The organism is Bartonella sp. AP40SXNS (genome assembly GCF_042195825.1).
GTDB lineage: Bacteria > Pseudomonadota > Alphaproteobacteria > Rhizobiales > Rhizobiaceae > Bartonella.
Map to the genome: position 1 here is coordinate 1 of NZ_JBHIPB010000011.1, position 52,480 is coordinate 52,480.

A 52,480-nucleotide genomic window follows, 5' to 3' on the forward strand; every position below is an offset into this window, starting at 1 on the left:
CAATCGAGCAAGATGCCGACATTGTTTTGTTCGTTTATCGTGAAGAATATTATCTCAAAAATGAAGAACCCAAAGAAGGCACCTCTGAGTATAGCAAGTGGCAAGAGGCAATGGAGCAAGCCAAGGGCAAAGCTGAGGTTATTATAGCAAAACAACGCCATGGTCCGACAGGAATCGTTTCCCTTGCCTTTCAATCCGACTTTACATGCTTTAGTGATTTGGAAAAATAGGAGCAGAAAAATGCGTTAAAGAGAGCTTTAAATACCCTTTGAAAAGCATTTGAAGACCCTTTGAGAACCCCTTAAAAACTCTTTAAAAAAAATAAATTGGTACAAAACCTAGTGGCAAAATATACAAAAACCGCTGGCAAGCTACAGGCAAGCTACAACAAAACCCGCTGGCAAGCTACAGGCAAAATATACAAAACCCGCTGGCAAGCTACAATCAAAAAGTTATAGCACCATAAAAGTGCTGTGGCGGAGGGGGTGGGAATGCTACATTTATATGCAATCAATAACTTATATAAAGGTAAGGGAATTTTAATTCCATTGATTTTATTAACTTATTTTATGTCTATCCCGAACTTTTTTATAGCTTATTCTCAATCATTTTATCCAAATATGTAATCAGATTTTCCAGTATCTTACTTGACTCTTATTTTTATAAATCGTATAGTAATAGTATACGATAAGGGGTGCTAATGGCAATTGTGAGTTTCAGACATAAGGGCTTAAAATTATTTTATACAACAGGTTCCACAAAAGCTATTCGACCAGATCACGTAAAGAAATTACGCGTTATCTTAACGGCTTTAACAAGTGCTACCACGCCCGAAATGTTGAAAGCACCTGCCTTTAAAATGCATCCTCTTAAAGGTGAACTTACAGGATATTATTCTATATGGGTGAATGGAAATTGGCGTGTTACTTTTCGCTTTATAGGAACAGATGTGGAGCTTGTTGATTATCAAGATTACCATTGATGAAAGGAACGAAAATAATGATGCATAACCCCGCACATCCGGGCGAAGTTCTAAAAGTAGCTTTCTTAGACGAAATGGGGATAACAATACAAAAGTTAGCTAATCATCTCCATATGACAAGAGCTTCTCTATCAAGAGTGATTAACGGACATGCCTCTATGAGTACCGAACTTGCAGTGAAATTAGAACTAGCTGGTTTTAGTAAAGCGAAATTTTGGCTGGATATGCAAACAAATTATAATTTATGGCAAACAATGCAACAGACACAACCACCTATTTCTCCTCTGGTTTCTGAAGCACATCAAACGTCGCTTTGATTTCGTTTATAATTTTGACGGGGCTTTAGTTTTTTAGCTTCCGCCCGTTGCTCTAACCTTTTTGAAGTTTTTTAATGGCTTCTATTGCAAGGCGCTTTCTATCGGCTGTTTTGGTATAAAGAGATGCCATTTTATCTTCTGACCAGCCAAAAAGCGCTTTCATTTGCGAAACTGTCGCACCAGCATTGGCTGCACGTGTTGCTGCTAATTTTCGCAAGCCGTGAGCTGATTTTTTAATTCCTGCTGCATTACATGCTTCACGAAACAGATTCCCGAAACTTTCTTTTACGAGCTTATTTCCACCTTTTCCGCAAATGAATGTTTCATCACCTACGGGACCAATTTTAAGGGTTTCCTCTAGTTCTGGTAAAATAGGGAGAAAAACATCTGTTTTAAATTGGCTCTTTTCTGTTTTGAGATAAATGATATTATCTTTGACGTCTTTCCAGCCGATACGAACGGCATCACCACGACGCAAGCCTGTATAAAGAAGAACATCAATCCAGACGCGTTCATGTGTACCATGTGACCAACGGTGATAATATTTGTCTATGTCCTCTTCTAGCCATGGCAGTAATCCCTCACTGTTTAAAGATTTTGGTGCTTTTATATTAAAGGCAGGATTTCTATTTAAAAGAGCATTATCAACCGCCCAATTAAAAAGACTGTTTAAAGAAGTTAGAAAATGTTTTGCAGCTGCGGGGGTCTCTCGCCTTCTGTCTACGGCTTCAAGCATGTGTTGTTTGTTTATGCTTTTATATGCACGATTACCGATATGTTTAGAAACATTATTCAGAATTCGATATTTAACTTTTTTAGTAGATTCTGATTGATTATGCCATTGCATGCTTTGTAAATACTGATGCAACAACCAATCGAAAGACCCTTCTGTGAGTCTGGTACGCCTCTTTGTTTTGGAGGAGCCATTTTGAGCTTGCTTAAGAGCAAGCGTATAATTATCGACAAACTCTTGCGTTCCATAGGTTCCTTCAATCCGAAACCGTGGTCCATGACCAATACGTACATACCATATGATTTTACCATGGCGTGTGCGTTCACGAACAAGATGCGGTGGACGGCGTTTTGGCATGGCTAAAACTTTATACCGTCGACAGAGGGGCAACTTTTGCTGGTCTCGTAGTCTTCTTGCTCGTTTTCAAGTGGTGGAAAATCGTCAATGCTATAAGTATTATCTGTCGTTGTTGGTGTTATGGTTTTATTGATATGAATTAATAATTCCCCTGTAGGTTTGATTTCTATGAGTTCACATCCTTGTTTTTTAGCTTCTCTTAAAGCACGAGCAATAGCTGGTTGCGTGATAGTAGGTGGGCGGTGTGGCATGTTTATTCCCCTTCATTGAGATGTAATTCCCCCGTGGCGTGAATCACGCTGGTGTTTAAAAGTTGGTTTTTCGGTGTTAGAAACGGCTTATAGAGATACTATAAGATTAGTCGTTCGTTATTTTCTCATCTGGTTTTTTCTCTAGTTGAGATTCTTCTATCGTCATCAATCCAGTCGTTCCAACATACACATGCATCACCGTAAATTTTTGCATGACCGTAAATATGCGCATCACCGTAAACTTGCGCATTGCCGTAAACACGCGCCCTATCGTAAATGTATGCCTCTTCGTAAACTTGTGCATTGCCATAAACTTCTGCATTATCAAAAACGTTCGGTTCACCGCAAATATATGCATCACCGTAAACTTCTGCATGACCGTAAATGCATGGTTCATCGAAAACTTCTGCTTTGCCATAAATACGAGAATTGTCGTAAACCTCGGCATAACCGTAAACATGTGCATTTTCGTAAACCTTAGCATCATCATAAACCTTGGCATAACCCCCAACCCAGCAATTGCCATCATGACTTAGATTGTCTTCTTTCTCGATATAGCCGCCAAGATCACCTTTCTTGACGTCCCCCAAATCTCTCAATGCACGAATGCGGCGGAGCGTTTTGCGCCCAACTTCGATTGTTTCATCTGTCAGTTCGTATTTCTTTTCCATGGTTTATTTCCTTGATTTGCGTACAATCCACCCGTGGCGTGAATCACGCATTACTTGAAAGTGTTAAGAAGGGTGGGGGTGCGGGGAGGAGAGAGCACCCCCATAGGTTTAAGCAGCTTTTGCCAAAATCTTTTGCATCTCTTGTTCTATTTCCCCTAAAAAGATTTCGACCGCTTTATTGATCTCTTCAATGTGTTTCTCATCACGATTGACGCGTTTGATTTTCATTCTCAAACCAGTAGATTTGCCTACAAAGTTTGGATTATAGCTCATGAAATCACACCATTTGCGTCCAGTGCATGCCATTTGGAATTGCATCTGTGCGATATATTCGGGCTTGATTTCGTCATAAATAAAAAAACGAAGATGGTTTGTTGATTGTGGACATTTGACTTCTATTAAACCGTCCTCTCCAATGAACCCATCAGGACTAGCCCCCGCCATTTCCATTTTGGGGTGTGGGATAAACCCGCATCTTGTGACTTCTGCGTCATAAATGAATTCATATTCTCTCAAGGCATTCTCTTCATGTTCAATGCCCCATTGCATAGCAGGTGTTGTATAAGATTGGCTTATTTCCCCTATTAAGCGTTCTGTCATGAGTTTCGTTTTGTAATCTTCATATTTGCTTGTAGGCAAACCTTTTGCTGTCTTACTGAGTACGTTGTAAACGTTTGAAGCAGTGACTTTACCCAAGCGCGCTTGAAACCATTCTGCTGTTCTTTGTTCCATCTCACACCGCCGTTCCCTGTTCGTGTGGCGTTTCTATATCGGCATCTTGTATAGTAGAATCTGTTTCTGCCTTTTGCCTGTTTTGTTTATCTTTCAAAAGATGTAATACCGTTTGTGCTTGTCCTTCAGACATATCGTCGAGCTTTTTGACGTTGACATAAGCAAGTATTTTTTCTTCTTCTGTTTGGGTTTGTACGACAAGTCTTCTGATTTCATTGATCTGTTGTGGAAAAGCCTTTTTAATAGGCGGGTTTCCATCTGTATCATCATCTTCACTCACGACATTAAGAAGCATGCCTAACAGATATCTGCGTGCGTATGTGATTGCAGAACCAACCGATTGTATATTTGATTTGCATCCTTTAGTGTCATAAGGAAACTTTCCTTCTGTTGAGATTTTATTTCCAGACGGATGCGTCAAAGTCATTTCTATAATTATATTGTCTGAACTCTGTTCTTTGATACGAGAAAACAAAGCAAATCGGTGTTTTGCAAGAGTGTTTTTTACAGCATCAATGTACTGGTCAAGGGTTGCATATTGGCTGTTTGTATGGGTGTTTGTAGAGTTTTTTTGTATTTTTTGATATTCTATTTGCATATTCGAAAGATCACTGGCAAATCTTTCGTAGTTTTGTCGTTCTATTTCTTTTTCTCGTAAGGCAATGAGACGCTCGAGACGGTCCATATCGACGTCATTTTCTAAGGCTCTGTTTAAAATACGTTCCATAGCAGTTTGTTTAATCGCTAAGTGATGCGTTTCTTCAATTTCTGTTAGGTTAGTGTTTAGTTCACTCATCTTGATTTCCTCCTATTTGAGCGCAATTCCCCCGTGGCGTGAATCACGCTGGTGTTAAAATCTTTGTTTTTGTTGCTAGAAACGGCTTATAGAGATACTATAAGATTAGTCGTTCGTATTTCTTTTCCATAATTGTTGCTCTTAATGCATGCTTTGTCTTTTAAGCTCTTGAGACAGCACACCAATTCCTTTTGCTGTAATTTTTGCGCAAGGAATGACTTTTTCTATTCCACTTGCGGTTTGAAGTGTGATAGTTGGACAATCCATAAGTTTCTTTTGGATTTTGTCTTGATAAGGAAGCAAATTTCCACCTGCTGCTCGTCTGTAAACCCACCCTTTTTGCTGTAAGAATTGAATGAACTGTTTTGGTTGCATCTCAAGTATTTTAGCGGCTTCTGTAAGACCAAAGAGTCCATCATGGCGCTGTAAGCTTTCAAGAGCCATGGCTTTTGGTGTTAAATCTTCAATGATGGTGTCTTTTTGATCTATTTGACCTTGTAGGTAATTCAAAAAGCCAATCATAGCCTTTGGACTTGAGTAATCGATTTGTGGTGTAACAACTTGCTTTGCACGCCGCTCGCATTCAATAAAATATTGACGGGCTTGTTTTCCTTTTTCATTACGCTCTACCATGGCGAGCTCTTTTGCCATGTCTAATGTGAGGTGATAGTCTATAGCTGTAACAGCTCTAGATTTTGCGCTCCCCAATTTTGGGGACCGCAAATCTTGTGTTTTTATGAAATCATTTCCCTCTTCAAATTCATATTGATGAATACGGTCCTTAATCCAAGTAGAGAAATCTTTCCCAATTTCCAAAAACGCATGTAACTCACGAGCGTTGACCGTTTGAACGGTTTCGTGTTTGATTGTATTGTGCTGGATAGCAATAGGCTTTTCCATTACGAACCTCATATTGATGGGATTGATGAATGAAAGGGGGCGCTTTTAAATGCGCCCTTTAGAATTTTTAAATCACATCACAAAGACGTAATTTATTTTGCTCTTCATAGGTCCCGTAGACCTTATCATTATATTTTTCGTCTGCGATCTCGTCTAAAAGTTCATTGTAAGCATCACTTTCACGTACAAAGTAATGAACCTCACTATCCTCATGGAGATGTTCAATATTTGCTTCTACATATGCGTCTGCAATCTCTTCAGAGATATCTTCACAATTATTCTCAGAAGGATTTATACGAAAGATTTGGATTGCATCATCTACCTCAGCAACAATGCTTAGAATTTGGCTTGCATCAAGTGGTCCAGACCGACCAATGTTTTGATCATCATCATAGACAACTAATAAAATTTCATTGGAATTTATAAGAATTGGATTTTCCATAATTTTTCCTCCCTAACGCCTCTTGGCGATTGTTTGTGCGTGGTTTATAAAAATAAAATACGTTTATCGTAATTAAATGTCAAGAAAAAAATTACGATAAACGTATTTTTATGTATTTATAATCCACATAAATTATTTATTATCTTAAAATTTAAATGGGGAATTTATGTTGGACTGTGAAAGAAACAAACAACTAACTGTAATGTTAAATAAATTAACTGAAAATGAAAGAATAGCTTTTATAGATTTCGTGCTGCGAGCAAAGATTTTAAAAGATCCTCGACAATCTTTTTTTCAGAATCATTTGCTTGAGAATACAAATAAAGAAAATCATCAGAACAAAATCCGGAAACAGGTGAAGAATCTTTAAAAAATTCCATAATTTTAACAAGCTCATCAGCTTTAACGTCCCTCATTTCCTTATTAGGGTCAAGATTGACAATATTAGATATAGCTGGTCTGCGTACTCCAAGATGGGCCGCAAGTTTTGCTTGACTGCCACGGCCCATTTTATCAAGTTCTTGTTTTATCCAAATTTTTAGCTCTCTTTGTTTAACCATACTTGTGTTATTTATCATTTTTAAAAACCTTACAATATTAAAAAACATAAAAATACGTTTATCGTATTGACTAAATGTTCCTTATATCGTATTTTATTGGCTATGATAAAAGCATATACAGAAACAGCTAAACTTATAATTACATATCTTGGTGGATATCATAAGGTTGCAAATATCATTAATCGTAATGTTATTGTGGTTAGAAAATGGGCTTATTCTCTTGAAAAACGCGAGGGTAAGGGCGGAATCATTCCGGCTAAATATCAAGTGATGCTTTTAAACTATGCTCGTAAACACAACATTGATTTGCGACCCGAAGATTTTTTCTATCCTGAGCGTTTGCAAGGTTTGATGGAAGAAGAAAAAGCAACACTCTCAACGCCTTCTTTTGTCAACGGTTTCAGTTTGAGTGAAAAGTCGTGCGAACAAAAACAGCTTCAATATGAAGAAAGAAAATAAAATGGATTACGGTTTAGCAGCGATTATTATGCTTTTTACGACCAATGTAATCACGATTTTTTGTTTTTATGTCTCTCATAAAAAAATGCAAAGCTCTACAAAGGTATTGCAAAGTTCATATTATACTTTTCACATTTTAGAAGATTTTACAAAAGAAATGCATTTTCCAGATGGCAGCACAATTGTTTTTAGCGATTCTGATTGGGATTTTTCTCTTGATGAAAATGATAATTTAATAGCTAAAAGTGCTTTAGGACCTTCATTGTCCATAAAGGCATATAGTAACGCATATGGTTTCAAAAAACGTTTCATAGATAGTTTACAGAAATACAATCGATCTACACATTCAGTTAGTGCAGTTAGATAAGGCATGCAGTGTGTGTCTGAATTGAGTGAGTTCGTTTTTTAAAACTTATGATTACGCGCTCTGTCATAGCACACATATAAATACGCAACAGCAGGGGGGATTATGATCACTAATGCACAAACCATTCTCTGTCTTGATCTAGGCACTAAGACTGGCTGGGCGCTTCGTGATGCAGATGGTTTTATCACAAGTGATACAGAACATTTTCAATCACGCCGTTTTGAAGGCGGTGGTATGCGTTATTTGCGCTTTAAGAAATGGCTTACTGAACTAAAGAGGTCTGTTGATGAAATTGATGCAGTGTATTTTGAAGAGGTACGCCGGCATGTGGGTACAGACGCTTCTCATGTTTATGGGGGCTTTCTAGCAACATTAACGGCGTGGTGTGAACATCATCAGATACCGTATGAAGGCATTCCCGTTGGTACCATTAAGAAAGCAATGACAGGCAAAGGAAATGCCTCAAAAGCAGAAATGATTAAGGCAATGCGTGCAAAAGGTCACGCGCCTTGTGACGACAACGAAGCAGATGCTTTGGCAATTTTATATTTAATGAAAGAAGGGGATGCGCATGTCTAATGGTATGCCATGGATAAGATTCCATTTGTATGACTGGATAAGTGGTACAGATGGAATGACGTTAGAGCAAAGGGGCGCTTATATGACGCTTCTCGTTCGCATGTACGATAAAAAAGCACCAATTAAAGAAGATTTTGAAACGCTTGCACGTGCTTGCAATTGTTCGCAGAAAAAATTTGCAACTCTTGTCGAATACTTAATGAGGAATGATAAACTTGTTGAGACAGATAATGGATTGTGGAATACACGCGTTGAAGAAGAGCTGAATGATTTTGCTGATAAAAAAGAGCACATATCGCAAGTTCGTAGTGAGGCTGGTAAAAAAGGTGCAAAAGCAAAAAATAATATAAAACAACATATTAATAATTTTGCTGAAGCAAATGATAAGCAAAACGTTTTTTTTGCTGAAGCAAACGACAAGCAAAATCTAGCTATAAAGAACCAGAATAAGAATAATATATATAAAAAAAATAAAACTATTGTTTTATCAAAAAAAGAAATTGGTTCTGAAAGTTTAGAAACAAACGAACAGGTTCATGAGCCAACAGAGGTTGCTGCTGTTGAGACCACATCAGAGCAAATCGAAACCTCATCAGACAACCAACCTCCCATTCACGAGCAAGAGAACGTTCCCAAAAAAGCAAAACGAGCGCAAGCTAATCGAGGCTGTCGATTGCCTGAAGACTTTGAACCCGATTACGATTTTGCCATTGCAGAGGGCTTGCCTCCAGAGCGTGTGAAAGTCGAAATCGCGAAGTTTCGAGATTACTGGCGTTCAAAAGCCGGAGCAAATGCAACCAAAACCGATTGGCAAGCAACATGGCGTAACTGGGTACGCAAGGCTGTTGATGATTTAGAAAAAACAAAAAACACGAACAACAATGGTGAAAACAATGGAAATTACACTCAAAAGCAAAAAAGCATTGGGGAGCGTATCGCAGACAGTCTCCTTGATATCGGAAATCGAGGGTATTTTGAAACACATTCATGCGATGATACCTCCGAGCGGTCCGTTTGTTTTGAAGGATGGCAGCCAATTAACGAAACAGCAGGAATCGATTGCTTTAGAGGCTGGTGATCAATTGCAAGAGCTCTTCGCCGTGAAAGCAGGTAAAGAGGATATAGCAAAAGCTATTCGCATGCTGTCGTGTGGTTTGAAAATAGCACAACAATCAGACCATGAGGGAATGGCGTTGACCTATGGAATGGTTTTGGAAAATGTCTCTGCATGGTCATTGATGACAGTGGTCAAACGGATTTTATGTGATGAAATAAATTGTTTATCCGATACGTTTTTTCCGAGCACACGAGAACTTGTCAGGTTGTGTCGAGATTTAGAAAACGATCTTTTGAGAAAAGCCAATTTTGTACGCAATGCTGTTTTGAGATTCCGTGAAAGGGAGTTGAAAGAACAAGCAGAGAAAGAGCATTCAACGCCTATAACGCTTGTTCACAAGCAAGAGCTTGAAGAAACTTTAAATGACATTGGTGGGATAATGAAACGCTTTGGTCCACAGCAAACTAGTGAAAAGTGCTGATGGTTTTGTGATTAGATATGCGTTTAAATCGTCAAAAAGGTACCGTACAGAGCGATTTAAAGATTTTACGATGAAAACCACAACAATAATATAAAACGCTCTGTACGGTAAAATTTAAGGTAAATAGACCAATTGGTAAAATTATGGACTAAAAACATGGAAATATTAAAACAACTGTTCTTAACAAATCATAAACAGCCCATGCAAAAAAAGTGGGTTGCAACGGCTGTTGGGTATGTTCCTTGGGGAGATGGAGCAGAGGAGTATTTTTACAACCTCTATGAATATGAAGACGGCACAAGAGAGTGTGAAAAGTTTGATGGCGGTCAGTATTATACCACACCAGAAAATGCGGATTTTAGCACCAAAGCGCAAGTAAAAGCATGGGTTTACGGTGGGAATATTCCGAAAAGCGTTCTCAATTACGAACCTCTTATAGACGAGATTAACAGAGAAATCAAAAAATTATCAAAAGCCGCAGGAAATGAACATGTTTACAGATAAGCAAATAAGAGCCTTGTTTGGCATTATAACTTTTATATTTTTATGTTTTTTAGGAATTAAAAAAAATCCCTACTTTATCCAAAGTATTTTGATATTTGCATCTTTTGGTTTGATAATAATAACAAATATTTTTGTAATTTTATGCAATTCTCATATTCCTTTTGAATTGCAAAATAATCCAAAATATAAAGATGATGATACAACGGGTTGGGTGAAACTAACACGTGATTTACAACAGTATATGCACAGTCTCCTAAAGTTAATAATTTTAGCGCTTATCGTTTTAATTTTCCCAAGTAGTTATAAAGAAACTGTTTCTTTGCCTATCATTTCTAATTACGTAGAGCATAAGCTTTCTTTTTCATTGGATACTGTACTTTGGTATTCAGATATTGCTCTTTGGTATTCCTTTTTAGTTTGTGTATTGTTTCTTATGTTACATACACGCAGTTTAATAAATATATCTATTTACACACTACAGTGCTCAGTTAAAAAGCCATAGTAAAATTTCCGATTTTATAAAACTGTTCAGATTACGTTGTCTCTTCTCAACGTTCGATAAAATCAACAAGAGCATAAAAAACTATCGAAAGCAGTTTGATACTCTTTGTAGCAGGAAAGAGGTCAACGCATTGAACGAAGCATGGCGTCACGTAAAATTGCGTTAATCCGTGTTTGATATCCTTTCCCTTGACTTTTAAGCCACGCTAGAACGTCTGAATCCACACGTACTGTTGTGACAGTTTTGGTTGGTTTATAGAATGGATTGCGAACGGCGTTTTTCCAGAATGCATCATTGAGTGACGGAATATCACTATGATCAATTGCACTGTCCGGCATTGCAGCCAGCTTATCAACTTCAACTCTCTGTTTATCTGTCAAAGGTGATAAGCTACCTACATCAATTTCATAAAGAACTTTCTTCTTCATAACGTTTCCTTTCTTTCGAGTTAGCTCGCCGCGCTGAAATAATACGGATTACTTCTATACCATCTTTATCATCATGGACAGTATGCGCCACGAGCAGCAGTAAAAAACCATCCACAAGACCCAAAGTTTGCCAACGATATTCTCCGTTTTCAATACGGTCTTGTTTAACCATGGCGAACGGGTCTGCAAAAACACGAGCAGCAATTTCAAAACTGACACGGTGCTTTCTAAGATTACTTTTTGCTTTAGTTTCATCCCATTCAAATCTTATTCTCATATCTTATGTTAATACATTTATGTATGTATATCAAGAGTTTTAAATGAACACTGAACTATTTATGTTTTTTTGCATATTAAACATAATTTTATATGTTAAAAAACAATAATATACTTTTGAAATAATTGAAAAAATAAGAAAATCATGTTAAGATTTTCTATGTATTAAAATACAAGTTTAAGGTAAAAAAACATGCTAAATAAAGTGACGTTAATCGGGCGTTTAGGTGCTGATCCCGAAAGCAAAACAATGAATTCTGGAACAGAAGTAGTCAATTTTAGTATAGCGACTTCTGAGAGCTATACAGATAAAAAAAACAATCAAAAAGTAGAAAAAACAGAATGGCATTCAGTTGTGGTTTTTAATCCACATTTGGCAAAAATTGCACTTCAATATCTCAACAAAGGTTCAAAAGTTTACGTAGAAGGAAAATTACAAACACGCAAATGGCAAGATAAAAATGGGCATGACCGTTACACAACAGAGATTGTTTTACCGCAATTCAAAGGCGAGTTGTATTTGCTTGATGCAAAGAAAGAGCAGTCTACCCCTTCTTCCGTTACTTCTCAAAATTATGCTATCGTTTCAGGTGCTAAAGATTATAGCACATCTCTTAACGATAGCATGCCATTCTGATTGAAAAATAGAACAAAGAGAAACATGTGGGCTCCCACAGATTAGGGGATGTATGAAAAAGAAAGATGCTTATATTTCACAAATGAAAGTACGTCAAGATCCTGTTAATCAATTGGCAATTGAAATGCGTGCTAAACGCTTTGGTTTGACGATTGAAGAGGCTAAAAATCCGCTTGCTGGGTCTTATGTTGGGCGGCTATGTTTGCAAGGTGTGCTTACTCAAGATCAGTATGATGCTGCGCAAAAATATCTTGAAGTGAAAAATGACTATTTGTGTGCAAAAGGTTTACCAAGCGCTGTTTATGATGAAATACCATCATCTTCTGATGACAAAGCAAGAGAAAAATGGGTTGAATTTGCAACAGGACAGTTTTCTAATATGCAAGAGGCGATAAAAGAAACACAACATCTCTATAGACAGTATAATCTTTATGCGGCTCTACAATATCTTGTTAGTGAAGATCAAACGTTGCCACATCTTGTAAATTCATTGCAGATTACTCTTAGTGCGCTTCATAGACATTTTACGCAAAAGCGCAAAAAAGACTATTGAATAGTAGGCTTTAGAGTGTTATATTTTTATATAATACTGAAGGGAGCGTTTTATGCACACAACAAAATTACGTAAAGTTGGGGGATCAGTGATGCTCTCCATCCCACCTGCATTGCTTGATGTTCTTCACTTGACTGAAAATACCGAAGTTGGTTTGGCTATTGATAATGGTCGTCTTGTCGTGGGACCATCAGTCCAGCCGCGATACACGATGGCTGAGTTATTAGCTGCCTCCGATTATTCGCAACCACAATCACCTGAAGACCGTGAGTGGGTTGATTCCTCTGCTGTAGGGGGCGAGCTTATATGAGGCGTGGTGATATCTATATGGTAGATTTGGAACCAATCCAAGGACGAGAGCAGCGTGGGTACCGTCCTGTCGTCATTGTTTCTCCTGATGATTTTAATCAAGCAACAGGTTTACCAGTTATTTTGCCGATCACAAGCGGTGGAAATTTTGTTCGCCGTATTGGATTTGCAGTGCCGCTTACGGGTACAAGAACGAGGGGTGTTATTCGTTGCGATCAGCCTCGTGTTCTCGATTTGGTGGTGCGCAATGGGCGTAAAGTAGAAAGTTTGCCAACAGCTATTATGAATGAAGTATTAGCGAAGGTTGTCACGATCTTTAGTTGATCAATTATATGTAGGATCCAGTCTTTCAGATAAGATATTACCACATCTTGTAAGTTCATTACGGATTGTTCTAAATGCTCTACAGAAATATTTTGACAAAAAACTAAATGGTAGATGTTTTATGTTGTTTCTTTCGCTTTGACGTGAAACGTTTTTCTGTACAATTCGTTGTATTTGTATTACAGTGAATACAAATATGAGGATTGTGTTATGACGATATCTATTCGATTGCCAAGTGATCTCGAAACACGTTTGAATAATTTAGCTGCTAAGACAGGACGTACAAAGTCTTTTTATTTACGCGAGATTATTGAACGTGGAATAGAGGAAGCAGAGGATTATTATTTAGCCTCACAAGTAAGAGAGCGTGTTCGAAGGGGAGAGGGTACTTTTTATAGCTCTGAAGAGGTGAGGAAAGAGCTTGGCTTGGACGATTAGGTGTTAGAAAACTGAAGCAAAGTCTGGACAAATATTTTTCACAAAAGCGCATAATCGTATTGGTTTATAACAAATATTCTACCAAATGCTCGTAGGATTTGTTGTAATGAAAATCTTTATTTTCGAAAATTGCCTCCTGCTTTTCGATATGAAATTGTTTGTATTCTTCCTTTATAGCTTTTTTCAGTGCATTCACCTTTTCTTCACCGAAGATAATTTGTAGTTTCTCTCTTGAATTTATTATATTTACGAGCATATCCCAATAGATAAATCTATTATAGCATTTTTTACTTGCTGATTTAATTTGTTCTATTGTTCCTAATTTGTAAGTTTTCTCAAATGTTGGAATATTTTCAGAAATGTATAGATTATAATTATCTTTTTCATTTATGAGTTCTTTATCTTTCTCTTTACACTCATTTACCTTCCATTTTACCTCTTCGGTATAACGGTCTTCATCTAAAGAAATATATCCTTCTGTAACAGTTTCAAGAAGACGCTTATAATGAATAAAAATTTCTCTTGCTATTCTATAGTCATCCGAAATGTCATACAACAATGTCAGTAAACATTTTTTTATCTCTACTAGGCATTCATACTTAATAGGCAAATGCCATGATTTCAGTATTTCTTCTATCTCTTCGTATTCTGTATTTTTAGACATTTCATCCCAGTAGATGTCAAGCGATTTATCATTTTTATAAAACCCATGTAACGCTTGTTTTTCGTACTCGGCTATGATCATATCATCAACCACATATAACCACCAATGCAACAAAAACATTGTAGATTTATGACATGTTTTCTCTGTAAGGGGATCTACGATTTTTTCAACAACTATCCCGTTTTTTTTCATGAGTCGCATTGTTTTTAGATAGCTTTTCTTAAAAGCTATGTGTTTCTTGAATACATTGATTTTTTCGCAATGCTCAGCAGAAGGTTCTGTTTCCAAAGCTTTCTTATAGAGAAACGGTATTTCTTTATATCCTTGAGTACAGATATCTTTTATGATGGGATGGTGATGTTCATAAGCTTCACCTATCATTATGGGATCTTTTATTCTTAGTATATCCTTTTCCCACTGTCTAATTTCTTTATTCCATTGCTTAATCCATTTTTGCGATATTTTTTGAGCCTTCTTTAAAAGACTTCTATCCCATTTCGTAATTTGTTCTTTGTATATTTCTATTTCTCGATTTTTCTGTTCCTGAAGTAACTCGAATTGTTCTTCATAGTCATTTATTCTTAAATAGCTCCTAAAAGACAGTAAAGTTGCTATTATTAGTAATATGTTCACTGAGAATTCAAAATATAAAAACACATCGATTATTATGATTAATAAAATCGTATTTTCGAATCCTACATTCCAACCTTTCTCTCCTACCTTCGAAATGTGGTAGATCATATTTGCTGCTATTAATATTCCTCCTATGACTATAATTATTTCCATTATTCCCCCCACTTTTTGCTAATCAATAATTTAGTGCTTCCATATAATTGATTCGTTTAGAAGACACAATTGTGAGTGGTTGGTTGTTAAAGACACTAGATTTAGGTGAAAAAATAAAAAATACACAATATCGTGATTTTTTTGTTGACAGGATATGAAAAATAGTGTTTTATGGCACTGCTGTACTGGTCGAATTGTGTCTAGAGTTACGGTAAAGGTATAACCTTTCTTATAAGTTTATATGATTGTTCAGAGCCCTGCTTTTGCGGGGTTTTTTTATTGTCTTGTTTACAAAAAGAAACACACATGAAAACCACTGAAAAACTTGCAAAAAAAACGCCCCCAAAGGCAGGTCAAGGGCGAGTAAAAGGTGTGCCAAATAAAACGACACGTATTTTGAAAGAAGCAGTGCTTAAGGCAGCTGAGCGCGCTGGTAAGAAATATGGTGATGATGGTTTGATCTCTTATCTAGAAAAACAGGCAATCAAATGCCCCGCTGCTTATCTGTCATTGTTGGGAAAGATTTTGCCTCTTCAAGTGACAGGAGAGGATGGCGGGGCGATTAAAATGATAGGGCGCGTGGAAATAGCCCCTTTGGTTTATGACAACGAGACAGATTAAGATTGTACCAAAACTCATTCCTATTTTTACAGGAGACGCTTTGGTACGCGCGGCTTGGGGTGGGCGAGGCTCTGGAAAGACAAGATCATTTGCCTTGATGGCGGCTTTAAAAGGCTATCAATTTGGTATGGGAGGGATATCGGGGACTATTCTTTGTGCACGTCAGTTTCAGAATTCGCTAGCAGAGAGTTCATTGGAGGAGATTAAGCGGGCGATTGAAGCCCATGATTTTTTAAGGGACTATTACAAGGTTGGGGAGTCGTCGATTAAGTCGATAGATGGTCGTATAGCCTTTCAGTTTTCTGGACTAGACCGTAATATTGCGAGTATTAAATCGATGGGGCGCATTTTGCTTTGTTGGGTTGATGAGGCAGAGCCGGTGACAGAGACGGCTTGGCAGACGCTTATACCGACTTTGCGTGAAGAGGGCGAGGGGTGGCGAGCAGAGTTATGGGTGACATGGAACCCGTTGCGAGAGAATGCACCCGTTGAGAAGCGGTTTCGCTTTTCAGACAATGAAGCCATTAAGCGTGTAGAGATCAATTGGTCAGACAATCCGAAGTTTCCCAAGATCTTGAATGAAGCGCGGCTTGATGATCTGAGAAACCGCCCCGAGACTTATAAGCATATCTGGGAAGGGGCTTATCTTACAGCAGTTCAAGGCGCTTATTATCAAAAGGAAATGTTGGTAGCCGAGCAAGAGGGACGGATAGGGCGTGTTGCGCGTGATCCTTTAATGCAGATACGCGCCTTTTGGGATATTGGGGGCACAGGTGCTAAGGCAGATGCCACAGCAATCTGGATAGCGCAATTTGTTGGCAGAGAGATCAGAGTGCTTGATTATTACGAAGCGCAAGGACAACCGTTATCGGAACATATCGGTTGGTTGCGTCAAAATGGTTATGAGAAGGCATTGATGGTTCTCCCCCATGATGGTGCAACAAGAGACCGTGTACATAATGTGAGTTTTGAGAGTGCTTTAAATGATGCGGGTTTTGAAACGCAAGTGATCCCTAATCAAGGGGCAGGGGCGGTTAAGATGCGTATAGAGGCGGTGCGGCGTATTTTGCCGTCTGTTTGGTTTAATGAAGAGATGACGGTAGCAGGGCGCAAAGCACTGAATTGGTATCATGAGAAATGGGATGAGAAGCGCGGCATTGGTTTGGGTGCAGAGCATGATTGGTCGAGCCATGGGGCGGATGCCTTTGGTTTAATGTGCATTGTCTATGAAGCACCCAGTGTCAAACCCAAGCAAGAGCGTTATTGCACTATGGAAAGAGAAGCGGCATCATGGATGGCATTCTAGATCAAGACTTTCAAAAAACGACAATCCTCGATGAATATGAACTCTATAAGCGTTTAAAGTCTTGGTACGCAGAAGATATTGAACATGTTAATGAATGGCGTGAACAGGCGCGTGAAGATTTTGATTTTTATAATGGTCGTCAATGGGCAGAGGAAGATCTTGCGGTTTTAAAAGAGCAACGCCGTCCTGTCATGACTTTTAACCGCATTGCACCCCTTGTGAATGCTATTGTTGGGGCGGAGCGTAATAATAAGCGCGAAGTACAGTTTCAACCACGGCAAATGGGAGCGGCAATACCCAATGAATTGCTTACTGGAGCAGCAGAATGGTTTCGTGATGAGGCAGAGGCGGAATATGCCGATTCCGATGCTTTTCAGGATATGGTTATTTGCGGTATGGGCTGGACAGATACGCGGCTTGATTATGATACAGATCCCGAAGGGATACCTGCTGTTCAACGTTTAGATCCCTTAAAAATGGTTTGGGATGCCAATGCTGTAAGACCAAATCTCATTGACGCACAGCGTATGTGGTATGTTGATCGCAAATCCGTTGAGGATGCTAAAAGTCTTTTTCCTGATGTTGCTGTTGAAGATCTTAACGCCGATTGGGCTATCGATAGTACAACCGCTTCTGAGGATTCTCATGTGTCACTTGATGCGTATCAAGATGACTCCAATGCGACTTCTCTATCAGAGCCGTGTTCTAGGAAACGCTATGTTACGCTGGTTGAATGCCGTTGGTTTGAATATGAGATCACTTACAAGGCGCCTGATCTTCAAACCGGCCAGATGCGCAACTATAGCAAACAGGAGTTTGAACAGCTTCAAAGGGTGATGCCACAACTACAAGGGGTGTGTTTTAATAAAAAAGTGGTGAGGCGCGCTTTTCTAGGACGACGTCTTTTAGCAAAGCCCGATAAGCCATTAGCACCTGATGGGCAATTTGGGTGGGAGTGTATCACGGGCACGCTGGATAAGCTTAAAAACCAGTTTTACGGGATTGTTCGCCCCGCAAAAGATCCACAAAAATGGTCGAATAAATATTTTAGCCAAGTGATGTATATCCTTAATAGCCAGTCTAAGGGCGGCTTGATGGCAGAACGAGACGCTTTCGATGATGATCGCCAAGCTATGGAAAGCTGGGCGCGAACGGATACGATTACTTGGGTTAAAAATGGCGCGCTTATAGGAGGGAAAATTCAACCAAAGCCAAGTGCACAATTTCCCAATGGATTTTTTCAGCTGTTTAATGAATCGCGTGAAGCGATAACGCATGTAACAGGGTTATCAGCTGAGTTTATCGGAACACGGGAGGTCAACCAAGCCAATGTGCTGGAAAACACACGCCGGCAATCAACGCTTAATTTGCTTGCGGGGCTGTTTGACAATCTCAAGCTTTATCGGTGTAGGCAGGGAAAGATTATTCTCTATCTTATTCAAAATTATCTCTCTGATGGGCGTTTGGTACGTATTTCTGGACAAGAGAATGCCCAATATGTGCCGTTGACGCGTGAAGCTGTTACGACGCTTGAGTATGACATTATTGTTGATGATTCACCGACAAGCCCCAATGAAAAAGAGAAAACTTTTGCGACAATTACGCAGATGTTGCCATTGCTTGGTGGGTTCTTAACACCGGAGATGATTCCAGATCTTTTAAAGCTTTCCCCACTACCGGCAACATTGGTAGCAAATTTAACGGCAAAAGCACAGCAGGCACAACAAGAACAACAGCAACAGCAGATGATGCAACAAAGCCAAGGGGCGCAATTAACTCCAGAGCAACAAGCAAAGATTGCTGTTTTACAGCAAGAAGCGCAAGCAAAGAGCACACTCTATCAACTTGATACGCAGCAGAAACAAGCGGCATTGCAGCAGAAAAATATCGAACTTTTCTTGAAACAAGAACAAGCGCGTATGCAGCTTGAGTTGCAACAGGCAAAAAATGAGATAGCGCAGCGCGACTTAGAGCGCAAAGCTTTACAGGCTCAGTTGGAACACTATCGAGTTTTGACAAAAAATATAATAACACATTGAAGGGACAGAATATGGAAGAAGAGTTTACGCCTGAAGAACAAGCAATCTATGATGAACATTTTGCCAGTGATAATGCTATTGAATTGGTCGAGCCTGAACAAGTTGAGGAAGTTTTTGATGCAGAGGAAAGTTCTGAACAGCCAGCTGTAGAACCACTTCAAGAGCAGCCAAATTCTGATGTAATAGAATCTGATAAATTAGAGCAAGAGCGGCAAGCACGCCAAAAGGCAGAACAAAGCGCCATTGAAGCGCGTGAATTGGCTATTGAACTTGCGCAAAAATATGCCGCAATGCAGGAAGAAATCACGCGCCGCCGTGAGGAAAATGTTCCCTCCCTAGAAGACGACCCACAAGCACATGTTGCATGGCTTAGTCATAAGGTACAAGAACAACAGAAATTACTTGATGAGTTTTCTCGCATAAGAGAGAGCCAAGAGCGCATGAGTCAAGAGGAATATGAACGCCAAAAGTTAGGGGATTATTTCGAGGAAGCCAAAGCGCAGGTACAAGATAAATATCCGGATTTAGACAGTATCACCGATTATCTCTATGAAAGAGCAGACAGTGTCCTACAAGCGCAAGCAAGCCTTTATCCGCAATGGAAAGACCCCGCAGCACGGCAACAACAAATTGGTGCTGAATTGCGCCAAATATGCCAACAATGCCAAAAAGCCGGTATAAACCCAATAGAGGTGCTGGTGCAAAAAGCAAAGGCTTTTGGCTATAGTGAAGCACCAATAAAGGATGAAGTGGAAACCCTTCAAGAGCGTTCTCAAGCAGCGCGAACACTTACAGCGCGCAGCGGGCAAGTTCCAACAGGCGGTATGGATGTGAGAACGCTCTTTTCCATGCCGGAAGCCGAATTTGCTGTATGGGTTGAGAAAAATCCCAAAAAATTTGAACAAATTATGAGTAGAGCTTGAAGATGTGCGTGGTGACGCAACAGAGAGAACCAAGTGATTTTTATCGTTTGGGATAGCCGCAAGGCGAGTTTTAAAAACCAAGAAAGGCATTGATTGAAATGGCAGTAACAGAAGTAAAGCTCAATGACCCATTAGCCGTTGGCGTTTGGGCTAAGATACTAAACACAGAAACTTCAAAAGCGTTGCCTATTGCACCGCTGATGGGGGAGAGCAAAAACAGCATTATCCAAGTGTTGGATATGCTAGGGAAAAGTGCTGGTGACTCCGTTACGAGTGGATTACGAGTTCAACTGATGGGGGATGGCGTTAGCGAGGGACAAACGCTGGAAGGCAATGAAGAAGCACTCCAATTTATGAATGAAAAGGTGCACATCAACGAGCTTACTCATGCGGTGCGCATCAAATATGAAGGCTCTATTGATCAACAGCGTGTTCCCTTTAGTTTGCGTCAGGAAGCAAAGGATGGGCTTGTTGATTGGTATGCAGATCGCTTAAGTTTGATGTTCTTCATTCAGGCAGCAGGTTATACAGCACCATGGATGCAGTTTGAAGGACGCAACATAACGCTTAAACCGGTGCATTATGGTTTTAATGCTCCATTAGAGCCAAGCAAATTGCGTGTTATTCGCCCAGCTAAGAAAAAGACTGATGAAGAGCTTACAAAAGACGATGTTTTTACATTAGATCTTATAGATCAAGCTGTTGAACGTGCTAAACTTGCTAATCCACGTTTGCGCCCTGTTCGTGTTGATGGAAAATCTGCTTATGTGATGTATCTCCACCCAACACAGGTGACCCAATTGCGTACCAACACAAAGAGCGGGCAGTGGTTAGACATTACCAAGGCGGCTTATGATGGTTCTGGAGCGAAGAATCCAATTTTTAATGGTTCTTTGGGGATGTATAACGGTGTCATTTTGCGTGAAGCAGAGCATGTCCCTAATGGTGTTAATTCAAAGACACAAGAGCCTGTAACATCTGTTCGTCGTGCTGTTTTGCTTGGTGCGCAAAGTATCATCATGGCTTATGGGCGTATTGGTAATGGTGCAACAGGAGGCAATGGGGAAAATAGTGCGACGCGTTATAAAATTGTTGAAGAACTGTTTGATTATCAACGTGAATTTGGTTTGGCTGCAAAAACCATTATCGGCATGAAAAAGTCACGCTATACCTTGCCGCATTCTGATCAAGGGGGACAAGATTTTGGCACGATTGTTATCCCTTCTTTTGCTGAAGCAAGCTAACAATTTTAACTTCATTAAAGGATGACAATTATGGCAGAAAAACCGCCAATTACACAAAAACCTGCTGAACCTGTTGAAACCGTTGAGACTGTTGGCATGACAGATGAGGGATTGCCACATGTTTTGCAAGGACGCAACAATTGTACACAGCAGGTTAGTTATTTACGGGCACGTGTTAAATGTACAGACCAAGGGTTGATAACGAAAATTGGTGTTCTACCCCGAGGGGCTTTTATAAAAAGTATTACAGCTTATCCCATGGAGGATTTTGAAGATGTAAAAGCTACATTTGGAAAAGAGCCTCATGGTAATGATTATGGAGATATAGGGCTTACGCAATATTCCAATAGCGATCTGTACCTCCCTATGAAGGAACGAGATGTTTCGTTAGAGGCTGAAAGTACGATTTATATGACACGAGACAAGAAAAGCACCAAAGGTGATGCTGAGGTGATTGTTGAGTTTTATACAAATCGTTAAAGGCAAGGGGGCGTTTGTTGCTTGCGTCCCCCTCCCATACAAGATGCCGCAAGACATTTGGAAGAGAGTCATATGACAATAATAGTACAGACAGGTGGTCCGATTGGAGACAAACAGACCATTGCTCCTTGGGATAAAAATTTTATCCAGATGTTAAACGATATTCAGGATGAAATAGATGATCAAACAGATGAGTATGTTGATCAAGTGCAAAGGGCGATATTTTCGGCTATTCGCTTTTGTGAACGATTGCCTTTTTATTTCAATGAAAGCCGCGAAGTTGTTTTTACCACTATAAAGGGAAAAAGCCGTTATGGTGCAGAGGCACATCCTTCAATGACAGGGGCTGTTCGCATTGTTGATGCTTACATTTATGAAGATAATCACAGCAAAGCAAAGCTTTTGCATACAGATCCGCTTGTTATTGAGAGCCTTGTGAATGATTGTAACCATGGCATACCTACCCGCTATGCTTATTTTGAACAAAAGCTTATTTTGTATCCAATCCCAGACCGTATCTATTCTATCAGGCTTATTCTTGATCCTATAAGAATAAAAGACATTGAGAGTGCACAAGAAGCTTCAATATGGTTTTTGGAAGCTTATGAACTGATCAAAACCCGCGCAAAATATGAAATTTATACCAATATTATTAAAGAACCACAGATGGCTGCGGCAGCTTTTGCCATGTTTCAAGAGCAACTCGATGCGCTACAAATTGAGACTTCACGGCGCAAGAATTTGTTGAGAGTTCAACATACGGATTTCTGATGACCTTTATTCCTATTGCTGAGTTTAGACCAGATGTTGCATTTATTAACACTGGTTATTCTCGTGAGATTGTGAACGTTTTACCAGCACCCAATTCCTATATTCCAGTTCCCAAAGTTGCCCCCGTTTCAGAACCTTTTCCGGATGTGATTTTAGGAGTCTATGCAGTAAGGTCGTTAAGTGGTGTGCGGATTATTGTAGGGACATCAACAAAGCTTTACGAATATGATAACAGCACACGCGGTTGGAAAGATATTAGCAAGCTTGGGGAACAATATCACGCCAATGAAACGGCACCTTGGTCTTTTGCTGTCTTTGGTGATTATATCATTGCCGTTAATAACAATGATACACCGCAAATATTCGCCTTAAAGACAGCAGAGAGATTTGAAGATTTGGGGGGGAATCCCCCGCGTGCTGGACTTGTTCGTATTTGGGGAGATTTTGTCTGTTTAATGAAATTAACAGATAAGCCAAATCGTGTTCATTGGTCAGGTCTCAATGATGCAACACACTGGAAAGTTGGCGAGAAAAGTTGCGATTATCAAGATTTCCCAGATGGGGAATATGTACAAGGAGCAACGCAAGCAACCAACCCGCTTATTTTTATGCGTTCTGCTATTTATCATGCAACCTTCGTTCCAGGGTCTAAAATAATATTTAGTTTTGTCAAAATAAAAGACAAAATAGGGGCAAAAAGTAGCACAGCAATTGCAAGTCGTGGAGATTATACTTTCTTTATTTCTGATGATGGTTTTTATCAAATCAACAATACTGGTGAGATGTTGCCTATTGGTTTTGGCAAAGTCGATAAAACTATCTTTACGCTTTACAATAACTTTGCCATTGATGAAATAAAAGCCTGTATTGATCCGGTCTATTCACGCGTTTATTTTTCTATAAATGACGATATGATGGGGATGAATATCTATGTTTATGATTGGCTTTTGCAAATATGGAGTGTCATTAAAGGACAGAGACTTCACTTATTTCCTCTCTTTGCGGCGGGTTACACATTAGAAGGTTTAGACGAAGTACAAGAATGCTTGAGAGATTTACGCGCTTCTCTTGATAGTAAAATGTGGCAAAATGGTGCGCCAATGTTGGGAGCGTTTACACAAGACAATAGATTTGGTTTTTTTGCTGGTCCTCCTATGGAAGCTGTCATTGCTTCACAAATTGTAGGGGATACGGGCAGACAGATTAATCTTATGAGTGAGGCTTTTGTTCAAGCAGATACGACAAGTGGTCTTTTAAGCGTTGGAGCTGCTTTTATCATTGATAATAGAAATCAATTAAATTGGGCGAAAGAGCGTTACGCGGGCTATAGCAGCGGAATGTACAATATCCGCTCTAGGGCACGCTATCATGCTTTGCGACTTAGAATACCAGAAGGCACCCCATGGACACATATAACAGGCTTTGATGTAACGCTCAAACCCGCGGGCATAAGATGAGTTTTAAGATCTATAATACAGAAAAATGGAGCGCTGAACAAATGGCGCCCTATTTTGAGAATGTCATAAAATCGATAGCTTATTTTAATCAAAAATTCCCTGATGATTATAATACAGAAACCATTTTAAACGATATTTTGAAGGGAGAAAAAGTTCTTTGGATTATCGTTGATGCGCATGAAAACTTTATGGCGCATGTCACAACACAGTTACAAGAACTCGTCACTGGAGCATTAAGGGCGGTTGTTGTCACACTTGGTGGAAAGGGAGGAGCGCCCTTAACAAAGCTTATCACTCAGATTGAAGCTTATTACAAGAAAAAAGGGGCAAAAGAGCTTGTCATCATAGGCAGGCGAGGGTGGGAAAAATCTCTTAAAACGCATGGATATCTCGTTAATCTTTTAGAATATAGAAAGCAGCTTTAACATGGGAAAAAGTTCTAAACCAATCCAGAATACCCAAAACACGACGCAAACAAATGAACCCCCTGCATGGGCAAAAGGTATTTTTGAACACGCCGCTCAAGATGCCATGACTTTTTATAATCAAGGCAGCGGAAAAGCCGTCTATGATGGGCAACGTGTAGCAGGTTTAAGTGATCAAACAAAGAATGCGATTAATGGGCTTAGCAATAATACGCATAACTATGATAACAATTATTTAAATGGATTAGCCACATGGCAAAATTCAACAAGCCAAAACTTAAAGAACATGGCTTCAGGGCAACAAATAGGCAATAACCCTTACTTTAATGAAGCACTTCAAAACGCATTAAATAAAGCAACAAGCTCTATTAACAGTTCGCTAGCAGGAGCTGGGCGTTATGGTTCGGGTGCACATACCGGCGTTTTGGCTGATGAATTGGGGGGCATAGCAACACAAGCTTTATCACAGCAATATAACCAAGATGTCAACAACATGATGAATGCCAATAGTCTCATTGACCAAGCAAACCAAAATCAGTTGGCGGGTGCCAATAATTTCTTTCAAGGTCAAGGTCAGGCAAATCTCAATGCGTTGACGGGAGGGAGTGTGCTTGATGCCAATCATCAACGGCAATTGGATGAAGAGCGGCAAAAATGGGAGCAGCAGAACAATCTTGATTGGGACCAGTTAAGTAAGTTGCTTGCAGCTGGTGGGGCTGTTGCTGGAAATTACGGAACGCAAACAGGACAAAGGACGACATTGACTCCACAGCCAAAACCTAATCCATGGGAGATTGTTGGAAATGTTGGAACTATCCTTGGTACTTTTGCTGGGCTTAGTGACATCAGAGCAAAAGAAAACATCAGAGAGGCTGGGCAGAGAAATGGCTATAAACTCTATGAATACAACTACAAGGGGCACCCAGAGCGCTATCGCGGGGTGATGGCACAGGATGTTTTGAAGTCAAAGCCAGAAGCTGTTTTCTTGCATAAGGCGACAGGTTTTTTGCATGTGGATTATAGCAAGCTTGGCTTTGAGATGGAAAGGGTGCAGTGATGTTTTGGCGAGAAGAATTAAATGCATTAGAGCGTGAAAAAGCTTATAGAAAGCGTAAAGCGTTGGAACTTGCTGCTTTTAGCACAAACTCTTTTGATGCGAGCAATGGGGATAATACTCCACAAAAATTGAGTCCTACAGAGCTTATTCGTGGTTCTCAAACAGGGACAGAACAAGCTGGGAAAAAAACGCCAGCAGAATTGATTATGTCTACAGATGATTTAAAGCGCCAAATGCCTCCATTGCCGGATGTTTCAAAGGATACTGTTAAGATACAAGAGGCGCCAGAGCAACAAAAGCATGACTTCTCAGAGCAGGGAGGTGTTGCATCAATGATTCCTCAATCTCCACTTGTTGGGAACATTGATCAGTCTAGTGGGGATGAAGCTGGGCGACAGCAAAAAGATGTGATGGATTATATTGCTCAACTTAATGAGAAATCTATAGCGGCAAACTCTTTGAAAAACGATTCTGGAAATGATGAGGAAAAGCTTTTTGAGGCACCCATAGGAGAAGAAAAACATTTGAATGCACACTTACCAGAAGAGGAACATTTAAAAGCAAGTGCTAAGCCCGAACAGGCAACCGATTATGTAAACGCAGTTGGGAACTTTATTCATAAAGATGCAAATCCAAGCAGCTTATGGGAGCGTTTTAGAAAATCAGAATTTTCCGAGCCTCTCATGGATTTTTTTGCGGGGTTAGCATCAGGAAAAACACCGCAAGAAAGTTTTTCAAATGCGGCACTTGTTATGCGGCAGGGCAATAATGTACGTGCTCAAAATAGACCAATTTTTGAGTTTTTACGCTCTAAGGGATATAGTGATAAAGACGCACAAGCCCTTGTGCAATATCCAGATCTTGCCATGAAAGTTATAGGCAACACATTAAGCCCTCAAGAAGGCTATAGAACATTGACATCAGAAGAAAAGGCAGAGCAGGGATTGCCTGAGGATATGACTTTCCAAGTCTCAACAAGCACAGGTAAAATTATACCTGTCCAAGGAGGACAGCGTTCCACTGCTTCTGGATTAGGAGGAAATACTGATAACATGCTGTCAAAGCCTGAATCAGGTTATATGTATGTTAAGGACGAAAATGCACTTGGTGGCATACGTGCGATGCCAATTGCAGGCAGTGGTTCAGAACATAAATTAATTCAAGAACAGAAGGAGGAGGAGCGTAAAAACCAACAAATGCAAATGCGAATTCTGGAAACAGCAGACAGGTCAAATCGTATACTCTCAGCATCTAAAGAATTGCTAAAAACTATTGAGGAACACCCGCATGTTGTTGGTTTCACGGGTTCTATAGGGTCGTTCCTTCCTAATTCTAAGGCAAAAGATTTTGGGCATATGCTCGATTCATTGAAGGCAAGTATCGGGCTTGATGCCTTGAGAAAAGCAAAAGCATTTTCACCAAATGGCGCATCTGGCTTTGGGAATTTGTCTAATATGGAATTGCAAGCATTGCAAAACTCTGTAGCAGCACTGTATCAAGATCTTTCTGCAGAGCAAATGAAGAAATCTTTAAAAACAGTTATTGACACTTTCAATAAATCCAATGCAGCAACGCGCGCAATTCTTTTTGGTGGTGCAGAAGCAACAAACGAGCTCGTTCGAGCCGCCTATGGGCAAGATGCTTATAAGGGAAATCATGCACAGTCAAATGATCCACTAGAAAAACAGATAGAAGCATTGCCGGAAGGCATGTTGTTCGTTGATAGAGATGGACGCATTAAGGAGAAACAAACCAATGGCTGAAGTAATCCCCCCTCTTATTAATCGTAAAAACACAAGAGTCATTGGGCATATAAGCGACTATACACCAGAACAGCTTCAAGAGCTTTTCGCGAAGAATAAGGAAAGGCTAAGTGGTTCTGTTACAGGAAATAGTGGTGCAACAGAAGAAGATAGTCCACATCCAAGTGCAGCGGGTGCTTTTGGATGGGGTGCTCTTCATGGGTTAACTATGGGGTATGATGATGAAATAGCTGGAGTATTCGCTTCGGGACCTCTGGGACCTATTAATTATTGGATGGGAGATAAAGAGGCAGTCAAAAAGTATAATGAAGTGACAAAGCGATGGCGTGATTATCAAAGAGCGGCGAACCGAGATCATTTTTATGCATCTCTTGCGGGGAATTTAACGGGTGCTGCGGCACCCGTAATTGCTTCTGCCCTCTTTCCACCCGCGGCAGGGGCTACTGCTGCTGCTCGTGCGGCAATTGGGGCTGATGTTGTGCTGGGAGGTAGAGCTGGTGTTGCAGGAGCACAAATAACCAGTAAAGCTTTAGCAGCAGGAGAAAGGGCGGTGCAATCTGCTTTAGCAGAGGGTGCGGAACGGGCAGCGGCAAAAGCTGCAGGTGAAGCAGCAATGAAAGCAGTAGCAAGTAAAGAGGCGGCAAAATTTAGCTTGGGGCGTGCAGCAAAAACTGGAGCCATTTATGGTGGAATAGCAGGCAGTGGTGAGGGGGAAGGGCTTGCAGATACTCTAGTGTCTGCTGGGTTAGGTGCAGGGCTAGGCGTTGCAACACCATTTGTTGCCAGTGGTGTATCAAAAGTGACGCCTTTTGTGACAAAATCACTTAAAGCAGCATTGAGAGGACCTATAAGCCCAGCTGAAATGGCAGCAAAAGCAGCGCTAATGCCAGAAAAAGAAGCATTTCAGGTAAGCGATAGAGCGCTTAGGGATGTAAGCCAGACTTTAGGGGATGAAGGTGTTGATAAGCTTGAAAGGGCATTAAAACAGCGTGGTCCTGATTCAATGATTATTGATCTTCACGATGGGCTTGCTACAAGAGCTTTTAAGGCAGCAAAAAAAGACCATGATACTTATTCGCTCATAAGTAATCGTTTGAATGAAAGACAAGATGCGAGTGCACTGCGGGTAAAGGATGCGTTGACAGATGTGATGGGTCCAAAAGTAGATACGCTTGATTTAAAGCAAGAGATTATCAAACAAGCACAGAAAAAGGCTGAACCATTTTATGAGAGGGCGAAAGCTTCTCCCATTTCTAATGCTGTCAGTAAAGATTTATCGCGGTTGCAAGAAACTCCTGTCTTCCAAAAAGCCTATAAAAAAGCAATTGCGCAAATGCCAAATGAAGCGGATGCAACAGTTATAGGGAGCAATGGATATCCAAAGCTGAATATGCGAATTTTACATAAGATGAAAGAGGTTTTGGATGATCAAATTAAGTCTGCACGTATCAAAGGAAAATGGGGATATGCTCGAGATTTGACTGATTTCAAACAACGCATTCTGGACGTTTTGGATACATCATCTCCAGAATATATTAAGGCACGGAAAATTTATTATGACGAGCGTACTATCGGTAATGCTTTGGAGCAAGGAAAAAAAGCACTGAATAAGAGTGTTGATCTTGATACAATCAACAGACAACTTTCACATTTTGGGTTGATGGAAAAAGAGGCTTTTCAAAAAGGTATCCGGTCGCAACTAGAGGATGCGGCAGGCAATGCACAGAATTTTGACCACAATCTTTTGAGTTTGTTTGACACGCAGAATGGTCAAGAAAAATTACAGCGTATTTTTGGTGAAGATAAAGCTAAGCAACTTATGAAAGTGTTGCGACCAGAAGTGGAAAGAACAAAACTTTTTGCACGATTGCCAAACCATATGGGTGAAGTAGAAGAAAAGGCTATAGAAGACGCTGCGATTGGAGGAAAGATTCATCTAATCAAGACAACCCTGAAAACTTTAGCAAGAGAATGGGGACGCAAACTCTTAGGAGTGCATAGAGAGACTGAGAGAGATATTGCGGCTCTCATAACAGCACGGGAAAAAGAAGATTTTGGGTTAGCAAGGGAAAAAGCTGTTGAATTAATTAAGAAGTTTCATGAAGCAGAAAAGAAACGCTTAATAACAAAAGAAGACCACACAAAATTCTTCAATTTTATTGGCATTCTTTTGAATAGCAGTGCTGATAGAACGGTTATAAACTAATGATCAATTTTCATCCTAATGTGAAGCGTGCTATCTCACAGGCAGCACAAAAATATGGTTTACCAGAAAGCTTTCTTGAACGTGTTGCTATGATAGAAAGTAATGGTAATCCAAATGCAAGAAATAAGAACAGCAGTGCAGGGGGGCTGTATCAATTTCTCGATTCAACAGCAAAACACTATCAACTGAATAATAAGTTTGATCCCTTTCAAGCAACCGATGCTATGGCACGGTTAACGAAGGATAATACGCGTTATTTAGTCACAGCATTAGGCAGAGAGCCATCAGAAGCAGAGCTTTATCTCGCACACCAACAAGGACCAGCAGGGGCAGTAAAGCTTATCAAAAATCCACATATCCCAGCGAGCCAGCTTTTAGGTCGACAGGCAGTCACACTCAACGGTGGCAACATGGAAGCTACAGCAGGGGATTTTATGAATCATATTTATGGGCTTTATAATAAAACGGGAGATGCTTTGAAGAGAACGATACAGCAAAACCAAAGCAATGGACAAGCAGCACCAAACGAGGTGGGTCCTTTGCGTGGGTTTGAGAGGATTCAAAAGACACTTCAAGGTAATCAAGTGGGGCAAGGTGATCAAGGGGGCAACCAATTGATGGCATATGACACGCCATTTCCAAACAGAATGATGGCACCTGAAAGCAGAGACAATTTAACAGGACAGGTTATGGAAACCACACCATTACAAGCACAAGGTATTGATGCAGGTGCTCTTAAAAAGGGCTTTTCCGGCTTGCTTCATTTAATGAGAGAGAATGGAGAACGACAAAAACAGCAGGCACAGATGGTACAGCAACAAATGTTACAGCAACCAGTCATGGCGGGTTTCTCACAATCGACTGGGCGCCCGACAGATTTAACAGCTCTCATTGATCCCTCTAGGCGGCAATCTGTTGGTTCCTATGGGCAGCAAAAAGAGCAACAATTACGGGAAGAATTATTAAGAAGAACGGGGGCTTATCATGTCTGATATTTATGATTGGTCGTTAACAGCTGATAAAAATGCGCATTCAGATAGCATGATTAATTGGGCAGAGGGACAACCACCTAGTTCTGTCAATGATAGTGCGCGGGTCATGATGCAGCGTATACGTGAATATCTTGCCGATAATGGTGGTTCTCTTGATACAAAATTTATGGTGAATGGGGAAGATAAAACAACATCCATAACGTTAACAACGGTTTCACCTCTAGCAAAATATAAAAATGATATCATTCTACGCTTTAAAGCGCGTGGTACAAATGTGGGACCCGCGACAATAAATGTGAATAATATAGGAGCAAAGTCACTCTATAAAGCAACCAATACGGGGATAGTGCCATTGACAGGTGGGGAGCTTCAAACGGGGGGTATTTATGAAATAGTCTATAATGATGGTGTATCAACAAAAGATCTTGATGGCTGGTATCTTTTAAATCCTACCCCTATTCCACCACCAAAGGTAGAAACCTTCCCTTGCGGGTTTATTGCAACCTTTGCTATGCAAGAAGTACCAAATGGTTGGCTTTTATGTGATGGTGCTACTTATGAACGCAAAGATTATCCGCAATTATTCAAGGCGATAGGGGATAAATGGGGAAAAGATAGCGATACAACCTTTAAAGTTCCAGACTTTAGAGGAATGTTTTTGCGCGGCTTTGACAATGGTCGCGGTTTAGACAGAAGTAGAAAATTTGCCGATATACAGAAAGATTGTCTTAAATCGCATACGCATGTTGCTACCATTGAAGAAGCAGGGCAACATACCCACGAGTTTCAGTATAATGGAGTGGGATGGAGTGCCAATGATATTGGTAGAAGAAATCCCTCTTATCACTATGCCGTTCTTGGAGGAACAACACAACCTGCTGGAGTGCACACGCACAAGGTAACGATTTCTTCAACAGGCGAAGCAGAAACACGCCCTGTTAATGTACCGGTTGTTTATGCCATAAAATCGTGAGGTTTTCCAATGATCAATAATCCGTCTGCTATTGATGATATTGCGGACGCGGAGCAAATTCGTGTCCTTTTTTATGCAAGCAATAGAATGGTTCATGCCCCCTTAAATAAGGTGCTTGATCTTGTCAAAAGCGACATACAGCATGATCTTTTAAGCGCTTTGGCAGAATATAAAGAAGCGACAGATCAACGCATAGAGATCATGCAAAAACTTATTGATGAATTGCAGTCCTCTCTCTCACACAACAAGACAACGAACTGATTAAGGAATGAAACGCGATGCCATTACCCTATCACACACATATATTTAAGCTTGAACCAGCAACAAAAGAAGAAGTCAAAGAAGGTGTTTTAGATAGTAAGGCTCTTGCACCTGTTTCAGTGGGGAGTGCAGCAGCTTATGAGGTAGAATATTTTGCAACCGCTGCTCAAGGAAAAAAGGCTGATGATGCTATTGCAAAGAGAGATATTGGAGCTCTTGCTTACAAAGATAAGGTTACAATCAACGATATTGAAGCAAGTGGTGAAGCGCATGAGAATGCGATTTTATCAGGCGCTGGCTGGGTAAAAATATCGCCTTTAGGGATTGGCGATATGAAGGCTGCTACATATGATCCCGATAATGTGGGGGCAAATGCATTTTCTATGGAAAATATGCACGAGGGTCCTACCAAAAAGATCTTAACCACAGAGGAAAGATCAAAGCTACGATGGTTGAGTGCTACGCAGCCAACAATGGAAAAATGGCGTATGGGGGATGAAGGTGTTTATTATCCTATCTCTCCAATAGATCTCAAAAATACCATTAGTTATTTTATAGGCTCAAAGTCTATTGGTATGTCAAAATCAGTCTATGATCCAGATAAAATAGAAAAAGATGCATTTGATATGGAGAATATGAAGGAGGGGAAAAAGCATCTTATCTTAACCCTTCCAGAACGTGCACAGATTGCAAAAATTGATAAAGTTGAAGATGTTGCACAACAAGGGATTCATGTTGCAAGTGAAGCAAAAAATGTTGTGGATGTTGCATTAAATACAGCGAAAGATGCAAAAAAAACGGCTGAGACAGCACAAAAAACAGGCGAGAGGGCACAAGCTGAGGCAAATATTGCACAAACAGAAGCCGATAAAGCGCAAGATATAGCGCGCGGTGTACAGGAAAAAATTGATCTCATTCAATCTCTTGAAAAACAAGACTGGATAGATGGCACAAAAACAATAAATGCGCTTATCTCACCAGCCAATCTGATGGCTTCAATCAAAGCCAATAGTAGCAATAGCAATGGCGGTGGCAACAACGGTGGTGGGGTTAGCAAACCTGTTGAAATTCTGATGACAGAAAGCGGAGATATTCGATTGCCTGATGGTATTACTGATGAGACCGATATCGAAGTATGGGCTTGGGGTGGTGGTGGCGGCGGCGTTAAGGATGGTGGTGGTGGTGGCGGTCAATGCGTGCATGTTAAAATAAAAGGTTCTGATTTAGATAAATTAAAAACGGCTTACATTGGTCGTGGTGGTAAAGGTAATGACAGTAATGTTTTGTGCAATGGTGGTAGAACAATGATCAAAGGACTTGTTACTGCAGAAGGAGGATATTCTGTCTCCATGGCTCTCGTTAACTTTGGAGGGAAAGGTGGGGATGGAGGAGGAAACAGAGCGGGCATCAGTGGTGAGAGCTTTATTTTTTCTGGTGGGAATGGTGGAGGAAGTGGAAGTGACGGAAAAAGAGCTGGTACCGGTGGAAGTTCTTTTCTTGGCGGAGGAGGTGGTGGTGGCGGTAAATGTAAGGGTTCTATCATGGGGCAGGGTGGTGAGAGTTACAAAGGTGGTAGAGGTGGTCGTGGCGGCAATGGAGCTGGCGGCGGCGGCGGGGGATATTTCGATGGGAAATCCGGAGGCGACAAAATTGGCGGCGACGGTGGTGACGGAGCAGTACTCATAAAAGTATATTTATAAGGTGAATTGAACAATGGTACGGAAAATAAGTAAAGACTGTTTATACTGTTTAAAAAAGTGGGAAGGTTTGCGCTTGCAGGCTTATCAAGATGCTTCTGGCATATGGACGATTGGTTATGGTCATACGAAAAAAGCCGGTCAACCAACAGTTGTTGAAGGTATGGTGATTACAGAAAAAAAAGCTGAAAACATGCTTTTAGCAGATTTGCGGCAATATGAGAGGGCGGTAGAAAAAGCAGTTTGTGTGAATTTAAGCGACGAGCAGTTCGGCGCTCTTGTTTCCTTTTGTTATAATGTGGGTATTGCAGCTTTCCAAAACTCTACATTGCTTAAAAAGCTTAATCGGGGGGATTATGAAGCGGTACCAACCGAATTGCAGAAATGGACCAAAGCGGGAGGCAAACGTTTACAAGGTCTCGTACACCGGCGTGTAGCTGAGGCAGGGCTATGGGCGAAAGGGGCTTATGTTTCTTCTAATTATCAAACAGTAGAAACGAAACAACCAACAGGGTTTCTCAAAGCAGAAGCATTGGCACCGATTATTGGTTCTTTCTCAGGTCTTGGTGGGTTTTTAGCGGGCAATGGACCAATCCAATGGGCTTTAGCCGCCATTATGGTTTTAGCCGCATGTACTGGCATTTTCTTTGTTGCTAAACGCTTTCAGGAGCACCGCCTATGATCTTATGGATGAAAAGAAACTTGATGGTAACAGGTGCGGCTTTAGCCGCTTTTTTTATAGTTTTAGCCAAAGCTTTCACTCTTGGAAAAAAGGCTGAACAGCAAAAGCAAACAGAAAAAACCTTAAAAGCAGCAACAACCCGTCTTGAGGTAGAAAATGAAATTAACAAAAAAAGTGATACTGATGTGCGTGCTGCTCTCTCTCGTTGGTTGCACGACAAATAAATATATCTCTTCTTGTGTTGGTTGGTTACCTATTTATTTAAGCCAGCAAGATGTCGACACCATCAGTTCGAGCTTAGCAAGAGAGATCTTAAAACATAATAAGCAAGGAGAACGCTTGTGTGGGTGGCAACATGGTAAGAAAAAAAGCTGAAAAACATACAGAGCTTACAGAATCGGAAAAAGAAATGCTTCAAGAAATGATCATCACCTATCAAAGCGTGAAAATGATGTCTCGTTTGATGAAGTGGATAGCATTTTTTCTTTTTTTGCTTATCCTTGATTTTGCACGCCTCATGGATGCGTTAGATAATGTCATTGCACATTTAAAGCAGTGGTTTTCAAAGAATTAGTCTCACTAAATTTATCCTTAAAATATGAAAAAATGATTAGGCTTGCAAAAGCTTGAGGGAATGAACTTCGCTTATGAAAAAGGAAAGTTTTACACAAACGCTGTTTGCGTGGATGGGTGGTAAACACTATCTGCGTAAGAAAATTATACCGATTTTAAATAATATTGACCATGAAACCTATGTTGAACCATTTTTAGGCTCTGGTGTTATTTTCCTAAATAAAAGACCAGCAAAATATTCCGTGATTAATGATTTGAATGGAGAGATCACGAATCTGTTTCAATGCGTTCAAAACCATTTTGATGATTTAGCCAAACGATTGGAGTGGTTTGTTTGTTCAAGACAGTTGTTTTTTGACCTTGCTGCGATTGACCCAGACAGCCTTTCCAAAGTTGAAAGAGCCGCACGGTTTTTATTTCTCCAACGTTGTGTCCTTTATGGGAAAAAAGATTACGTTTCTTTTAGCTTTGGAAGAAAAAGAACGGCAGAGTTTAATCCCGAAAAGCTGTTATCAAGGATGAGACGTGTTAGACAGAAGCTTCTTGATACGACGATCTTAAATTTATCGTGGGAACGGGTTATCGAGCTATTTGATGCACCCGACAGTTTATTTTACCTAGACCCTCCTTATCTTGTAAAGAAGAAGTGCTATAGCTCTGGGAATTTTGTTGAAGATGATTTTGTAAGTATGGCAAAAGTTCTCAAAAGTATTCAAGGCAAATTTGTCTTGAGTCTGAATGATTGTGATGCGGTTCGAGAGATCTTTAAGGATTTTGACTTTTTAGAAGTTGAGACCCTTTGGACCTCTGGTTTTGCTAAAAAACCACCCCGAAAAGAACTCTTGATTCGTAATAATTGAAGAAAATCATAAAAAGATTTGTTAGAATCAGAAGAAAATATTTCTTCTCTAATAGGACTTTTTATATGGTTACATCTTTTGGTAAAATTTTACGGAAACTTCGCATTGATCACTCCGAACGCCTCTTAGATATGGCTAAGAAATTAGATATATCTGTAGCATTTTTATCATCTGTAGAAATTGGCAAAAGATCTGTTCCTGTAGGATTGGAGGAAAAGATAATTGAACTCTATGCTTTAGATCAAGAGGTAGCAGAAATTTTGAGAAGAGAGTCGGATTCTTGTCGCAAGAGCTTCATTATAAAGCCTTCTGATATTTTCAGATGTGAAACTGTTGGTATGTTTTCTAGACTGATAAACATTATTTCACAAGAAGATTTAGAACTATTAAAAAAATTATTAGAGAAAGCTGGCAAAAAGAATGCGCTTTGTAAAGGAAAGTGTGAAAATCCTATTCCCGAACCTTTATTTATTTATCCCGAACCTTTAAAAAAGTCATATAAAATCAAAAAGTTATAGCACTATAAAAGTGCTGTGGCGGAGGGGGTGGGATTCGAACCCACGGTACAGTCTCCTGCACGCCGGTTTTCAAGACCGGTGCCTTAAACCGCTCGGCCACCCCTCCAAACTAGATATGCTTTTTGACAAATTTCTTGCAAAAGGTCAATCATTTTAATACGCATTTTAAAGCGTTCTTTGTAAAACTATTTAAGTTTCAATTAAAATAATTCTTCATAAGTTAATTCTTTTAGTGTGTTATCTAAGAGTTTCATTTTTAAATATGATAGTTTTTTCTGAAAAAATGAAAGGTAATTATGATATTTATCATTTCTTTTTCCTGTTTGAAAATTTTTCACAAAGCAATATTTTTTAAGTTCTAATGGTCGTTTTCGTAATAATAAGAAAAGTTCAGTTGAAAATGTTTGATAAATTATATTAAATTTCGGTCGTGTATTTTTAAATTATTTTACCTTTACAGATATTTATTCTATTTAGATCGGTCATATCTGCGAAAAGAAAATGTTATTGCTTTGACAGTTTATGAGAGATAAATTTGTAAGAATGGGATATATATTCAAGGAAAATTTTTATTGAGTTTAAATAAGTACAATTCAATAAGAAAGCTCTTTAAAAGATTTTTATTTTTTAAATAAAAATATTCAGATATTTAATGCGTCTAAAGGGTATCTTGGAGGAAAGGGCTGATTTACACTATTTGAATAAAATGTTGTGTAAGATTTGCATCGACAGTTTGAAACTTTTTCCAGATATGACTGAAAATTAGGTATATTTATAATGCTTTTTTCTTTAGGATAAGCAAAAAGGTAATTTGAATGGAAGAAAAGATTATTGAACGCTTAGATCAATAAATAGTTTGTTAAAGTATTGCATAGTTTTTCAAGAATAGAACTTAAAAACGCTAAATTATGCAGAGGAAAAAAGCATAAACTTTAACAGAAAAGGTTTTAAAAGCCGTTTCATTCACAAATATGTGTAAAATAAAATATTTATGTCTAATATAAGAGAATAGGTTGTTCCTGATTCTATTGAGTTTTATAGGCCTCTTTTCCTCATCTTTTTGAAGCTTTTTTATGGCTTCAAGAGCAAGTTTTTACGGTCTGCGCTCTTTGTGTAAAGAGATGCCATAGTGTCGTCTGTCTAGCCAAAAACTGCTTTGAGTTGCGAGACTGTTGCACCGAAATTAGCAGCGCGTGTTGCTGCTAATTTTCTTAAACCATGCGCGCTGATTTTTTAATGCCTACAGTATTACAAGTCTATCTAAATGTATCGCCAAAGCTTTCTTTCGAAAGTTTTTGATTAACTTGACCACAAATGAATGTTTCTTCTCCAATAGGACCAATTTAAAGGGTTTGGGCTATTTCAGACAAAATTGGCAGAAAAACATCTGTTTGGAATTTACTTTTTTCTGTTTTGACTGGAAATCCGTCTTCGTTTTTGAGAGGAGGTCTTTTGATTCTTAAAGCTGGATTATTTTCAAAAAGACCCTGTTCAATGGCCCATTTAAAAAGTCCGTTTAGACCTTTCAGAAAGTCTATAGCCATTCCAAGTGTTTATTTGCGATGTTCAACACCGGCTATAATATGTTTCTTTTCGATTGCTTGGTATGAAATGAGACCTATAGAATCACACACCTTCATCAGGATGAGTTCTTTTTATGACTTTAGAGAAGCTATGCCAATTGATACTGTTAAAATACTGTTTAAGTAGCCATGCAAATAACCTTTCAATAAGTTTACCGGTTTTGGATTTTGGAAGTATAAGCCCTTGTAATTTAGCAAGCGCACTTTGGTAGTTGTCAACAAACTCTTGCGTTCCATAGGTTCCACGTACTCTAATGCGTTGACCACGACCAATACGCACATACCATATAATTTTACCATGGCGTGAATCACGCTGGTGTTAAAAGGTTAGTTTTTTGGTGTTAGAAAGGAATGTCGTCTTTTGTTGAAGGGACGCCGTTCTGGGCGGTCATAGTTTTGTTACAAGCTTCTGAATTATCATAAATTTTTTCGTTTTCAAAAATCTATGCATTAATCTGTGCATTATAAGCAACTTGTGCGTTATCAAAAACCTTAGCGCTATCGTAAATATTGGTAAAGGAATACGCCTTGGCATCATTATAAATCCAACAATCGTTTTCATGATTTAAACTGTCTTCATCCTCTATAAAGCTGTCAAGATTACCTGCCTTTTTATCTCTAAAGTCTCTCAATTCATGGATACGGTAAAGCGTAATGTATCCATCAAACTCTATTGTTTCATCAGTTTTTCTCCCCATGATTTATTTCCTTGATTTGGCACAATCCACCCGTAGCCTGAATCATGCATTACTTAAAAGTTGTTAGGAATGAGTAGGGGTGTGCTGGATGACATATGGGCACTCCCATTTTTTAAAAATATGCAAATTTATTTTTTAGATGTGCTTAATTTCATAATTCCAATTAGGCAATTGAGTGGGAGCTAATGCTAGTTGTCCTCTATGACACATGCATACATTGGCTTCAAAACAGGTGATTGCAACGCGCTTTTTGTTTAAAAAAATTTGATATAATTTGTTTATTGCACAAGAATTATTCTTGAGAGTTGTATTTTGATAATCTTCAAAAATTCTTTATTTTTTTGTGAGTGTGTCATTTTTGCTACAGATCTTTCAAAAAAGATGCTCTATATACATTTCATTTTGGATATTTGGAGAGATTTTATGAATACAAAACGTTTAATAACAGCGTCTATTTTTTCTTTAATTTCAGCGTCTACAGCACTAGCTGCTGATGTTATGATTCCTCATCAACCAGCATCATCGACTGCTTCTTCTTCTGCCATTGTTGCGCCTACTTTTTCATGGACAGGTCTTTATTTAGGTGTCCAAGCTGGTGGTTTTTCGAGCAAAGCGGATATGGCTCTTGTTGGTCAAGAAAAGAGTTTACCACTAGATAAAGAGTTCTCTCCTAAACTTTCAGGTTTTGTAGGTGGTTTTTATGCAGGTTCTAATATTGATCTCGGTGATAACTTTATTTTTGGCATCGATACGGATTTAATGATATCTGGAAAAAAACACACAAAGACCATTACTATAGGAGCGGCTGATAACACTACAGTAGAAAATGCAGTCGTAAGATCCCGCAGATCCGCAGAAGTTGTAACAACAACAGAAACACCAGTGACACCAGTAGCAAGAACTCTAACGTCAAATACACTAATACGATCAACTGTCCAATCGCAACCTACGCGAGAAAATTTAAATCAACAACCAAATCCAGGCGTAAGCCAATCAGGGAAAAAAGAAACAACTGGCGATTCTAATTCTACAACAGTAAAAGAAACAGTGAAAGTGGAAGAAAAAACATTAGGAGTTTCAAATCCAACATCAGCATCGTTAGCTGGACAACGAGGGTCCTCTAACCCAGTGACAAAACCACAAACAGGCGCAGAAACAGCAACAATTTCTACATCTAAACAACCCTCCTCCAGCACAGAGACAAGAACACGGGTCCAGTCAGAGCTTTCGTTAGGAAGATCAGATACAGGAAACCAATCATCAAGAGTTGAGACAAAAAGAGAAGATGCGACTGCAAAATCTGCAAAAACAACATCTATATTAGCGGGATCTTCACAAGTACAATCCACCTCAGCCACACCAGCAGTACAGTCAGCGGTGGCGGTACCTGCAAAATCAGTTGTAACAAAACTAACATCCTCTACCCCATCAACAGGAACAGAAGCAAGTCAGCCAGCAGCAAAAGCACCTACACCGGTACAATCTGTATCACAATCATCAGCAGCAGAAAAAACAGTACCGAGTTCATCACTTGTACTCGCGAGATCAGGATCATCCTCTGGTTCAGAGACAAAAGCTTCTAATGGAACAAGCGGAGCCCAACAGGGAGGTCATCATAGTTCTTCCCATGGTAGCGGAAATGCTAATTCGCATGGTGCATCTCATGCAGGTGGGCATGGCTCTGGTGCTAATCCACATGCTTCTCGTTCTCATGGTGGACAGAATATGGCTGGACACGGTGCACAAAGTACACAAGCGGTGGATAAGAACAATTCCAGTGTATATGGTATAGAACAAATAAAAAAGATGGCTTCTGAACTTGGTCTTGGTCAAGAGGATGAAGCTGAAACTTTAAATCATACTTTCAAGCAAAATTGGGGTGGTGCTACACGGGTCCGTATTGGTTTTGCTGCTGATCGCTTTATGCCTTATCTCGCTGGTGGTATTGCTTATGGGCAATTCCAAGATACTGTATCAATATCCGTTAAGGATGAGGATGGAAGAGTCGTTTCTTCTAAGAACTTAGCTGATGAAACAAAAACCATGATTGGTTACACACTTGGTGGTGGTGTTGATTTCTCGCTTCTGGATAATGTGATTGTACGTGCAGAATATCGTTACTCTGATTTTGGTAAAAAGAAATTTGCAAAGGAAAAACTTGAAGTTAACTACAAAACCAATGATTTCCGTGTTGGTGTAGCTTATAAATTCTAATTTTTTAAAGAGTAAATTTCTAAGAGGCTCCACTGTTAGTGGAGCCTTTATTTTTTTAAAGATCACTTTTTGGTTTCTTTTCTTGTGAATTTCATGATAAAGCCCATAGAGTGTGATGATATATTTTCCTGATCGCTGCTTAATACGAATGATAAGCTCGGCTTTCCCTATAGATAAAAACCAGAGTTGCAGGGTTCAGGGAAGTTATGCAAAAGTAAACTCGTAAAAGTGGACAGGAATATTTCACAATGACTGTGAAAAATGAAACAATAGATTATTCAAAAACTCTTTATCTCCCACAGACAAATTTTCCTATGCGTGCAGGGCTTCCGCAAAAAGAGCTTGAATTGATGGCGCGTTGGGAAGATATGGGGCTTTATGCGCAATTGCGCCAACAAGCAAAAGATCGTCCATTTTATATTCTTCATGATGGTCCGCCTTATGCAAATGGTCATATTCATATCGGGCATGCTTTAAACAAAGTTCTAAAGGATGTGGTTGTTCGTTCATTCCAAATGCGCGGTTTTAATGCAAATTATGTTCCTGGTTGGGATTGCCATGGGCTTCCAATTGAATGGAAAATTGAAGAAAAATATCGAGCACAGGGAAAAAATAAGGACGAGGTACCTCTGAATGAGTTTCGTCAAGAATGCCGTGAATTTGCACAACATTGGGTAACCGTTCAAAGCGAAGAATTTAAACGCCTTGGTGTTGTGGGAGATTTTAACACGCCTTACACTACAATGGCTTTTCATGCAGAAGCACGCATTGCTAGTGAATTGATAAAATTTGCTATGTCAGATCAGATTTATCGTGGTTCCAAGCCAGTGATGTGGTCTGTTGTGGAGCGTACGGCTTTGGCAGAGGCTGAGATTGAATATCATGATCATGAATCAGAGGTGATTTGGGTTAAGTTTCCTGTTTTTGAAGCAAATTCTGATGATTTATATGGTGCTTATGTTGTCATTTGGACAACAACACCGTGGACAATCCCAAGCAATCGTGCAGTGAGTTATTCTTCGCAGATTTTTTATGGTATTTACGAAGTTGAAAGTGCTGAAAATGATTTTGGTCCTCAAGTGGGAGAAAAGCTTCTCTTTGCAGATGCTCTAGCGATGAGTTGTGCAGAAAAAGCCAAACTTGTTTTGAAGCGTTTGCGTGTTATTTCTGCTGATGAATTGAAAGCTCTTGTTCTTTCTCATCCACTCAAAGGTTTGGCGGGAGGGTATAATTATAAGATAGTATTGCTTGAGGGGTCGTATGTGACAGAGAATGCTGGTACAGGTTTTGTCCATACAGCACCAAGTCATGGGCGTGAGGACTTTGAAATTTGGAATGCTTATAAGCCTCTATTGGAGCAAGCAGGGATTGATTCATCTATACCATTTCCTGTCGATGATGCGGGTTTCTATACGAAAGATGTTCCGGGTTTGGGACCGGATCGTGAAGGGGGAGCAGCACGTGTTATTGATGATAATGGAAAAATGGGTGATGCCAATAAAGAGGTCATTAACGCTTTAATTAAAGCAGATCGATTATTTGCACGCGGTCGTTTGAAACATTCCTATCCCCATAGTTGGCGTTCGAAAAAACCCGTTATTTTTCGTAATACGCCGCAATGGTTTATTTCAATGGATAAAGATCTTGGGGATGGTTCAACTTTACGCAGTCGGGCTTTGGATGCTGTTTCAAAAACGCGTTTTATACCACCTTCTGGGCAAAACCGCCTAGCCTCTATGATAGAAGATCGTCCTGATTGGGTTCTTTCTCGTCAGCGTTCTTGGGGAGTTCCTATTTGTATTTTTGCGAATGAGGATGGTGTTGTTTTGAAAGATGAAAGCGTGAACGAACGTATTTTACGGGCTTTTGAAGTAGAAGGGGCAGATGCATGGTTTGCTGAAGGAGCACGTGAACGTTTTTTAGGTGACCGTGCGCATGAGCCTTGGATGCAGGTTCATGATATTTTGGATGTTTGGTTTGATTCTGGAGCAAGCCATAGCTTTGTATTAGAAGATCGGGCTGATTTAAAATGGCCTGCAGATGTTTATTTTGAAGGCTCTGATCAACATCGTGGATGGTTCCAATCTTCTCTTTTGGAAAGCTGTGGTACGCGTGCTTGCTCTCCTTATAAGGCAGTGATCACACACGGTTTTACTTTGGATGAGAATGGTAAGAAAATGTCTAAATCTTTAGGCAATACGGTTGTTCCGCAAGAGATCATTAAAACATCTGGAGCTGATATTTTTCGTCTTTGGGTGATGACAACAGATTATTGGGAAGATCAGCGTTTAGGCAAGAAAATTCTTCAGACAAATGTGGATTCATATCGTAAACTACGCAATGCAATTCGTTGGATGCTTGGAACTTTAGCACATGATGATGGAGAAGAAATATCTTATGGTGCACTGCCGGATCTTGAAAAATTTATATTGCATAGGCTTTTTGAACTTGATCAGTTGATTAATCGCGCTTACGATGAATTTGATTTTAAAAAGATTATGCGTGCATTATTGGATTTTTCAATCATTGAGTTATCGGCATTTTATTTTGATATCCGAAAGGATTCTCTTTATTGTGATGCGCCTTCATCAAAAAAACGCAAGGCCTCCTTGCAGGTTGTCCGTGAGGTTTTTGAGCGTATGGTAACATGGCTTGCTCCAATGTTGCCTTTTACTATGGAGGAAGCTTGGTTAGAGCGTTACCCAGAAAGCCAATCAGTGCATTTGGAACAATTTCGCTCTGTACCAGAAGAATGGCAAAACCAATCTTTGGCTGAGCGTTGGAAAAAAATTCGGCAGGTCCGTAAAGTTGTGACAGGTGCTTTAGAACTTGAACGTGCTAATAAGCGTATTGGATCCTCTTTGGAAGCTGCGCCTATTGTTTTTATTTCCAATCTGGTTTTACGAGAGGCATTAGAAAATGTGGATATGGCGGAGATCTGTATTACCAGCGCACTCACAATTACGCAGGATACAATGCCTTCCGATGCGTTTACTTTGGATGATGTTGAAGGTGTTGGTGTATATCCAAAGAAAGCGTTGGGAAAAAAATGTGCTCGATCATGGCGTTATACACAAGATGTTGGAAGTGATCCAGCTTATCCGGATGTATCTGCTCGTGATGCAGCTGCTTTGCGGGAATTGCGGATTCTTGGCAAGATTTAAAGTTTTAGATCAAAGGAAAGAAATGCAAGTATATTTCTCGTATTGATGAATATAGTTTTTTGTGGTACGAAAAAAATTCCGTTGTTTTATCTGCAGGGGGGGAAATTTGTATATGGACCGTTCTCTCATAAATAACGGGAATATTAATCAGCCATATACTTAGGAAATGGGATAAGCAGTGAGAAAATGTGAAGTAAAAATATTTCCAATAGGAATTTTAGGTATATGCTTTGTTTTAACGGGATGTAATGCGCCTACCTATGGTACCAATAAACCAGTTTCGATACAGTTTTTTGAAGATGTTGCTAATATCACTTCATTAACACCAACAAATAACAGCAGCCAGATTGTTATGAAACCCCATCCAAAGCTTATAATACCAAGTCCTAGTTCACGCAGGTTTTTACCGGTGCCACAACAAGATAAATCTGTCAATAAAATAGCAGCATCGAAGCAGCATCGGGAAAGTACTCCTTTTCCTCACAAGCGATCATTAGTTAATGGCGCTGGTTCAGAAAATCCTTCACAGTTGAGTGCGAAGCAACGACAAGAATATTTACGTCGTCAGAGAGCACAAGTTGGAAGTTCAAAATACCGTCGCTATCTCACTGAACCACCTTTAAGTTATCGCCAACCGGCAAAAATTGCACCTATTGGTCGATAAGAAAAAGACAAAATATAAAGTATGTGAGGTATTCTTCTCATTAATTATGACACCAAGTTCTCAGTTCACGCAGAGTTATAATGCTGCTGCAAGCTGGTTGTTATTTCCATGAAATAGCAATATGGCGATAGCATCGAGAGAATGGTTCAGCGTTGCTTTTTTAACAAGAAATATCTTTTAAGTCCATTTCACAACGTTGTTTGTGTGGATAGTATAACGTGAAAGCCATTGAAAATTAGCAGCTTTATTCTTATGAAGGAGAGAGCTTATACCATCATTTTATTTTACAGACTCCAATGTTGCGATAATTCTTGCATTTGAGAGCTTTCATAAGAGACATTTTTAGTCTTTTCTAAAACGTTCTTTATCCAGACGATAATTCCGCTTATGATGTGCAAGAAAGTGATTTTTACTGTTTCAATGTAATTTGAAATGAGAGCATATCTACGATATTTTGGACTTTATATTTTATATACAAAATAATGAATTATTCTTTTGAATGAATGTACCATCTAATAGAAACAATATGCAGAATTAAAAGAGAGAAAAAATGCTTCGAAATAGCTTTTGCTATATATATATCAGAAGAATTAACAGTCTTTTTTGAGAAGTAGGATAGTTTCTAAAGAGTAAAAGTTATGGAAGAAGAATTGTTTTTAGTATCGCTTTTGTACAAAAAAATCTTTAAGTAATTGAGCTGCTTCTTTTTCTTTAAAACCAGAATAAATCTCAGGTTTGTGATGACAGGTTGGTTGCTGATAAAAACGTGGACCATTTTCTATAGCACCTCCTTTGGGATCATTTATTGCGTAATAGAGACGTCGTATGCGTGCAAATGAAATGGCAGCGGCACACATAGCACAAGGCTCAAGTGTTACATAAAGATCGCAATCAGGAAGCCTTTCGCTTTGCAATGTTTTGCAAGCCATACGGATTGCGCGTATTTCTGCGTGTCCTGTAGGGTCATATGCAGATTTTATAAAGTTACCAGCGCGTGCAATGATAGCTTTTCCACGTGTAATGATAGCACCTACGGGAACTTCATCTTTTTTTGCAGCTTCTTGCGCTTCTAAAAGGGCTATTTCCATGGGCGTCAAAGTCATAATATTCTTTCTACTGAAGGTATAGAAAATCTAAAGGTTATCTCGATAAGGAATGCTATGGAATGAATAATTTATTACGCTTTTATAATGAAAAGAATACCTCTATTTTTTTAAGAGTTTAAAACAAACTTGCAAGTCAACAGATACATTATTGTCGTTAAAGGATAGAAAATGATAAATGATTATGCTACTTCATTTTTCAGGATAAGCGGTATGGTGCATGTGGATAATTTTCTGAACATACTTGCAAAGATTGGTTTGAAACGCAAATGAATGAAAATAATGAGAGTGAACGAATTGCTAAAAGATTAGCGCGTGCTGGTGTTGCTTCGCGTCGAGATGCAGAAATGATGATTGTTTCAGGTCGTATTTCTGTGAATGGTAAAGTCGTGAAAACGCCAGCTTTTAATGTTAGCCGCTCTGATGTTATTAAAGTTGATGGCAAACCTTTACCTCCTATAGAACGAACGCGTTTATGGCTTTACCATAAGCCAGCAGGTCTTGTCACCACGAACCGTGATCCTGAAGGCAGACCTACAGTATTTAGTAATTTACCAAAAGGAATGCCGCGTGTTCTTTCTGTAGGAAGGCTTGACATTAACACGGAAGGGCTTTTGCTTTTAACCAATGATGGTGGCTTAGCGCGTGTATTAGAACTTCCTGTAACGGGGTGGGTCCGCAAATATCGCGTCCGTGCTCATGGAAGAGTAAAACAGAGTGCGCTGGATAACCTTAAAAATGGTATTGCGATTAATGGTATTTTTTATGGTTCAATTGAAGCATCAATTGAACGCGAACAAGGGTCGAATATATGGCTTTCTGTTGCTTTGCGAGAAGGAAAAAATCGTGAAATAAAGAATGTTTTAGGGGCATTGGGATTATCAGTTAATCGATTAATACGTGTATCTTATGGTCCATTTCATCTCTCTGATTTAGAAGAAGGAGCTGTGCAAGAGTTAAAAGGACGGATGTTACGAGATCAGTTGGGAGAGCGTTTGATTATGCAAGCCAATGCAGATTTTGATGCTCCTATTCTTAAGCCATTTTCAAATTCTGCAGTTGTTGCAGAAAAGAAAAGCCAGAAAGATCTTTCTGTTGCAAATGATGGTTGGGTTTTCTCAAGTGAAAGGGCAATACGACGCCGACCAAGAGATGGTTCTGTTGAACATAGTCGCGCACGATTAAGTACAAAATCTCATGAAAATGTAAAAAAGGAGAAAAGTGAAGAAGGAAAAGCAGAGCGTTTTCTACCGCGTTCTCGCCGTGCTAATGTTTGGATGGCTCCTGGTGCACGTCCGCAAAGTGCACGTAGAAAGCCTTCCTATAGTGAGGAGAAATCGCATGGTTATAAGAGCGATTTGGATGGTAGAAAGTCCTTTCATCGAGGCAAGGAAAAACTAAAAGAAAGTTCGTCACACAAAGAGAAGAGGGAAAGTTTTGTTCAAAAACGTGGCAAAATATCTTATGACGAGACGCATCCCTTTGGTAAGAAAGATCGCTTTTTAAAGGATAAAGAGAAAATGATAAAAGGTGGTCATGATGAGCGTTCTTTTGAGAGAAAGAAAAAAGTAAAATCATTTGGTGGTTCTATGAAAAAATCTAAATCACAGAGTGATGGTGCAAAAACTTCGAAGCGATTTGGAGGTCCACGTGCGGATTATAGGCGGTAAATTTGCTGGTCGTATTTTATTTTCGCCTGTTAATCAGTCGATTCGCCCAACGAGTGATCGTACACGTGAAAGCCTTTTTAATATTCTTTCTAGCCGTGAAGAACAATTTTGGACCAATAAACGCATTCTTGATCTTTTTGCTGGTACGGGGGCTTTAGGCATTGAAGCACTTTCACGTGGAGCAAAGGCTGCTGTTTTTGTTGAAAATTCAGTTGAGGGGCGTGGAGTACTTCAAAAAAATATCGAAGCTTTTGAATTGCAAGGGATTGGACGGATTTTGCGTCGTGATGCAACCAAACTTGGCAATATTGGAACAATGCTTCCATTTGATGTTATTTGCGCTGATCCTCCCTATAGCCGTTGTTTAGGTGAACGTGCTTTTGTAGAAGCTTTGCGAGGAGGTTGGGCAAAAGCTGATACACTCTTCGTGCTCGAAGAAAAGAAAGATACGATTATTCATTTACCAGATATTTTTTATCTAGACGATGAGCGTTTTTATGGTGAGACAGCAATACGTCTTTATAAATTACGATTGCTTACATCTTGAGAAAGTTTTTGTTTTTATCCGATAGGATAAAAAAATGTTTTTTCACAGTTTTCTTCATTTTATATGGTTTTTAAAAGGTCAAGCAGAAAGTAAATAAAAGATTCTAATGTTAAAGGAATTGATGAATTTTTATTAGCTTTACTACAGAAGGATGTTTTTTCTCCAATAGGATATATATATCCTCGATAATAGTTATGATCTTTTTTGTCTAATTTCTTTCTGCTATACCTTAATCATTACATTTCATCAGCAGTTGAAAGCTTTAAGCTATGCAGTCTGCATTTATATTTTATATGATGCGTAACTTTTATTTTTTGTTATTGTCTAAACTTAAAAAAGATATTTTGTTTAGTATTGAAAATATTGTTCATTTATCCTGAATATTTGTGTGTTTAGTTTAGTAATATCGCTTGTTGATTTAATCATTACATATTAAGTAGATCTGAGAGTATTAAGTATCTTATCGTTGTGCAGCTTTAAGGATACTTTTTTATATTATTTTTTATCACTAAAGATAAGTAATTTATAAAAAAGGGGAGATTATCATGTTTAAATGGATATATAGTGAAGAAATTAGTACAGAAGCAAGTGCTGAGAAAATTTGGGCTATATGGGAAGATGTGGCATCATGGCCTTGCTGGGATAGTGAACTTGAGTGGGTAGAACTTTCTGGTCCTTTCAAAGAAGGCGCTATAGGACGCATGAAACCTAAAAAAGGACCTACAGTAACTTTTACACTTGATAAAGTTATAAAAAATGTTTGCTTTTCTGATTATGCTAAACTTCCTTTTACACGTATGAGTTTTAATCATGAATATATTTGTTCAACAAAATCGGGTTCTTCAAATAACAAAATTCGTCATACTGTAATTATTTCTGGCTTACTTGCTCCTTTATTTGGAATGATTATTGGATCAAAAATTAAGTTACATCTTCGCGATGCAATGATTGAAATGAGCAGGCGTGCTCTTACTGAAAACAAAACCATCTTGTAAGGGTGTGCGTTTATAAAGAAGTTAACACCTTAAAAAAGGTGCAGAACTCTTAGCCTTGTTAGAATGAAATCAGTTATGAGTATATAGCAAATTGATGAGCTATGATTTGGTTTTAGTTAGCTGTTGAAATCGTGTCAAAGCATCTTACGGGATTAATTTTGCGCTAAAAATCTTATGAAATTCATTGAATTTTTTATATATAAAAGCTTATAAGATGCTCTCTTCGTTGAAAATGAGAAAGTTTCAGAAGCTCATTGTTTCTCTTATGATGTAGGCCAATATCGTCATGATATTTGCTGGTTTCTAATGTTGCGATAGCTTTTGATTTAAAACCTTCATAAGAGGCATTTTGATTTCTTCTTAAATAGTTTTCATTCATATGCCCCTTATTCATGATATGCTCGCAAATAGTTGCGATTGACTCAACATGAATAGGTTCGAAACAAAGAGAATTTTATGCTATTAGGCTTTTTTATACAAATTACAAAACAATAAATTATAAGTATAAATCAAAATATTAATTTTATTGAAAGATTACAATATAATTTCTTTGATTACTTTTAAATATAAAAAATGAGTTCTTTATGATATTACGTCCATTAGGGTAAAGAAGTTTATGACTGCTCATTTTGTTGAAACCATAATGGAAGGAAATATTTTTTACTCTGTTTAAGTTTTGTTTCATTTACAAGAGTGCCGTCTCATTATGAGAGAGTTTATAGAAGAAAAGAAGTGTATACAAATATAAGGCATTTTCTTGATTCTTGCTTGGAAATTAAAGAATGCTATAGGAAAGAGATGAGGTAGGTTTTTTACTACCCAGAGGAAGGAAGACCTGTGATTTAGATCATTTTATGCTTTTCGAATTTTTGAGGATTTTGGCTTAAATTCAAGTGTTATTGCTAAGACTTTTGTTAATTGTCAATGTTCTGTTGATTTGATTGTCAGTGGAGATTTGGCTTCTAAAATGATAAGGTCCAATGAGCAATCTTGCAACTAAAGAGATTTTACGACATATTGCATCTTTTCATAAAGAAGCGAAAAAGGAAATGATTTAATGCATTAAAAGAAAAAGAATGCATGAAATGTGCATAATCTTTTGTCAGAATGCTTATCAATGTAAATAATAAAATATTTTAGGGAGTCTATAATGACTGACAAGAACCAGATTGAGAAAGCTGTTTCATTGGTTGAAGCAGCAAGGCGTTCTGGGGCCGACGCTGCTGATGCTGTTATTGTTCATGCACATTCCACCAGTGTATCTGTTCGTTTTGGGAAAGTCGAATCGACAGAATCTGCAGAGAGCAATGATTTTACTCTAAGGGTTTTTGTTGGAAAAAAAGTAGCAAGTGTTTCTGCTAATCTAGCGTCTTATCCGCAAGAACTTGCAGAACGTGCTATTGCAATGGCCAAAGCTTCTCCCGATAGTTTATTTGAAGGTTTGGCTGATAAAGAGTGTTTGGTTAAGAACCCTAAAGATCTTGATCTTTTTGATGATTTTGTACCAAGCAGTCATTTTTTAACAGAAGATGCTTTAAAAACGGAGGCAGCAGCTCTTGATGTTAAAGGAGTAAGCAATTCTGGTGGCGCTGCAACAGCTTATGGCTGTAGTGGGTTTATTCTTGTGACCAGCGATGGTTTTTGTGGAGCTTATCACTCTAGTTGCTTCTCACGTTCTTGTAGTGCTCTTGCGGGTGAAGGAATCCAGATGGAGCGGGATTATGACTATACAACAGCCTTACATTTTTCTGATTTAGAGGCCGCAGACACTGTGGGAAAGAATGCAGGGCTTGGTGCAGTTCGACGTTTGGGAGCCGTTCGTGCGGCGACTGGGGGCGTTGATGTTATTTTTAATCCGCGTACGGCTCGTGGAATTGCAGGGCATATCGCATCTATGGTCAATGGAGCCTCTGTGGCTCGAAAAACGAGTCTTTTACAGAATTTCCTAGGCAAGGAAGTGATGAAGCCTAATGTTAATGTAACCGATCAACCTTTGCGATTGCGTGGAAATGCTTCTCATCCTTTTGATGGAGAAGGGGTAGAGGGGCAAACACTCAATATTATTGAAAATGGTATTTTAAAAAATTGGCTTCTTTCATCATCTACAGCACGTGAATTGGGACTTAAAACAAATGGACACGGTGTGCGTTCGGCATCATTAGTGCAGCCGACCAGTACAAATTTTGCTATTGAACCGGGTTTAGTATCGCCTTGCGATATGATAAAAGATTTGCGAAATGGATTTTATGTGACCGAATTATTCGGTCATGGCATTGATTTTATTACTGGTCAGTATAGTCGTGGGGCTTCCGGTTTTTGGATTGAAAATGGTGAAATTGCTTATCCGGTGAGTGAAGTAACGCTAGGCTCTGATCTGCTTCATATGTTAGCACATTTAACACCTGCCAATGATATTGATCGGCGTTATGGTACAGCAGCTCCAACATTGTTAATTGAAGGGATGACACTTGCAGGAAAATAACACGCATCATTCTTCTGATTTAAATCTTTTGCGTGACGTTTGTCGAGAGGCAGGAGATTTAGCAATGCGGTATTTTGGATGCACGTTGGATGTCTGGATTAAAGAAGGTAATTCCCCGGTCAGTGAGGCAGATTTTGCTGTCGATCATTTCTTGAAAGAGAAGCTTCTTGGAGCACGTCCAAATTATGGATGGATTTCAGAAGAAACAAAAGATAATCGAGAACAACAAGATTATAAGCGCTCCTTTGTCGTTGATCCTATTGATGGGACACGTGGTTTTCTTTCTGGCAGTACTTATTGGTGTATTTCTGTTGCTATTATTGAGAATGGGCGTCCTATTGTGGGCGTTTTACAATGTCCGGCTCAAGGGGATGTTTATGCAGCTGTAACGGGTGAAGGAGCAACATTAAATGGAATAAAACTTCCTCGTTTAGCCTTTGAGGTTCATCGAAAATATAAAATTTCACTTGATAAATCGCTCGCACAAAAATTACCAGATGATTTTCTCAATCAAGTCAGTCTTTACCGTTATCTTCCTTCTCTTGCTTATCGTATTGTTCTTGTTGCTCAAGATGAAATTGATATCGTATTAGTTCGTCCAAATTGTCATGAATGGGATATTGCCGCTGCTGATCTTATTTTGCAGGAGTGTGGAGGGTGTTTTTTATCACTTGATACTCCTTTACTATCTTATGGAATTGAACCTTACCAATATGGGCTTTTAATTGCTGGTAAAAATAATTGCTGTCAGGATATGATAGATGTTGTTCGTCAAGCAAAGTTAGTTTAATCACATAAAAAGCGCTAAAATCATTTGAATGATATGGAGGCACATATGACTGAAACAAAGGAAAAAAAACAATATTTACATCTTGTATTTGGTGGGGAATTAAAAAATCTTAACAGTAATCAATTTAAGAATCCTGATGATTTAGATGTGGTTGGTATTTTTTCAGATTATCAATCCGCTCAAGAAGCATGGCAGGCAAAGGCACAAAGCAGTGTAGATAATGCATTGCAACGTTATTACATTGTAGATTTGCATCAGTTTCTTGATGCTGAATCAAGCAATGCAGAATAAAGCTTAAATATTTGGTCATTATAGCCTGTAGATTGCTTCATACTTTTGTGATCGTCCCTTCCATGGCATTGTTATTCGGGTAAAAAAAGATGCCGTAGCAAAGAATATTCATGTTGTTTAAAACCTATATGTTTTCTTAAGGAAATATCTTTCAAAGCTCTCAGGTCATTTCATAATGTTGTCCGTGCAAGGCAAATAAGTGGTCCTCCTGGTCTTCGTCATAAATTCACTGGCAAAAAACATGTGATTTCTGAAGAAGATGGGCGTGAGCATGAACATTCCATTGATGTGACAGGGCGGTTGGTCAAAGTCGATAGCGAAGGCTT

General features: G+C 39.1%; 59 protein-coding genes, 1 tRNA gene and 3 pseudogenes. 47 read left to right on the forward strand and 16 right to left on the reverse strand.

Features of this window, described 5'->3' with window-relative positions; translation table 11 throughout:
- The 3 genes from ACFILZ_RS07520 to ACFILZ_RS07530 all read left to right on the forward strand — a co-directional run.
- On the forward strand, positions 1–230 hold a 230-nt coding region (locus ACFILZ_RS07520), incomplete at its 5' end, for a DnaB-like helicase C-terminal domain-containing protein (protein WP_375610750.1).
- Between the two features lie 470 nt (positions 231–700).
- Entirely contained in the window at positions 701–982 is a 282-nt protein-coding gene (locus tag ACFILZ_RS07525; RefSeq protein ID WP_183194586.1) for a type II toxin-antitoxin system RelE/ParE family toxin, read from the forward strand.
- A 17-nt stretch (positions 983–999) separates the two neighbouring features.
- Positions 1,000–1,299, forward strand: coding sequence for a HigA family addiction module antitoxin (locus ACFILZ_RS07530; protein ID WP_183194585.1), 300 nt, complete (start codon positions 1,000–1,002; stop codon positions 1,297–1,299).
- Between the two features lie 52 nt (positions 1,300–1,351).
- Here ACFILZ_RS07530 and ACFILZ_RS07535 read toward each other — a convergent pair whose 3' ends face one another.
- The 8 genes from ACFILZ_RS07535 to ACFILZ_RS07570 all read right to left on the reverse strand — a co-directional run bounded on the left by ACFILZ_RS07535 (position 1,352) and on the right by ACFILZ_RS07570 (position 6,759).
- Positions 1,352–2,389 (reverse strand): tyrosine-type recombinase/integrase, encoded by a 1,038-nt coding sequence (locus tag ACFILZ_RS07535; RefSeq protein ID WP_375610751.1) that lies wholly within the window; start codon positions 2,387–2,389, stop codon positions 1,352–1,354.
- 2 nt (positions 2,390–2,391) lie between these two features.
- Positions 2,392–2,640, reverse strand: coding sequence for a hypothetical protein (locus ACFILZ_RS07540; RefSeq protein ID WP_015857131.1), 249 nt, complete (start codon positions 2,638–2,640; stop codon positions 2,392–2,394).
- A 125-nt stretch (positions 2,641–2,765) separates the two neighbouring features.
- On the reverse strand, positions 2,766–3,311 hold the full coding sequence (locus ACFILZ_RS07545; protein ID WP_375610752.1) for a hypothetical protein: 546 nt from the start codon (positions 3,309–3,311) through the stop codon (positions 2,766–2,768).
- Between the two features lie 108 nt (positions 3,312–3,419).
- The gene (locus ACFILZ_RS07550; protein ID WP_375610753.1) at positions 3,420–4,043 is read right to left on the reverse strand and encodes a lambda exonuclease family protein; all 624 of its coding nucleotides are present in this window, start codon (positions 4,041–4,043) and stop codon (positions 3,420–3,422) included.
- A gap of 1 nt (position 4,044) precedes the next feature.
- Positions 4,045–4,839, reverse strand: a complete 795-nt coding sequence (locus ACFILZ_RS07555; RefSeq protein ID WP_375610754.1) for an ERF family protein — start codon at positions 4,837–4,839, stop codon at positions 4,045–4,047.
- A 141-nt stretch (positions 4,840–4,980) separates the two neighbouring features.
- The gene (locus tag ACFILZ_RS07560) at positions 4,981–5,739 is read right to left on the reverse strand and encodes an antA/AntB antirepressor family protein (RefSeq protein WP_375610755.1); all 759 of its coding nucleotides are present in this window, start codon (positions 5,737–5,739) and stop codon (positions 4,981–4,983) included.
- A gap of 67 nt (positions 5,740–5,806) precedes the next feature.
- Complete coding sequence (locus tag ACFILZ_RS07565) at positions 5,807–6,181, reverse strand: hypothetical protein (protein ID WP_375610756.1); 375 nt, start codon at positions 6,179–6,181, stop codon at positions 5,807–5,809.
- Between the two features lie 239 nt (positions 6,182–6,420).
- On the reverse strand, positions 6,421–6,759 hold the full coding sequence (locus tag ACFILZ_RS07570; protein ID WP_375610757.1) for a helix-turn-helix domain-containing protein: 339 nt from the start codon (positions 6,757–6,759) through the stop codon (positions 6,421–6,423).
- Positions 6,760–6,843: 84 nt separating this feature from the next.
- Here ACFILZ_RS07570 and ACFILZ_RS07575 point away from each other — a divergent pair, with 84 nt between their 5' ends.
- From ACFILZ_RS07575 to ACFILZ_RS07605, 7 genes are all read left to right on the forward strand, one after another.
- On the forward strand, positions 6,844–7,200 hold the full coding sequence (locus ACFILZ_RS07575; RefSeq protein ID WP_375610758.1) for a hypothetical protein: 357 nt from the start codon (positions 6,844–6,846) through the stop codon (positions 7,198–7,200).
- A complete protein-coding gene (locus ACFILZ_RS07580; RefSeq protein WP_375610759.1) occupies positions 7,184–7,567 on the forward strand; it encodes a hypothetical protein in 384 nt (127 codons plus the stop codon). Before ACFILZ_RS07575 ends, ACFILZ_RS07580 begins: the two co-directional genes overlap by 17 nt.
- A gap of 102 nt (positions 7,568–7,669) precedes the next feature.
- On the forward strand, positions 7,670–8,146 hold the full coding sequence (locus tag ACFILZ_RS07585; protein ID WP_375610760.1) for a crossover junction endodeoxyribonuclease RuvC: 477 nt from the start codon (positions 7,670–7,672) through the stop codon (positions 8,144–8,146).
- Positions 8,139–9,224 carry a YdaU family protein gene (locus tag ACFILZ_RS07590; protein ID WP_375610761.1) on the forward strand — a complete coding sequence of 362 codons (1,086 nt, stop codon included), beginning with the start codon at positions 8,139–8,141 and terminating at the stop codon, positions 9,222–9,224. Before ACFILZ_RS07585 ends, ACFILZ_RS07590 begins: the two co-directional genes overlap by 8 nt.
- Positions 9,166–9,684: a hypothetical protein gene (locus tag ACFILZ_RS07595; protein ID WP_375610762.1), complete on the forward strand. Its 519-nt coding sequence runs from the start codon at positions 9,166–9,168 to the stop codon at positions 9,682–9,684. Before ACFILZ_RS07590 ends, ACFILZ_RS07595 begins: the two co-directional genes overlap by 59 nt.
- 156 nt (positions 9,685–9,840) lie before the next feature.
- Complete coding sequence (locus tag ACFILZ_RS07600; protein ID WP_375610763.1) at positions 9,841–10,188, forward strand: hypothetical protein; 348 nt, start codon at positions 9,841–9,843, stop codon at positions 10,186–10,188.
- Positions 10,175–10,690 (forward strand): hypothetical protein, encoded by a 516-nt coding sequence (locus tag ACFILZ_RS07605; RefSeq protein WP_375610764.1) that lies wholly within the window; start codon positions 10,175–10,177, stop codon positions 10,688–10,690. Before ACFILZ_RS07600 ends, ACFILZ_RS07605 begins: the two co-directional genes overlap by 14 nt.
- 122 nt (positions 10,691–10,812) lie before the next feature.
- On the opposite strand, the gene ACFILZ_RS07610 is transcribed toward ACFILZ_RS07605, so the two are convergent.
- Positions 10,813–11,118 (reverse strand): BrnA antitoxin family protein, encoded by a 306-nt coding sequence (locus tag ACFILZ_RS07610; RefSeq protein ID WP_375610765.1) that lies wholly within the window; start codon positions 11,116–11,118, stop codon positions 10,813–10,815.
- On the reverse strand, positions 11,096–11,395 hold the full coding sequence (locus ACFILZ_RS07615) for a BrnT family toxin (RefSeq protein WP_208439550.1): 300 nt from the start codon (positions 11,393–11,395) through the stop codon (positions 11,096–11,098). The genes ACFILZ_RS07610 and ACFILZ_RS07615 overlap by 23 nt, the downstream gene beginning before the upstream one ends.
- A 192-nt stretch (positions 11,396–11,587) precedes the next feature.
- Between ACFILZ_RS07615 and ssb the strand changes: the two genes are divergently transcribed.
- The 5 genes from ssb (at position 11,588) to ACFILZ_RS07640 (ending at position 13,655) form a co-directional block, all read left to right on the forward strand.
- Entirely contained in the window at positions 11,588–12,031 is a 444-nt protein-coding gene (gene ssb / locus ACFILZ_RS07620) for a single-stranded DNA-binding protein (RefSeq protein ID WP_375610766.1), read from the forward strand.
- A gap of 52 nt (positions 12,032–12,083) precedes the next feature.
- Positions 12,084–12,584, forward strand: coding sequence for a hypothetical protein (locus ACFILZ_RS07625; RefSeq protein ID WP_375610767.1), 501 nt, complete (start codon positions 12,084–12,086; stop codon positions 12,582–12,584).
- Between the two features lie 52 nt (positions 12,585–12,636).
- Positions 12,637–12,894, forward strand: a complete 258-nt coding sequence (locus ACFILZ_RS07630) for an AbrB/MazE/SpoVT family DNA-binding domain-containing protein (protein ID WP_100131165.1) — start codon at positions 12,637–12,639, stop codon at positions 12,892–12,894.
- The gene (locus ACFILZ_RS07635; RefSeq protein ID WP_007346765.1) at positions 12,891–13,217 is read left to right on the forward strand and encodes a type II toxin-antitoxin system PemK/MazF family toxin; all 327 of its coding nucleotides are present in this window, start codon (positions 12,891–12,893) and stop codon (positions 13,215–13,217) included. The genes ACFILZ_RS07630 and ACFILZ_RS07635 overlap by 4 nt, the downstream gene beginning before the upstream one ends.
- 210 nt (positions 13,218–13,427) lie before the next feature.
- Complete coding sequence (locus ACFILZ_RS07640) at positions 13,428–13,655, forward strand: DUF6290 family protein (protein ID WP_007346764.1); 228 nt, start codon at positions 13,428–13,430, stop codon at positions 13,653–13,655.
- 64 nt (positions 13,656–13,719) lie between these two features.
- Here ACFILZ_RS07640 and ACFILZ_RS07645 read toward each other — a convergent pair whose 3' ends face one another.
- Entirely contained in the window at positions 13,720–15,105 is a 1,386-nt protein-coding gene (locus ACFILZ_RS07645) for a hypothetical protein (protein WP_375610768.1), read from the reverse strand.
- 306 nt (positions 15,106–15,411) lie between these two features.
- Between ACFILZ_RS07645 and ACFILZ_RS07650 the strand changes: the two genes are divergently transcribed.
- The 22 genes and pseudogenes from ACFILZ_RS07650 to ACFILZ_RS07755 form a co-directional block, all read left to right on the forward strand.
- Complete coding sequence (locus ACFILZ_RS07650) at positions 15,412–15,726, forward strand: hypothetical protein (protein WP_375610769.1); 315 nt, start codon at positions 15,412–15,414, stop codon at positions 15,724–15,726.
- Entirely contained in the window at positions 15,707–17,032 is a 1,326-nt protein-coding gene (locus ACFILZ_RS07655) for a PBSX family phage terminase large subunit (RefSeq protein ID WP_375610770.1), read from the forward strand. Before ACFILZ_RS07650 ends, ACFILZ_RS07655 begins: the two co-directional genes overlap by 20 nt.
- Entirely contained in the window at positions 17,017–19,071 is a 2,055-nt protein-coding gene (locus ACFILZ_RS07660; protein ID WP_375610771.1) for a portal protein, read from the forward strand. The genes ACFILZ_RS07655 and ACFILZ_RS07660 overlap by 16 nt, the downstream gene beginning before the upstream one ends.
- Before the next feature lie 11 nt (positions 19,072–19,082).
- Positions 19,083–19,994 carry a hypothetical protein gene (locus ACFILZ_RS07665; RefSeq protein WP_375610772.1) on the forward strand — a complete coding sequence of 304 codons (912 nt, stop codon included), beginning with the start codon at positions 19,083–19,085 and terminating at the stop codon, positions 19,992–19,994.
- A gap of 98 nt (positions 19,995–20,092) precedes the next feature.
- On the forward strand, positions 20,093–21,238 hold the full coding sequence (locus ACFILZ_RS07670) for a N4-gp56 family major capsid protein (RefSeq protein WP_375610773.1): 1,146 nt from the start codon (positions 20,093–20,095) through the stop codon (positions 21,236–21,238).
- Between the two features lie 30 nt (positions 21,239–21,268).
- Positions 21,269–21,718, forward strand: a complete 450-nt coding sequence (locus ACFILZ_RS07675; RefSeq protein WP_375610774.1) for a hypothetical protein — start codon at positions 21,269–21,271, stop codon at positions 21,716–21,718.
- A gap of 72 nt (positions 21,719–21,790) precedes the next feature.
- Positions 21,791–22,489: a hypothetical protein gene (locus ACFILZ_RS07680; protein WP_375610775.1), complete on the forward strand. Its 699-nt coding sequence runs from the start codon at positions 21,791–21,793 to the stop codon at positions 22,487–22,489.
- Entirely contained in the window at positions 22,489–23,946 is a 1,458-nt protein-coding gene (locus tag ACFILZ_RS07685) for a hypothetical protein (protein WP_375610776.1), read from the forward strand. The genes ACFILZ_RS07680 and ACFILZ_RS07685 overlap by 1 nt, the downstream gene beginning before the upstream one ends.
- Before the next feature lie 41 nt (positions 23,947–23,987).
- Positions 23,988–24,371, forward strand: a complete 384-nt coding sequence (locus ACFILZ_RS07690) for a hypothetical protein (RefSeq protein WP_375610794.1) — start codon at positions 23,988–23,990, stop codon at positions 24,369–24,371.
- A gap of 1 nt (position 24,372) precedes the next feature.
- Positions 24,373–25,428, forward strand: a complete 1,056-nt coding sequence (locus tag ACFILZ_RS07695) for a tail fiber domain-containing protein (protein WP_375610777.1) — start codon at positions 24,373–24,375, stop codon at positions 25,426–25,428.
- Positions 25,428–27,191 carry a hypothetical protein gene (locus ACFILZ_RS07700; protein WP_375610795.1) on the forward strand — a complete coding sequence of 588 codons (1,764 nt, stop codon included), beginning with the start codon at positions 25,428–25,430 and terminating at the stop codon, positions 27,189–27,191. The genes ACFILZ_RS07695 and ACFILZ_RS07700 overlap by 1 nt, the downstream gene beginning before the upstream one ends.
- Positions 27,184–29,397, forward strand: coding sequence for a hypothetical protein (locus ACFILZ_RS07705; protein ID WP_375610778.1), 2,214 nt, complete (start codon positions 27,184–27,186; stop codon positions 29,395–29,397). The genes ACFILZ_RS07700 and ACFILZ_RS07705 overlap by 8 nt, the downstream gene beginning before the upstream one ends.
- Positions 29,397–30,389, forward strand: a complete 993-nt coding sequence (locus ACFILZ_RS07710; RefSeq protein WP_375610779.1) for a transglycosylase SLT domain-containing protein — start codon at positions 29,397–29,399, stop codon at positions 30,387–30,389. Before ACFILZ_RS07705 ends, ACFILZ_RS07710 begins: the two co-directional genes overlap by 1 nt.
- Positions 30,382–31,362 (forward strand): tail fiber protein, encoded by a 981-nt coding sequence (locus ACFILZ_RS07715; RefSeq protein WP_375610780.1) that lies wholly within the window; start codon positions 30,382–30,384, stop codon positions 31,360–31,362. Before ACFILZ_RS07710 ends, ACFILZ_RS07715 begins: the two co-directional genes overlap by 8 nt.
- A gap of 9 nt (positions 31,363–31,371) precedes the next feature.
- Complete coding sequence (locus tag ACFILZ_RS07720; RefSeq protein ID WP_375610781.1) at positions 31,372–31,623, forward strand: hypothetical protein; 252 nt, start codon at positions 31,372–31,374, stop codon at positions 31,621–31,623.
- Positions 31,624–31,640: 17 nt separating this feature from the next.
- Positions 31,641–33,323: a hypothetical protein gene (locus tag ACFILZ_RS07725; protein ID WP_375610782.1), complete on the forward strand. Its 1,683-nt coding sequence runs from the start codon at positions 31,641–31,643 to the stop codon at positions 33,321–33,323.
- Positions 33,324–33,336: 13 nt separating this feature from the next.
- Positions 33,337–34,002: a lysozyme gene (locus ACFILZ_RS07730; protein ID WP_375610783.1), complete on the forward strand. Its 666-nt coding sequence runs from the start codon at positions 33,337–33,339 to the stop codon at positions 34,000–34,002.
- Complete coding sequence (locus ACFILZ_RS07735; protein ID WP_375607326.1) at positions 33,999–34,226, forward strand: hypothetical protein; 228 nt, start codon at positions 33,999–34,001, stop codon at positions 34,224–34,226. Before ACFILZ_RS07730 ends, ACFILZ_RS07735 begins: the two co-directional genes overlap by 4 nt.
- Positions 34,159–34,377, forward strand: a complete 219-nt coding sequence (locus tag ACFILZ_RS07740; RefSeq protein WP_375607327.1) for a hypothetical protein — start codon at positions 34,159–34,161, stop codon at positions 34,375–34,377. The genes ACFILZ_RS07735 and ACFILZ_RS07740 overlap by 68 nt, the downstream gene beginning before the upstream one ends.
- On the forward strand, positions 34,358–34,576 hold the full coding sequence (locus ACFILZ_RS07745; protein WP_375607328.1) for a hypothetical protein: 219 nt from the start codon (positions 34,358–34,360) through the stop codon (positions 34,574–34,576). Before ACFILZ_RS07740 ends, ACFILZ_RS07745 begins: the two co-directional genes overlap by 20 nt.
- Positions 34,577–34,649: 73 nt before the next feature.
- A complete protein-coding gene (locus ACFILZ_RS07750; protein ID WP_375610784.1) occupies positions 34,650–35,435 on the forward strand; it encodes a DNA adenine methylase in 786 nt (261 codons plus the stop codon).
- A 65-nt stretch (positions 35,436–35,500) separates the two neighbouring features.
- A pseudogene (locus tag ACFILZ_RS07755) lies at positions 35,501–35,854 on the forward strand (helix-turn-helix domain-containing protein); the annotation flags it as partial.
- Positions 35,855–35,969: 115 nt separating this feature from the next.
- Here ACFILZ_RS07755 and ACFILZ_RS07760 read toward each other — a convergent pair.
- From ACFILZ_RS07760 to ACFILZ_RS07770, 3 genes and pseudogenes are all read right to left on the reverse strand, one after another.
- Positions 35,970–36,059 (reverse strand) — tRNA-Ser (locus ACFILZ_RS07760).
- Positions 36,060–37,004: 945 nt separating this feature from the next.
- A pseudogene (locus ACFILZ_RS07765) lies at positions 37,005–37,828 on the reverse strand (tyrosine-type recombinase/integrase); the annotation flags it as partial.
- Between the two features lie 151 nt (positions 37,829–37,979).
- The gene (locus ACFILZ_RS07770) at positions 37,980–38,234 is read right to left on the reverse strand and encodes a hypothetical protein (RefSeq protein ID WP_375610785.1); all 255 of its coding nucleotides are present in this window, start codon (positions 38,232–38,234) and stop codon (positions 37,980–37,982) included.
- 423 nt (positions 38,235–38,657) lie between these two features.
- On the opposite strand from ACFILZ_RS07770, the gene ACFILZ_RS07775 reads away from it, so the two are divergent.
- From ACFILZ_RS07775 to ACFILZ_RS07785, 3 genes are all read left to right on the forward strand, one after another.
- Positions 38,658–40,448 (forward strand): outer membrane beta-barrel protein, encoded by a 1,791-nt coding sequence (locus tag ACFILZ_RS07775; protein WP_375610786.1) that lies wholly within the window; start codon positions 38,658–38,660, stop codon positions 40,446–40,448.
- Positions 40,449–40,696: 248 nt separating this feature from the next.
- Entirely contained in the window at positions 40,697–43,612 is a 2,916-nt protein-coding gene (gene ileS / locus ACFILZ_RS07780) for an isoleucine--tRNA ligase (RefSeq protein ID WP_375610787.1), read from the forward strand.
- Positions 43,613–43,790: 178 nt separating this feature from the next.
- On the forward strand, positions 43,791–44,276 hold the full coding sequence (locus ACFILZ_RS07785; RefSeq protein WP_375608058.1) for a hypothetical protein: 486 nt from the start codon (positions 43,791–43,793) through the stop codon (positions 44,274–44,276).
- Between the two features lie 656 nt (positions 44,277–44,932).
- On the opposite strand, the gene ACFILZ_RS07790 is transcribed toward ACFILZ_RS07785, so the two are convergent.
- The gene (locus ACFILZ_RS07790; RefSeq protein WP_375607334.1) at positions 44,933–45,379 is read right to left on the reverse strand and encodes a nucleoside deaminase; all 447 of its coding nucleotides are present in this window, start codon (positions 45,377–45,379) and stop codon (positions 44,933–44,935) included.
- Between the two features lie 269 nt (positions 45,380–45,648).
- Here ACFILZ_RS07790 and ACFILZ_RS07795 point away from each other — a divergent pair, with 269 nt between their 5' ends.
- The 3 genes from ACFILZ_RS07795 (at position 45,649) to ACFILZ_RS07805 (ending at position 48,591) form a co-directional block, all read left to right on the forward strand.
- Positions 45,649–47,049 (forward strand): pseudouridine synthase, encoded by a 1,401-nt coding sequence (locus ACFILZ_RS07795; RefSeq protein ID WP_375610788.1) that lies wholly within the window; start codon positions 45,649–45,651, stop codon positions 47,047–47,049.
- Positions 47,030–47,596 (forward strand): 16S rRNA (guanine(966)-N(2))-methyltransferase RsmD, encoded by a 567-nt coding sequence (gene rsmD, locus ACFILZ_RS07800; protein WP_375610789.1) that lies wholly within the window; start codon positions 47,030–47,032, stop codon positions 47,594–47,596. The genes ACFILZ_RS07795 and rsmD overlap by 20 nt, the downstream gene beginning before the upstream one ends.
- 545 nt (positions 47,597–48,141) lie before the next feature.
- Positions 48,142–48,591 carry a hypothetical protein gene (locus ACFILZ_RS07805; RefSeq protein WP_375610790.1) on the forward strand — a complete coding sequence of 150 codons (450 nt, stop codon included), beginning with the start codon at positions 48,142–48,144 and terminating at the stop codon, positions 48,589–48,591.
- A 193-nt stretch (positions 48,592–48,784) separates the two neighbouring features.
- On the opposite strand, the gene ACFILZ_RS07810 is transcribed toward ACFILZ_RS07805, so the two are convergent.
- Positions 48,785–48,970, reverse strand: coding sequence for a hypothetical protein (locus ACFILZ_RS07810; RefSeq protein ID WP_375610791.1), 186 nt, complete (start codon positions 48,968–48,970; stop codon positions 48,785–48,787).
- Between the two features lie 771 nt (positions 48,971–49,741).
- Between ACFILZ_RS07810 and ACFILZ_RS07815 the strand changes: the two genes are divergently transcribed.
- The 4 genes and pseudogenes from ACFILZ_RS07815 to ACFILZ_RS07830 form a co-directional block, all read left to right on the forward strand.
- Positions 49,742–51,073: a TldD/PmbA family protein gene (locus ACFILZ_RS07815; protein WP_375610792.1), complete on the forward strand. Its 1,332-nt coding sequence runs from the start codon at positions 49,742–49,744 to the stop codon at positions 51,071–51,073.
- Positions 51,060–51,863, forward strand: coding sequence for a 3'(2'),5'-bisphosphate nucleotidase CysQ (locus ACFILZ_RS07820; RefSeq protein WP_375610793.1), 804 nt, complete (start codon positions 51,060–51,062; stop codon positions 51,861–51,863). The genes ACFILZ_RS07815 and ACFILZ_RS07820 overlap by 14 nt, the downstream gene beginning before the upstream one ends.
- A 45-nt stretch (positions 51,864–51,908) precedes the next feature.
- Complete coding sequence (locus ACFILZ_RS07825) at positions 51,909–52,154, forward strand: DUF4170 domain-containing protein (RefSeq protein ID WP_375607340.1); 246 nt, start codon at positions 51,909–51,911, stop codon at positions 52,152–52,154.
- A gap of 201 nt (positions 52,155–52,355) precedes the next feature.
- Positions 52,356–52,480, forward strand: a pseudogene (locus tag ACFILZ_RS07830) (phage tail protein); the annotation flags it as partial.

Coding starts and splice junctions, on each gene's coding strand:
- ACFILZ_RS07525 (WP_183194586.1), top strand. CDS start 701: ATGGCAATTGTGAGTTTCAGACATAAGGGCTTAAAATTATTTTATACA.
- ACFILZ_RS07530 (WP_183194585.1), top strand. CDS start 1,000: ATGATGCATAACCCCGCACATCCGGGCGAAGTTCTAAAAGTAGCTTTC.
- ACFILZ_RS07535 (WP_375610751.1), bottom strand. CDS start 2,389: ATGCCAAAACGCCGTCCACCGCATCTTGTTCGTGAACGCACACGCCAT.
- ACFILZ_RS07540 (WP_015857131.1), bottom strand. CDS start 2,640: ATGCCACACCGCCCACCTACTATCACGCAACCAGCTATTGCTCGTGCT.
- ACFILZ_RS07545 (WP_375610752.1), bottom strand. CDS start 3,311: ATGGAAAAGAAATACGAACTGACAGATGAAACAATCGAAGTTGGGCGC.
- ACFILZ_RS07550 (WP_375610753.1), bottom strand. CDS start 4,043: ATGGAACAAAGAACAGCAGAATGGTTTCAAGCGCGCTTGGGTAAAGTC.
- ACFILZ_RS07555 (WP_375610754.1), bottom strand. CDS start 4,839: ATGAGTGAACTAAACACTAACCTAACAGAAATTGAAGAAACGCATCAC.
- ACFILZ_RS07560 (WP_375610755.1), bottom strand. CDS start 5,739: ATGGAAAAGCCTATTGCTATCCAGCACAATACAATCAAACACGAAACC.
- ACFILZ_RS07565 (WP_375610756.1), bottom strand. CDS start 6,181: ATGGAAAATCCAATTCTTATAAATTCCAATGAAATTTTATTAGTTGTC.
- ACFILZ_RS07570 (WP_375610757.1), bottom strand. CDS start 6,759: ATGATAAATAACACAAGTATGGTTAAACAAAGAGAGCTAAAAATTTGG.
- ACFILZ_RS07575 (WP_375610758.1), top strand. CDS start 6,844: ATGATAAAAGCATATACAGAAACAGCTAAACTTATAATTACATATCTT.
- ACFILZ_RS07580 (WP_375610759.1), top strand. CDS start 7,184: ATGAAGAAAGAAAATAAAATGGATTACGGTTTAGCAGCGATTATTATG.
- ACFILZ_RS07585 (WP_375610760.1), top strand. CDS start 7,670: ATGATCACTAATGCACAAACCATTCTCTGTCTTGATCTAGGCACTAAG.
- ACFILZ_RS07590 (WP_375610761.1), top strand. CDS start 8,139: ATGTCTAATGGTATGCCATGGATAAGATTCCATTTGTATGACTGGATA.
- ACFILZ_RS07600 (WP_375610763.1), top strand. CDS start 9,841: ATGGAAATATTAAAACAACTGTTCTTAACAAATCATAAACAGCCCATG.
- ACFILZ_RS07605 (WP_375610764.1), top strand. CDS start 10,175: ATGTTTACAGATAAGCAAATAAGAGCCTTGTTTGGCATTATAACTTTT.
- ACFILZ_RS07610 (WP_375610765.1), bottom strand. CDS start 11,118: ATGAAGAAGAAAGTTCTTTATGAAATTGATGTAGGTAGCTTATCACCT.
- ACFILZ_RS07615 (WP_208439550.1), bottom strand. CDS start 11,395: ATGAGAATAAGATTTGAATGGGATGAAACTAAAGCAAAAAGTAATCTT.
- ssb (WP_375610766.1), top strand. CDS start 11,588: ATGCTAAATAAAGTGACGTTAATCGGGCGTTTAGGTGCTGATCCCGAA.
- ACFILZ_RS07625 (WP_375610767.1), top strand. CDS start 12,084: ATGAAAAAGAAAGATGCTTATATTTCACAAATGAAAGTACGTCAAGAT.
- ACFILZ_RS07630 (WP_100131165.1), top strand. CDS start 12,637: ATGCACACAACAAAATTACGTAAAGTTGGGGGATCAGTGATGCTCTCC.
- ACFILZ_RS07635 (WP_007346765.1), top strand. CDS start 12,891: ATGAGGCGTGGTGATATCTATATGGTAGATTTGGAACCAATCCAAGGA.
- ACFILZ_RS07640 (WP_007346764.1), top strand. CDS start 13,428: ATGACGATATCTATTCGATTGCCAAGTGATCTCGAAACACGTTTGAAT.
- ACFILZ_RS07645 (WP_375610768.1), bottom strand. CDS start 15,105: ATGGAAATAATTATAGTCATAGGAGGAATATTAATAGCAGCAAATATG.
- ACFILZ_RS07650 (WP_375610769.1), top strand. CDS start 15,412: ATGAAAACCACTGAAAAACTTGCAAAAAAAACGCCCCCAAAGGCAGGT.
- ACFILZ_RS07655 (WP_375610770.1), top strand. CDS start 15,707: ATGACAACGAGACAGATTAAGATTGTACCAAAACTCATTCCTATTTTT.
- ACFILZ_RS07660 (WP_375610771.1), top strand. CDS start 17,017: ATGGATGGCATTCTAGATCAAGACTTTCAAAAAACGACAATCCTCGAT.
- ACFILZ_RS07665 (WP_375610772.1), top strand. CDS start 19,083: ATGGAAGAAGAGTTTACGCCTGAAGAACAAGCAATCTATGATGAACAT.
- ACFILZ_RS07670 (WP_375610773.1), top strand. CDS start 20,093: ATGGCAGTAACAGAAGTAAAGCTCAATGACCCATTAGCCGTTGGCGTT.
- ACFILZ_RS07675 (WP_375610774.1), top strand. CDS start 21,269: ATGGCAGAAAAACCGCCAATTACACAAAAACCTGCTGAACCTGTTGAA.
- ACFILZ_RS07680 (WP_375610775.1), top strand. CDS start 21,791: ATGACAATAATAGTACAGACAGGTGGTCCGATTGGAGACAAACAGACC.
- ACFILZ_RS07685 (WP_375610776.1), top strand. CDS start 22,489: ATGACCTTTATTCCTATTGCTGAGTTTAGACCAGATGTTGCATTTATT.
- ACFILZ_RS07690 (WP_375610794.1), top strand. CDS start 23,988: ATGGCGCCCTATTTTGAGAATGTCATAAAATCGATAGCTTATTTTAAT.
- ACFILZ_RS07695 (WP_375610777.1), top strand. CDS start 24,373: ATGGGAAAAAGTTCTAAACCAATCCAGAATACCCAAAACACGACGCAA.
- ACFILZ_RS07700 (WP_375610795.1), top strand. CDS start 25,428: ATGTTTTGGCGAGAAGAATTAAATGCATTAGAGCGTGAAAAAGCTTAT.
- ACFILZ_RS07705 (WP_375610778.1), top strand. CDS start 27,184: ATGGCTGAAGTAATCCCCCCTCTTATTAATCGTAAAAACACAAGAGTC.
- ACFILZ_RS07710 (WP_375610779.1), top strand. CDS start 29,397: ATGATCAATTTTCATCCTAATGTGAAGCGTGCTATCTCACAGGCAGCA.
- ACFILZ_RS07715 (WP_375610780.1), top strand. CDS start 30,382: ATGTCTGATATTTATGATTGGTCGTTAACAGCTGATAAAAATGCGCAT.
- ACFILZ_RS07720 (WP_375610781.1), top strand. CDS start 31,372: ATGATCAATAATCCGTCTGCTATTGATGATATTGCGGACGCGGAGCAA.
- ACFILZ_RS07725 (WP_375610782.1), top strand. CDS start 31,641: ATGCCATTACCCTATCACACACATATATTTAAGCTTGAACCAGCAACA.
- ACFILZ_RS07730 (WP_375610783.1), top strand. CDS start 33,337: ATGGTACGGAAAATAAGTAAAGACTGTTTATACTGTTTAAAAAAGTGG.
- ACFILZ_RS07735 (WP_375607326.1), top strand. CDS start 33,999: ATGATCTTATGGATGAAAAGAAACTTGATGGTAACAGGTGCGGCTTTA.
- ACFILZ_RS07740 (WP_375607327.1), top strand. CDS start 34,159: ATGAAATTAACAAAAAAAGTGATACTGATGTGCGTGCTGCTCTCTCTC.
- ACFILZ_RS07745 (WP_375607328.1), top strand. CDS start 34,358: ATGGTAAGAAAAAAAGCTGAAAAACATACAGAGCTTACAGAATCGGAA.
- ACFILZ_RS07750 (WP_375610784.1), top strand. CDS start 34,650: ATGAAAAAGGAAAGTTTTACACAAACGCTGTTTGCGTGGATGGGTGGT.
- ACFILZ_RS07770 (WP_375610785.1), bottom strand. CDS start 38,234: ATGGGGAGAAAAACTGATGAAACAATAGAGTTTGATGGATACATTACG.
- ACFILZ_RS07775 (WP_375610786.1), top strand. CDS start 38,658: ATGAATACAAAACGTTTAATAACAGCGTCTATTTTTTCTTTAATTTCA.
- ileS (WP_375610787.1), top strand. CDS start 40,697: ATGACTGTGAAAAATGAAACAATAGATTATTCAAAAACTCTTTATCTC.
- ACFILZ_RS07790 (WP_375607334.1), bottom strand. CDS start 45,379: ATGACTTTGACGCCCATGGAAATAGCCCTTTTAGAAGCGCAAGAAGCT.
- ACFILZ_RS07795 (WP_375610788.1), top strand. CDS start 45,649: ATGAATGAAAATAATGAGAGTGAACGAATTGCTAAAAGATTAGCGCGT.
- ACFILZ_RS07805 (WP_375610790.1), top strand. CDS start 48,142: ATGTTTAAATGGATATATAGTGAAGAAATTAGTACAGAAGCAAGTGCT.
- ACFILZ_RS07810 (WP_375610791.1), bottom strand. CDS start 48,970: ATGAATGAAAACTATTTAAGAAGAAATCAAAATGCCTCTTATGAAGGT.
- ACFILZ_RS07815 (WP_375610792.1), top strand. CDS start 49,742: ATGACTGACAAGAACCAGATTGAGAAAGCTGTTTCATTGGTTGAAGCA.
- ACFILZ_RS07825 (WP_375607340.1), top strand. CDS start 51,909: ATGACTGAAACAAAGGAAAAAAAACAATATTTACATCTTGTATTTGGT.